This is a genomic window from Kineococcus anabasis (genome assembly GCF_054590795.1).
On the sequence record NZ_BAAIHU010000006.1, the window covers coordinates 367,056 to 424,726 of the forward strand.

Sequence of the window (57,671 nt, forward strand, 5' to 3'; positions counted from 1 at the left end):
CCCCCCGGCCCCACCGCGCGGGCGGGATGTGGACCGGCCCTCCCGCCGCGGGCCTGTGGACGCTGGGACACCCGCTCCCGGCGCCCGCGGGCGTCAGGCGGGGACGATGTTCACGAGCCTCGGCGCCCGCACGACCACCGTGCGCAGGTCCCGCCCGGCCAGGGCGGCCTGCACCTTCGCGCTGGCCAGCGCCAGCGCGCGCAGCTCGTCCTGGTCGATGCCCGGGGGCACCTCCAGGCGGTCGCGGACCTTGCCCTGCACCTGCACGACGCAGGTGACGGTCTGCTCGACCAGCAGCGCGGGGTCCACCGCGGGCCACCCCGCACGCGCCACCGACGGCTCGTGGCCGAGCTGCGCCCACATGTCCTCCGCCGTGTACGGCGCGAACAGGCTCAGCACCACCGCCACGGCCTCCACGGCCTCGCGCACCGCGGGGTCCGCGGGGCCGACCGAGGGGTCGTCCAACGCCTTGCGGGTGGCGTTCACCAGCTCCATCAGGCGGGCGACGAGCACGTTGAACCGGAAGGACTCCACGAGCTGCTGCCCGTCGTGCAGCGTGCGGTGGGTGAGGGCCCGCAGCGCCGCGCTGCCCACCGCGGGGTCCGCGCCGGGCTCGGAGGTCACGTCCCGCGCCAGGCGCCACGCGCGGGCCAGGAACTTCGCGGAACCGGCCGGGGAGACGTCGGCCCAGTCGATGTCGTCCTCCGGCGGGCCGGCGAACGCCATCGTCAGGCGGATCGCGTCGACGCCGTGCTCGTCGAGCTGCTCTGACAGCCGCACCAGGTTCCCCCGCGACTTGCTCATCGCCGAGCCGCCCATGAGGACCATGCCCTGGTTCAGCAGGCGCGAGAACGGCTCGGTGAACGACACCATGCCCAGGTCGAACAGCACCTTGGTGAAGAACCGGCTGTACAGCAGGTGCAGGATCGCGTGCGTCACGCCGCCCACGTACTGCCCCACGGGCATCCAGCGCTCCGCCTCGGCGGCGTCGAAGGGCACGTCGTCGCGCTGCGGGGAGCAGAACCTCAGGTAGTACCAGGAGGAGTCGACGAACGTGTCCATCGTGTCGGTGTCCCGGGTCGCGGGGCCCCCGCAGGACGGGCAGTCGACGTTCACCCAGTCCGTCGCCGCACCCAGCGGGGAGGAACCCTTGGGCTTGAGGTCCAGCCCCTCCGCCGGCGGCAGCTCCACGGGGAGCTGGTCGTCGGGGACGCGGACCTCCCCGCAGGCCCCGCAGTGCACGATGGGGATGGGCGTGCCCCAGTACCGCTGCCGGGAGATCAGCCAGTCCCGCAGGCGGTAGTTCGTCGCCGCGGAGCCGGAACCCCGCGAGCCCAGCTCCTCCACCATGCGCGCGATGGCGTCCGCCTTGGCCAGGCCGTTGAGCGGGCCGGAGTTCACCAGCACGCCGTCCCCGGAGGTCGCCACGCCCGACTCCGCTGGGTCCGGCAGCGGCGCCCCGTCGGCGTCGCGCACGTCGACGACCACCCGCACCGGCAGGTCGTGGGCGCGCGCGAAGTCCAGGTCGCGCTGGTCGTGGGCGGGCACGGCCATGATGGCGCCGTGGCCGTAGTCGGCCAGGACGTAGTCGGCCGCCCACACCGGCAGCGGCTCGCCGGTGGCCGGGTTCACGGCGTACCGGTGCAGGAACACGCCGGTCTTGGGCCGGTCGGTGGCCAGCCGGTCGATGTCGCTGGTAGCGCGGACCCGCTCCACGTACGCCGCGAACTCCTCCCGCACGGCGGCGGGCGCGTCGGCCGCCAGTTCCGCGGCCAGGTCGGAGTCGGCGGCCACGACGAAGAACGTCGCGCCGTACAGGGTGTCCGGGCGCGTCGTGTAGACGGTCACCGGCTCCTCGCGGCCCTCGACGCGGAACCGCACGTCGGCACCGGTGGAGCGGCCGATCCAGTTGCGCTGCATGGACAGGACCTTGTCCGGCCAGCTGCCCTCCAGCTGCGCCATGTCGTCCAGCAGCCGGTCGGCGTAGTCGGTGATCCGCAGGTACCACTGCGTCAGCTTCTTCTTCGTGACGGGCGTGTCGCACCGCTCGCACAGGCCGTCGACGACCTGCTCGTTCGCCAGCACCGTCTGGTCGTTGGGGCACCAGTTCACGAGGCTGGGGCGGCGGTAGGCCAGGCCCTTCTCGTGCATGCGCAGGAACAGCCACTGGTTCCAGCGGTAGTACTCCGGGTCGCACGTGACCAGGACGCGGTCCCAGTCGAAGGAGCAGGCGTAGCGGCGCATCGACGCGCGCTGCTGGGCGATGTTGTCGTGGGTCCAGCCGCGCGGGTCCAGGCCCCGCTGGATGGCGGCGTTCTCCGCGGGCAGGCCGAACGCGTCCCAGCCGATGGGGTGCAGCACGTCGAAACCGCGCTGCACCCAGTACCGCGCGACGACGTCGCCGAGGGCGTAGGCCTCCGCGTGACCCATGTGCAGGTCACCGGAGGGGTAGGGGAACATGTCGAGGACGTACTTCTTGGGCCGCTCGTCGCCGGGTGCGCCGCTGCGGAACGGCGCGAGGTCGTCCCAGACGGGCAGCCAGCGCTCCTGGACGGCGTGCGCGTCGTAGCGCCCGGTCTCCTCGCCACCCGGCGCGTGGCCGGGGCTGTCCTGCGTCTGCGTCATGTCGTCCTCCCGCGCTGCGCACCGGCCCGGGGCACCGGGGCGGTCCTGCGGCGGCGTTCCGCCCCCGGACATGAAGAAACCCCTCCACGTGGAGGGGTCGCCGCGCTGACTCGTCGGTCAGCGCGGCCCGGGAAGGGAACGGTTCCGCCGCACCCGGTCAGCTTAGCCGACGGAGCGCGGCGGGCCCCGGCCCGCGCGGTGCGGGCCGGGGCCCCGGGGGACGTGCGCTCAGAGCGGCCCGCGGTCCACGCGGCGCCTGCCCCAGGCGGTGCCGGTGGCGCTGGCCCGCAGGGCGCGGCGCTGCGCGAGGGCGCGCTCGGCCCGCCCGAGCAGCTCCGGCACCTCCCCGTCGTCCCAGGGGGCGAGGACGGCCGCGCCGACGTCGACGGCGTCGCTCCCCGGCGCGCTCGCGACCCCCCCGGGCGCCTCGCCGCGGCCCGCGGCCAGCCCGGCCCGCACCCGGCGCTCCAGCTCCTGCGCGTGCAGGCCCGTGCCGGGGCCCACGACGAGGAAGCGGCCCTCCCCGTCGCAGCCCACGACGTCGGCGGCGCGGGTCGCGGCGCGCAGGGCGGCGGCCACCCCGGCGAGCCGGTCCCCACCGCCCCCGGGGGCCACCTCCACGACGCAGCAGTGCAGGGCACCGCCGGAGCGGCGCGCGGACTCCAGCAGGTGCCGGCCCACGAGGAGGACGCCGTGCCGGTTCAGCAGGCCGCTGGCGTCGTCGACGACACCGCCGTCGCGGGACTCCTCCAGCGCCGCCGCGAGGTCGCTGACCATCTGGCGGGCGCTGTCGCGGGAGCGCAGCGCGCCGTGCAGGACCACGGCCAGCACGACGACGGCGACGGCGAGCAGCACGGGCACGACGGTGGAGGGCAGGGCGGCCGGGGCGGTGCCGGCCACCACGCCGAGCGTGGTGATCCCCGCCGCGGGGGCGAGGACGAGGGCGACCTGGCGGCGCGCCGGGCTCACCCGGGGGGCCGGCCCGGACTGCTCGCCCACCCTGGACGGGAATCGGGATGTCTGCACCGAGGTGGCATCGGGTGCGCGGGGGGTGCCCTTGATGCGGCGACCGAGTGACACGGCACGCGAAGAGGGCGGCCCGCCGGTGCGGACCGCCCTCTTGAGGGTGGAGCTGAGGGGATTCGAACCCCTGACCCCCTCCATGCCATGGAGGTGCGCTACCAGCTGCGCCACAGCCCCTTAACGGGTCATCTGTTCTGCCGTCACGCGCTCGTTGCCCGCGGCGACGTGGTCGAGCATAGACCACCGGCCACCCGGACGGCGAACCGCCCCGCCCCGCGGCGGTGTCCGCCCGGGCGCCCCGGAGCGGCGTTCAGCCCTCGGCGCCCTCGCCCGCGCCGGGCGGGCCGACGTTGAACTCGCTGAGCACCCACCCCGCCCGCCGGCGCACCAGCACCGTCCAGTGGGCGTTGGAGAAGCCCGAGAAGGCGTTCCAGTGCGCCAGCGGCACACCGAGCAGCCGCAGCAGCGCACCCTTGAGGCCGGCGCCGTGACCGGCCACCACGAGCAGGGCGCCGGCGGGCGCGGCGTCCGCGTGCCGCTGCACCGCGCCGGCCACGCGGTCGGCGGACTCGGCGCGCCGCTCCGCGCCGTCGAGGCGCACGTCCTCACCGCGGCGCCAGGCGGCGTGCTCCTGCGGCCAGCCGGCCTCGATGTCCTGGCCGGTCAGCCCCTGCCAGGGACCGAAGTGCCGCTCGCGCAGCGCGGGGTCGAGGCCGAGCGGCAGGGCGGTCAGGTCCGTCAGCGCCCGGGCGGTGTCCGCCGCGCGCCGCAGGTCGGAGGACACCACCGCGGTGGGCCGCAGCAGCGCCAGCGCCGCCGCCGAGGCGGTCACCTGCCGCTGGCCGACGGCGTCGAGGTCGACGTCGAGCTGGCCCTGGATGCGCCGTTCGGCGTTGAACGGGGTGCGGCCGTGACGCCACAGGACGAGCGTGTCCGCCCCGGGCACGCCTCAGGCGTCCGCGGTGTCGCCGGCCGCACCGTGCGCGGCCACCTCGGCGGGCACGGGGGTCGGCAGCCCGATGGGCGGGCAGTCCTTCCACAGCCGCTCCAGCGAGTAGTACTCCCGCTCCTCGGCGTGCTGCACGTGGACGACCAGGTCGAGGAAGTCCAGCAGGACCCAGCGGCCCTCCCGCTCCCCCTCGCGCCGGACCGGCTTGACGCCCAGCGGGAGCAGCCGCTCCTCCACCGCCTCGGCGATGGCGCGCACCTGCCGCTCGTTGGGCGCGGAGGCCAGCAGGAAGGCGTCGGTGATGTAGAGCTGGTCCGACACGTCGAGGGCGACGACGTCGGTGGCGAGCTTGTCGGTGGCGGCGGCAGCGGCCTGCTGGACCAGCTCGAGCGCGCGCTCGGATGCGGGCACGGAACTCCTCGGCGCCGGTCCCCTCGGGGACCGGACGGACACGCCCCTCGGGGCACGGTGGACACGGTCCGTGCCAGTCTCCCACGGCTGGGACCCCGCACCCGGCCGCTTCCTACCCGCGGGGCAGCGGAGCGCTGTACAGCCCGTGCTTGGTGATGTGCTGCACCACCCCGTCGGGCACGAGGTACCAGACGGGCAGCCCCTGGTGGACGCGGCGGCGGCAGTCCGTGGAGGAGATCGCCAGGGCCGGCACCTCCATCAGGCTGACGCCCTCGGCGGGCAGCCCGTGGTCCGACAGGTGGTGCCCCGGGCGCGTGACGCCCACGAAGTGGGCGAGGTCCCACAGCTCCTCGGCGTCCTTCCACGACAGGATCTGCGCGAGGGCGTCGGCGCCCGTGATGAAGAACAGCTCCGCGCCGGGGCGGCCCGCGGCGAGCTCGCGCAGGGTGTCGATCGTGTACGTCTCGCCCTCGCGGTCGATGTCGATGCGGCTGACCGTGAACTGCGGGTTCGACGCCGTGGCGATCACCGTCATGAGGTAGCGGTGCTCCGCGGGCGCGATGTCCTCGCGCGTCTTCTGCCACGGCCTGCCAGTGGGCACGAACACGACCTCGTCGAGGTCGTAGCGCGCGGCGACCTCGCTCGCGGCGACGAGGTGGCCGTGGTGGATGGGGTCGAAGGTGCCGCCCATCACCCCCAGGCGCAGGCGGCGGGGGGCGCCGACGACCCCGACGGCCTCGGCCGTGAGGGTCAGTGCCGCGACCCCATGTTGCGGAAGCCGAACGTGATGAGCAGCAGCGACATCAGGATGCAGAAGGTCACGATGCCGAACGCCAGCGGCGGCATGGGCAGCTCGCGGGCGGCCTCGGCGATCTGGGCGTTCTCCGTCGCGGTCAGCGCGTACTGCGCCAGCGCCTGGATGGACATGGCGGCGGTTCCCCTCACGTCTGTCGCGGCCCGCCCGGAGCCGGGCGTGGGTCCAGTCTGTCACGGCCCGGCGGCGGACTCCCCGCCGGGACCGCGCGCGTCACCAGGCGGCGATGTCGCCCACCGGCGACAGCGGTTGCGCCTGCCCGTCCGCCCGGCGGCGGGAGCGGCCCGGGTCGCCCACCACCTGGGTCAGGCGGTGCTCCAGCGTGCCGCGGTCCACGACCTCCATGCCGACGAGCCGCCAGTCGGGCAGCCCGGCGCTCGGCCGGTGCTCGCCCCACAGCCGCAGCGCCATGGCGGCGGCGTCCTCCAGGCTCTCCGCCTCGTCCCAGTAGCGCAGCTCGGCGCGCTCGGGGCTGTAGCGGACGGTCGACAGGAACGGGCGCTCGGCCAGCAGCCGCTCCAGCGACGCCCGCAGCCCCGCCACGTCCACCGGCTCACCGGCGAGCGTCAGCGTCACCGACCACAGCTGCACGTCGCTCATGCGGTCCCCGCCCTCCGTCGCGTGCTCACCGCGACACCGCGTCGCCGTCCGGCAGGAGCACGAGGTGGTCGCGGTGCACGACCTCGCGCTCGTAGCCGGAGCCCAGCCGCCGCGCGAGCTCGCGGGTGCTGCACCCCAGCATCCCCGGCAGCTCCTCCGACGAGTAGTTCACCAGCCCGCGGGCCAGGGCGTGGCCGTTTCCGCCGACCAGGTCCACCGGGTCACCCGCCCGGAAGTCCCCCTGCACGGTGGTGACCCCGGCGGGCAGCAGCGAGGAGCGGCCGGTGCGCACGGCGCGCACGGCCCCGTCGTCCAGGACGAGCCGGCCGGCCGGCGCCGCGGCGTGCGCCAGCCACAGCATGCGCGAGCTGGGGCGGCGCCCGCGGCCGCCGCCGTGCACGGCGAACCAGGTGCCGACGTCCGCGCCGGCCAGGGCCTCGGCGGCCAGCGGGGCGGACGTGACGAGGGCGGGGACCCCGGCGGAGACGGCCAGGGAGGCGGCCTCCACCTTCGTCGTCATGCCGCCCGTGCCGACGCCGCTACCGCTGCTGCCGATGCGCACCCCGCGGAGGTCCTCGGGGGTGCGGACCTCGGGGATGCGGCGGGCGCCGGGGCGCTGCGGGGGCGCGTCGTACAGCGCGTCCACGTCCGAGAGCAGCACCAGGGCGTCGGCCCGCACGAGGTGCGCCACGAGGGCGGCGAGGCGGTCGTTGTCGCCGAAGCGGATCTCGTGGGTGGCGACGGTGTCGTTCTCGTTGACGACCGGCAGCACCCCGAGGGCCAGCAGCCGCTCCAGCGTGCGCCGCGCGTTGGCGTAGTGGCTGCGGCGCGCCACGTCGTCGGCGGTGAGGAGCACCTGACCCACGGTCAGGCCCGCCAGCGCGAAGGCGGCGGTGTAGCGGGCCAGCAGCAGGCCCTGCCCGACGCTGGCGGCGGCCTGCTGGCTGGCGAGGTCGCGGGGGCGGCGGTCCATGCCCAGCGGGGCGAGACCGGCGGCGATGGCACCGGAGGAGACGAGCACGACCTCCCCGCCCGCGGCGCGGCGGGCGGCCAGGACCGCGACGAGCGCCTCCAGACGGGGCGCGTCGAGGCCACCGGTGGCCGTGGTGAGGGAGGAGGAACCCACCTTCACCACGACGCGCCGGGCGGTGGCGAGCTGCTCGCGCCCCGCCTCGGACCCGGCACGCTCGGTGCCGGCGCTCACTCCCGCCCGTCCGCGACCTCGACCCCGCCCGCCTCCTCGGGACCGCCCGCCTCCCCGGGACCGCCGCCGGGCGTCGCCCCCACGTCGGGGGCCGCCCAGTGCCCGGCGCGGCGCTCGGCGTCCAGCTCGGCGCGGGCCGCGGCCTTGGAGGCCCGCCGCTCCCGCTCCTGCTCCCGCTTGGCGGCGCGGGTGGGACGGACGGACTCCTCCAGGCGCAGGTCGCTGCCCCGCTGGCCGAGGACCCCTGCACCCGACACCAGGGTGGGCTCCCAGTCGAAGACGACGGCGTCGGGCCCGCCGCCGATGACGACCTCCGCGCCGGCGACGGCGCCCGCCTCGAACAGCGCCTCCTCCACGCCCGCCCGCGCGAGCCTGTCGGCGAGGTAGCCGACGGCCTCGTCGTTGGAGAAGTCGGTCTGGCGGACCCAGCGCTCGGGCTTGCCGCCGAGCACCACGAAGCGCTCGCCGTCCTCGGTCTCCTGGCGGGTGACGGTGAACCCCTCGTCGTCCACCGCCCTGGGTCGCAGCACGACCCGGGTGGGCTCGGGCGGCGGGGCGGCGGCGCGCGCCTTCGCCACCAGGTCGGCCATCGCGAACGTCAGCTCCCGCAGGCCGGCGTGGGAGACGGCGGAGACCACGTACACCGGCGCGCCGGTGGTCTCCAGCTCCGCGCGGACGATGTCGGCCATGTCGCGGGCGTCGGGGACGTCGGCCTTGTTGATGGCGATGATGCGGGGGCGGTCCCCGAGGGGGATGCCGCCCTCCCCCACGCTGTAGGCGGCCAGCTCCTCCTCGATGACGCGCAGGTCGCTGACGGGGTCGCGGTCGCTCTCCAGCGAGGCCCCGTCGAGGACGTGGACGAGGACGGAGCAGCGCTCGACGTGGCGGAGGAACTCCAGCCCGAGCCCGCGGCCCTGGCTGGCCCCGGGGATGAGCCCGGGGACGTCGGCGACGGTGAAGCGCACGTCGCCGGCCTCGACGACGCCGAGGTTCGGCACGAGGGTGGTGAACGGGTAGTCGGCGATCTTGGGCCGGGCCGCGGAGATCGCGGCGATGAGGCTGGACTTGCCGGCGCTGGGGTAGCCGACGAGGGCGACGTCGGCGACCGTCTTGAGCTCCAGGACGACGTCGCGGCTCTCGCCCGGCTCGCCCAGCAGCGCGAAGCCGGGGGCCTTGCGGCGCGGGGAGGCCAGCGCCGCGTTGCCGAGGCCGCCGCGGCCGCCCTCCGCGATGACGAACCGGGTGCCGACACCGATCATGTCGGCGAGCAGCTCGCCGCCCGCGGTGCGCACGACGGTGCCCTCCGGGACCGGCACGACGATGTCGTCGCCGTCGGCGCCGTTGCGGTGGCTGCCGTGGCCGGGCCGGCCGCTGCCAGCGCGCCGGTGCGGGCGGTGGTGGTGCTCCAGCAGCGTCGTGGTCTGCGGGTCGACCTCCAGCGTCACGCTGCCGCCCCGGCCGCCGTTGCCGCCGTCGGGCCCGCCGAGGGGCTTGAACTTCTCGCGGTGCACGGAGGCGCAGCCGTGCCCCCCGTCACCGCCGGCGACGTGCAGGACGACGCGGTCGACGAAGGACGTCATGGTGTTCTCCTGGTGCGCTGTGCGGGGGTTCCGCGGGATGGGGTCCGGCACGACGAAGGGGCGGACCGGTGGACCGGCCCGCCCCTCCCCGTCCTGCGACGGACGTCATGCGTGCAGAGGTGTCACTCGCCCGCGGCGACGATGTTGACGACCTTGCGACCGCGGCGGGTGCCGAACTGCACGGCTCCGGCCACGAGGGCGAACAGGGTGTCGTCGCCGCCGCGTCCCACACCGTCGCCGGGGTGGAAGTGCGTGCCGCGCTGCCGGACGAGGATCTCGCCGGCGTTGACCGCCTGACCGCCGAAGCGCTTCACGCCGAGGCGCTGAGCGTTGGAGTCACGACCGTTGCGCGAGGAGCTCGCGCCCTTCTTGTGTGCCATGGGACTGTCGTCACTCCCCGATGCCGGTGACCTTGACGCGGGTCAGCTTGGCCCGGTGGCCCTGCCGCTTGCGGTACCCGGTCTTGTTCTTGTACTTGAGAATGGTGATCTTGGGGCCCTTGGTCTCCTCGACCACCTCGGCGCGCACCTTCACGCCGGACAGCGCCGACGCGTCGGTGGTCACCGTGGTGCCGTCGACGAGGAGCAGGGGCTGCAGCTCGATGGTCGCGCCCTTCTCACCCGACACGCGGTCGATGATCAGCATGTCGCCGACCGAGACCTTCTCCTGCCGGCCACCGGCGCGGACGATCGCGTACACAACGGACCCGTTTCTCTCGACGAACTCTCTGGTGGTGCGGGGCCCAGCTGGCCCGGCCCGCCGCGATCACGGCTGGCACACAACGGCTGGACGGATGGGCACGAGCACACGCGCCAGGGGACAACACTACGGATGCGGCGGGAGCCGGGTCAAACCGGCCCCTCACCGGGAGTTCGCCCCGCCGCCACCGGGAGGACCGGTGGCGGCGGGGCGCCCCTCACAGCGCCGGCAGCGGGCCGGGGCGTGGTACGGGCCGCGGGGCTCCGGCGGCGTCGTCACCGGCCGTCTCCTCCGCCGCGGGCGCCTCCACGACGCCCACCGCCGCGCGCCCGCCACCCGCCGCGCCGGAGCGGCCGCGCCGCCCGCCGCCGGAGGACGCCGGGCCCGCGGCCGGCGCGGGGCCGGGCACCTGCGCGGCACGCTTCTCCACCGGCTCGTCGTGGATGACCACCCCGCGGCCGGCGCACGCCTCGCACGTCTCGCTGAACGCCTCCAGCAGGCCCTGCCCGGCCCGCTTGCGCGTCATCTGGACCAGGCCCAGGGACGTCACCTCCGCCACCTGGTGCTTCGTGCGGTCCCGCCCGAGGCACTCGGTGAGCCGGCGCAGGACCAGGTCGCGGTTGGACTCCAGGACCATGTCGATGAAGTCGATGACGATGATCCCGCCGACGTCGCGCAGCCGGAGCTGGCGGACGATCTCCTCCGCCGCCTCGAGGTTGTTCCGGGTGACCGTCTCCTCGAGGTTCCCGCCGGCGCCGATGAACTTGCCGGTGTTGACGTCGACGACCGTCATGGCCTCGGTGCGGTCGATGACGAGGGAGCCGCCGGAGGGCAGGTAGACCTTGCGGTCCAGCGCCTTGGCGAGCTGCTCGTCGATGCGGTGGGCCGCGAACACGTCCTCGGTGGAGTCCCAGGCCCGCACCCGCGGCAGCAGGTCCGGGGCGACGGAGGCCACGTAGTCGTGCACCGTGCGCCAGGCCTGGCCGCCGGAGACGATGAGCTCGCTGAAGTCCTCGTTGAAGACGTCCCGCACGACCCGCACGGTGAGGTCGGGCTCGCCGTGCAGCAGGGACGGGGCGCTGCCGGAGGCCTTGGCCTGGATCTCCTCCCAGCGGGCCTTCAGGCGCTCGACGTCCGCCGCCAGCTCCTCCTCGCTGATGCCCTCCGCGGCGGTGCGGACGATGACGCCGGCGCCCTCGGGCACCACCTTCTTCAGGACCTTCTTCAGCCGCGCCCGCTCGGTGTCGGGCAGCTTGCGGCTGATACCCGTCATCGAGCCCCGCGGCACGTAGACCAGGTAGCGGCCGGGCAGCGAGATCTGGCTGGTCAGGCGTGCACCCTTGTGCCCCACGGGGTCCTTGGTGACCTGGACGAGGACGCTGTCGCCGGACTTCAGCGCCACCTCGATCCGCTTGGGCTGGCCCTCCAGCCCCGCCGCGTCCCAGTTCACCTCGCCCGCGTACAGCACGGCGTTGCGGCCCTTGCCGACGTCGACGAAGGCGGCCTCCATGCTGGGCAGCACGTTCTGCACCCGGCCGAGGTAGACGTTGCCGACCATGCCGGCCTGCTGCTGGCGCGCGACGTAGTGCTCGACGAGCAGCCCGTCCTCCAGCACCCCGATCTGGGTGCGCCCCTCGCGCTCGCGGACGACCATGACCCGCTCGACGCTCTCGCGGCGCGCGAGGAACTCGGCCTCGGTGAGGATCGTGCGGCGGCGCCCGGCCTCGCGGCCCTCCCGGCGGCGCTGCTTCTTGGCCTCCAGCCGCGTGGAGCCCTTCAGCCCGGTGATCTCGTCCTCACCGGTGCGGGCGGCGCTGCGGCGGGGCTCGCGGACCCGCACGACGGTGTTCGGCGGGTCGTCGGGGGCCGGCTCGTCACCGGCGTCGCTGCCGCTGCGGCGACGACGGCGACGGCGGCGGCGGCTCGAGCCGGCCTCGGCGGTGTCCCCCTCGCCGTCCGCGTCGTCCTCGTCGTCCTCGTCCGCACCGGTCCCCGCGTCGGCCGTCGCGTCGGCCGTCGCGTCCGCGCCAGGGTCGGCACCGGGGTCCGCACCGGGGTCGGTGGCGTCGGCACCGGAGCGGGAGCGGCCGCGGCGGCGCCGGCGGCTGCCCCGGCCGGCGCCGTCCTCGGCGCCGGCGACCACCTCGTCGGGGGTCTCCTCGTCGCTCTCGTCGTCGCCCTCGGCACCGGCGGGCTCGTCGTCCTCGCCCACCGGCTCCTCGGAGCCGTCCTCGTCACGCTGGCGGCTGCGCCGGCCGCGGCCACCGCGGCGGCGCCGGCGGCGGGGCGAGTCCTCGGCGTCGTCGGCGTCGTCCACGTCGGCGCCGTCCTCGGCACCGGTCGCCTCGTCGTCCTCGTCGTCGTCGGGGCTCTCCTCGCGCACGAGCACCGGCGGCCCGGCGGGCGAGGACGCCCGGCGGCTGCGGCGGGGGGTGGCGTCCGGCTCCGGGGCCTGGAAGAACAGCGCGGTGGCGCGGGCGGCCGGCGGCAGGTCCGCGAGGGCGTCCTCCTCGTCGGCGTCCGCGCCGGCGGAGCGGGCCCCGGCGTCGCCGGTGGTGGCGAGCGCCGCGAGGGCCTCGGCCACCTCGGCCGCGATCTCCGGCTGCACGCTGGTGGGGAGCCCGGCGCCCGTGGCGACGTCGGCGCGCACGTCAGGCCGGGTGGAGTCGGCGGCCGACGCCGCCGCGTCCGTCGCCGCGGAGGCCGCGACCTCGGCGTCGAGGTCGCCGGCCTGGTCGGCCTCCACGACTGGGGCCTCGGTGGCGACGGCAGGGACCTGGGCCTCCGCCGTGGGGGTCTCCGCCGGGACGGGAGCGGCGACCTTGCGGGTTGCGCGGCGTGCGCGGGTCCGGGGCCGCGTGACGGTGGCCGCCTCGACCTGCGGGGCGTCCGCGGGGACGTCGGTCCCGACGACCGCACCGGGCGCCTGCTCGGGCGCCTGCTCGGGCGCCTGCTCGGGCGCCTGCTCCAGTGCCTGCTCCAGTGCCTGCTCCGGTGCCTGCTCCGGCGATGCCGCGGGAGCGGTCCCGGCCTGCTCCACCACGGGGGCGGAGGTCTTCTTCGTGGCCCGCCGCGGCCGGCGCTTCACGGCCGCCTCGGCGGTCACCGGGGTCTCGGCGGCCGGCTCGGGGACCGCCGGGACCTCGGCGGGAACCGGCAGCTCAGCGGCCGGCAACTCGGCGGGCGGGGCCTCGGCGGTCACCGGGCCGTCCTGCGGCGCGGCGGCCGTCACCCCGGCCTCCACGGTGGACGCCGGAGCCGGGGCCGGGGCGTCCACGGGCGGGCCGGCGGGGCGGCTGGCGGCGCGGCGCCGGCGGGGCCGGGTCGTCGTCTCGGGCGGGGTGCCGGCGTCGGCGGGCGGGGGGCTGTCGTAGCCCGTGCCCGGCTGGTCGCCCTGCGTCTCGTCCTGTGTGTCGTCCTGCATGGTCGCGGGCTCTCCTGTGCCCCGGCCGGTGACGACACCGGGAGCCGTCGCCGGACGTGGCGTGCTCGTTCCTGTCGTCGGGCGGGTCGTCCCGCACCCGACGGAAGTCGTGTGGCTACCCGGTGGGGGCTCGCGGCCGGTGCCGCGTCGCCCCAACCGGGCCGGGGACGGCGGTCCGTGGTCGACAACCCCACTCCCCGCGCCGCCTCTCCGCCCCCGCGCCGGCCGGTGCCGCGGATGGCGGCGGCGGCGCGGAACCGGGCGTCGTGCACGGCACGGCGTTCGCGTCCTCGGGCCGCCCGCCCGGTGAAGTGCACGGACAGCCGTTCGCAGTCTCTCACAGGGACCCCGACGTCACCTGCAGCGACGGCGGGGGCCGGCACGAGGTCCTCCCCGAGCCCGCCCCGGCAGTCGTGCGGACCGGTGGCCCGCGTGCGGGGCGGCCGGGCCCCGCCACGGTGCCCGCCGGATGTCTGGCCTCCGCGACGGCGGGAGCGCTAGGGTTCGGCCGAGACCATCCAGAGCGGCTGAGAGACCTGGCTCGACGACGCCGCAGCAACCCCCCGGCCTCCGGACGAGGGTGCTACCGCCAGGACCGATGGGAGACGGGCATGCTCGACCGCGACGACCTCCGCGGGTACGTGGACGCGCCGCGCATCCGGCGCCGGCACATCGACCTGGGCCGCGTCCACGCCTCCACCTGTCCCTCCGGCTGACCCCGCACCCGCCGCGGCACGACCGCTCCCGCCGGAGCATCGCCCCCGGGTGCACCACCGGTGCCGCCCCCGGGCGGTCGCCTCCCGCCGGAGACCCCTGTGCCGCCCTCCCCGCCGTCCGCGAACCCGCCCGTCGTCCCCGCGTCCCCACCGCCGCGCACCGTCTGCGTCGTCGGCGCAGGCCCCCGCGCCCCGGGACCGCCCGGACTGCCCGGCCCCGTCCCGCTCGTGGTGCACGTCGGCTCGCGACGCGGGGTGCCGTACCGCCCGGAGCTCGGGGACGACGTGGCCGGCATCCGTCCCGCACCCCCACGCCGCCCGACCGTCGCCACGGCACGGGCCCGGGCGAGGGCCGCGGGGCCGGGCAGCCCCCACACCGTCCCCGCCGGCGCGCTCGCCGGCGCGCGGGAACCGGGCGCTGTGCACACCGCGGAACCGGACGGTGCCTGATGGGGACCCGGGGCATCACCGTCACGATCAGCGTGGACGACGACCACCCGGCGACGGCGGCCGAGCTGTTCGCCCTGGCGGACCACCTCACGGAGGCCGCCGCGGAACTCCTGCCCGGCTCCGCGACCCGGCTCGTCGTCCGCACGACCCCCGCAGCGCCCGGGGCAGAACCACCCGCGGAACTCCCGCCCCGGCCCGCCCCGCGCCTGCCCCGCCGCCACCGGCGCCGCCTCGACGTGGCGTGAGCCTCGCGCGCCCTGCGTCCCGCGCCGCACCGTGCCGTTCCGTTCCGTTCCGTGTGCCGCCCGCGACCCGGAAACCGCGGGTCCACCGGGCGCGGGCGGTCCCGGCCCGGGACGACGGAACCCCTCCACCCGGTGGGTGGAGGGGTTCCGTGCGCCGGCGCCGGCCGCCGGTCGGCAGGAGGTCAGCGGCCGGGGACGCTGCCGCGCTCGGAACCGGTGACGATCGGCACGCGCACCGCGTTGCCCCACTCGGTCCAGGAGCCGTCGTAGTTGCGCACGTTCTGCAGGCCCAGCAGGTGCTTCAGCACGAACCAGGTGTGCGAGGAGCGCTCACCGATGCGGCAGTAGGCGATCGTCTCGGTCTCCGGGGTCAGCCCGGCCTCCTGGAAGTAGATCGCCTCCAGCTCCGCGCGCGGCTTGAACGTGCCGTCCTCGGCGGCCGCGCGGGCCCACGGCACGCTCGCGGCGCCGGGGATGTGCCCGCCGCGCAGGGTGCCCTCCTGCGGGTAGTCGGGCATGTGGGTGCGCTCGCCGGTGTACTCCTGCGGGGAGCGCACGTCGATGAGGGCGCCGCCGAGGTGGGCGAGCACGTCCTCCTTGAACGCGCGGATGGCCTCGTCGTTCCGCTCCACCACGGGGTACTCGGCGGCCTCGCGCTCGGGGACCTCGCGGGTGTACTCGCGGCCCTCGGCCTCCCACTTGGTGCGGCCGCCGTCGAGCAGGCGGACGTCCTCGTGGCCGAAGAGGGTGAAAACCCACAGCGCGTACGCGGCCCACCAGTTGTTCTTGTCGCCGTAGAAGACGACGGTGTCGGTGCGCTTGATGCCCTTGCGGGAGAGCAGCTCCGCGAACTTCTCGGAGTCGAGGTAGTCGCGGGTGACGGGATCGTTGAGCTCGGTGTGCCAGTCGACCTTCACGGCGCCGGGGATGTGCCCGGTGTCGTAGAGCAGGACGTCCTCGTCGCTCTCGACCACGACGAGGCCCTCGCTGCCCAGCCGCTCGGCCAGCCAGCCCGTGCTCACGAGGCGCCCGGGGTTCGCGTACTCGGCGAACCTCGGCTCGCTGGTGTCGGCCGGGTGGGCGGTGGCGCGGTCGTCGGTCTGCGTCATGCGGATCTCCTCGTGCGGGTGGGTTCTTCGGGTGGGCGGGTCGTGGGGCACCGCCGGCACCGGGCACGGCCGCCGGGGCGGCCCGGACCGGTGCGGGTGCGGGTGGTGGGGACGGCTCAGCGCGGACAGGCGGTGGTGACGCTGCGGCACAGGTCGACGTGCCGGCGCCTGCGCAGGGGCAGCACGCCGCGCCCCGTCAGCGGCCCGTCCATGGTTCCCTCCATCGTCCCCGGCAGGAGCACCCTCACCCGTTGCCGGGGGGTTGCTGCGGCGTCGTCGAGCCAGGACTCTCGGCCGCTCTTGATGGTTGTCGGGCCTGAGGTTAGGGCGTGGGGTACCGGTGCTGTCAACCGGGCCTCCCCCCGCCGGCCCCGCGCCGCGGCGGGGGCCCTCAGGCGCGGCGCCTGCCGACGAGCTGCCAGGAGCGGGCGGTGCGCAGGTACGGCTCCCGGTCGCACGCCTGCAGCTCCAGGCGCTCCAGGTCCCGGTAGAAGCCGTGCTCGGCCTTGCGGCTGTCGTCGTCGACGAGGTCGGTGAAGCAGCGGATGCCGAAGCGGAAGTCCACGCTGCAGCCGGCCGCGCCCAGCGCCTCCTCGGCCAGCTCGGGCGGGACCCGCTGCACCTCCCGGTCGAGCACCGGGTCGTGCGCGGCGGAGGCGTCGAGCAGGTGCAGCGCGCCGGGCAGGTCGTGCCGGCGCACCACGGCGGCCAGGACGTCACCGGCGGGGTTGGAGGCCAGCAGCGAGACGCAGCCGCCCCGGCGCACCGACCGCACGAGGGTGGCCACGTCGGCGTGCACCTGCTCCTGCCCGCCGGGGCGGTGCTGGAGCACGTCGTGGCACAGGACCAGGTCGAAGGAGCCCGAGCCGCCCTCGCGCCGGGACGTGAGCGCGGCCAGCGCCGTGAGGTCCTCCAGGTCGGCGTCCACGGTGCGCACCCGCCCGGCCACCCCCGCCGCGGCGGCCGCCGCCCGGGCGCGCTCCAGCAGCACCGGCGAGGTGTCCAGGACCGTCACGAGGTGGCCGCGCCGGGCCAGCGGCACCGAGTCGCTGCCGTCGCCGCCCCCGGCGTCGAGGACCCGCAGGGGACGGCCGGAGATCGTGCGGCAGACCTTCTCCAGGGTGTGGTCGACGATGCGGTAGCGCAGCCGGCCCCACGGGGCGCCCGACCACCCCTCCCAGCCGGCGATGTCCTCCACGAGCGAGGAGGCGAGGACGCCCTCGCCCGGCGCGCCGCCGCGCCCCTGCTCCGGCACCGCGCCCTCCCCGTACCCGCCGTCCGGGCCCCGCGGCCCCCGCCGCGGGACCCGCGGCCGCCTCCAGGGTAGGCGGACGACGCCGGCTCAGGCGGTGAGCGGAAGGGGCACCTCCTGCCCGGCGACGGCTCCCGCGGGCGCGTCGCCGGACGGGGCGGCGCGCTCGGGGTCCCGCTGCGGCAGCGTGAACCGCACGGTGGTACCACCGCCGGGCGTCCCCTCCACCCAGATGCGCCCGCCGTGACGCTCCACGATCCGCTGGCAGGTGGCCAGGCCGATGCCGTGACCGGTGCGGGCCGCGGGGTCGACCTGCGCGAACATCCCGAACACGTGGGCCCGCAGTTCCTCGGGGATGCCGACGCCGTTGTCGGTGACGGAGAACGTCCAGCCGTCGGCGGACGGTTCCGCGCTCAGCGCGACCAGGCAGGGGCGTCCGGGCGCGCGGTACTTCACGGCGTTGCCGATGAGGTTCTGCAGCAGCTGCCGCAGCAGCACCGGGTCGCACCACAGCGTGGGCAGCGGGCCGGCGGCGACCCGGGCGCGCGCGGCCACGACGGGCGCGCGCAGGTCCAGCAGCGCCTGGTCGAACACGTCCCGCACGTCGGTGGCCTCGCGGGCGCCGGAGCTCCCGCCGGCCTTGGCGTGCGCGAGCAGCGCGGAGATCAGGTCCTTCATCCGGCCGGTGCCCTTCAGGGCGGTCCCGACCCAGTCGCGGCCCTGCGCGCCCAGCTCCTCCCCGTAGGTCTCACCGATCATCTCCAGGTAGCCGGCGACGACGGTGAGCGGGGAGTTCAGGTCGTGGCTGGCGACGCCGGCGAAGTGCGCGAGGTCGGCGTTGGAGCGCTCCAGCTCCGCCACGGCGGACGTGAGCTGGGCGGAGCGCTCGGCGAGCTCGGCGGCGGTGGCCTCCAGCTCCCGCTGCCGGGCGCGCGCGGCGGTGACGTCGGTCATGGCGACGACCGCGCCGAGGAGGGTGCCGTCCGCGCGGTGCATGGCGCGGCCGGAACAGACGACGACGACGGCCTCGCGGCCGACGGGGGCGAGGACGATCTCGGCGCCGTGCACGGACCCCTCGCGCAGGGCCCGGGTCAGCGGGACGTCCTCCTCCCGCAGCGGGGTACGCCCGTCGGGGCCGCGCAGGCCGTAGACCCCGGCGTGCTCGCGCGGGTCCAGGGAGGCGTCGGCGTCGAGCCCGTGCCAGGCGCGTGCCGTCCGGTTGAACTGCACCAGGCGCCCGTCGGCGCCGGCGACGACGATGCCGACGTCCACGGCGTCGGTGAGGGTCTCGGCCAGCTCGGAGCGGGCCTCGGCCTCGGCCATCGCGATCTCGGCGAGCGTGCGCTGCTCGTCGGCCTCGTCGGCGCGCGCCCGCACCTGGGCGACGAGGACGTCGCGCTCGTCGCGTCCCAGGGCCAGGGCGAGCCCCACGGCGGCGACGAGGCCGACGTAGGCCTGCACGACGAGGGCCCGGGTCGCGTCGTCGCCGATCGTGGCGAACGGGCCGTTCCCGGCGAGGGTGAACAGGACGGCCGCGATCCCGGTGAGCAGGCTGTGCACCGCGACGATCGTGGTGTCGAAGCGCACCGCCACCCAGATGGTGAGCACCAGCAGGGGGAAGGCGACCGGCAGGCCGTCGAGGAGGCCGAACAGCAGGCCGTAGGCGATCGCCGAGGCGGCGCCCACGGCGGCCAGCTCCACGAGCCGCCAGCCGGTCGGCCAGAGCACGGGCACCCGTGCCGCGCGGGTCCCGCGGCGCCGTGCCCGGCGGGCGGTGAGTACCGCGCCGACGCGGAAGCCGACCGCGGCGACGAGGACGACGGAGGCGGTGTTGCGGGTCATCCACACCGCGGCGGTCAGCCACGACCAGTGCCCGGTGAGGAGCCACACCGACGTCGGCCCGAGGGCGCAGCCGGCGGCGGTGCCGACGGTCGCCGCCGCCAGCAGGCGGGCGAGCTGCCCGCTGCCCGTCAGCGCCTCCCGGCCCCCCGCTCCCCAGGCCTGCGGGCACCAGCGCGCGAACAGCGCGCCGAACACCGTGACCTGCACGACGTTCGCGACGACGAAGCACGCCGCGAGGAGCCAGGACGAACCCGTCGCGACGTTGAGCAGGAGGGTGGCGGCCGCGAGCGCCGCGAGGTCGAACACCCGGGTCCCGGCCGCGCGCTGCGCGGCGAACCAGAGGGCCGCGACCCCCGCGGCGGGCCAGACGAGGCTGAGGCTGGTGCCGTCCATGACGGTCAGGCGCCCGAGGTACACCGCGACGCAGAACAGGACGGCGAAGGCGGCGCTGCGCGCCAGCGCGGCCGTGCGTTCGGTGCGCACCTCTCCCCCTCCGTCGGCCCGTCCGCCGGTGCGGGACGTCACCCGTCCCATCGGCACGCCCCGCGGTCCACCTGAACGGCACCGCCACCGCGGGACCCGGACGGCGGATCCCGCCGCGCGGGGGCGCGGGCCGGGCAGACTGTGGCCGAGCGGGCGCGGCGCGAGCCGCCGGGCCCGGGACCCGGCCCGGCAGGGAGGCACCGACCGATGGCGGCAGCGACGACGATCCCCGGGTACGGCCTGGCGGCGCCGACCCTGGCCGACGTGCGGGCCGCGGTGGCGCGGGCCGGCGGGGACGTGGACGGCACGTGGGCCGCGCTGTGCGCCACCGCGGGGGTGGACCCGGCCGCCGCCGAGGCCGGCCCGGACGGCGTCGCCGCCCTGGTGGCGGCCGTGCGCGCCCGCGGTGGTGTCCTCGGCGTCCTCGGGCGCTCGCTGTGGGTGCGGCTGGAGACCTACCGGGCCCTGGCGCGGACGGCGGGCACCGACGGGGCGCAGGACGCGGACCGGGCGGGGGGTGCGGACCGGTGAGCACCGACCGCGCCGCCGACCCCGTCCGGGACCTCGACCGCATCGCGGAGATCTCCGAGCTGGACCTGTTCTCCGACACCGCGAAGGAAGAGCTGGACGACTTCGCCCGCCGCGCGGCCGAGCGCTTCGGCCTCCCCGTGGGGCTGGTGACCGTGGTGCTGTACGACGCGCAGTTCCTCGCGGGCAGCCACGGCGTCGACGGCTGGCTCGCCGAGGTCGGCGGCACCCCCGTGGAGTGGTCGTTCTGCGCGACGTCGGTGCGCACCCGCGAGCCGTACGTCGTGCCCGACACCACCGCCGACCCGGCGCAGTCGGGCAACCCGCTGGTCACCGTCGACGGGTTCCGCAGCTACGCCGGCGCTCCGCTGGTCACCTCGCGCGGGCACGTGCTGGGCAACTACTGCGTGCTGGGCACCGAGGCCCGGGAGTTCTCCGCGGCGGAACTGGCCGAGCTGCGGGCGATGGCCGACGAGGTCGTCGCCCGGATCGAGGCGACGCGCGGGGGCGCTCAGGCGGCGGGCTGAACCCGCCGCGGCAGCGGCAGCAGGTCCCCCCGCACGTCCGTCCGCTCCCCGGGCGCGGCGCGGCGGAGCACCTTGCGGAACGCCACCACCGGGTCGAGCCCCGGCCCGGGCAGGAGCTCCTCCCCGCGCACGTACCCGGCGGACGCGTACAGCGCCTGCGCGGCGTGCTGGCGCGCGCCTGTCGTGAGGTGCAGCTCCGCGTACCCGGCGGCCGCCGCGCGCCGCTCCAGCTCCGCGACCACGAGGCGGCCCAGACCGAGCCGGCGGGCGGAGGGAGCCGTCCAGATGCGCTTGAGCTCCGCGACGGCACGGCCCCTGCCGGGCGCCCCGGCCTGCGGCGCGCGCCGGTACGCACCGCCCGCGACGACCTCCCCGCCGGCCAGCAGGACCAGCAGGCAGCCGCGCGGGGCGTCGAGCTCCTCCGCCGGCACCGAGGCCAGCTCCGCGTCCACCGCCTCCGCGGGGTGGCCCAGGAGGTCGCGGTACTCGTGGGCGAGGCCCTCCAGCAGGGGCCGGGCGAGCTCGTCGCCGAGGCGCACCCGCACCGCCCGCAGCCCGGGCAGGAGGGCGGCGGGCGCTGCGTGCGGGACGGCCGCGGGCGCGGCGGGGCGTGCGACGACGGTCGGGGCCATGCTCGTTCCTCCATCGGTCCCGGCGGTAGCACCCGCGCCCGCGCGTGCGGGGGGTTGCTGCGGCGTCGTCGAGCCAGGTCTCTCGGCCGCTCTGGATGGGTGGGGCACCACCGGGCCCGTGCGGGGCGGCGGTGGCCGGGTCACGCTACGACGCGGCCCCCGCCGGTGTCGAACGCGACCCCGTCCGCATCCCGCACCGGCGGAGCCGTGCCGGACGCGGACGGGGGCGCGCGGACGTCACCAGTCGGCGCCCGCCCCGACGGTCTCGGCGGGGGCGCCCGCGCCGAACTCCTCCGCCAGCGCGGTGAGGACGCGGCACGCCTCGTCCAGCGCGTCGAGCAGGTCGCGGGGCAGGACCGCGGGGTCCGGCAGGTCCCCCGCCCGGCCCCGCGCCTCCAGCTGCGCGCACAGGGCGGACAGGTGCCCGGCGCCCAGGTTCCCCGCCGAGCCCTTCAGGGCGTGGGCGAGCTTGGTGGCCCGCTCCGCGTCCCCCGCCGCCAGGGCCTGCCCGAGGTCCGCGACCGTCTCCGGGGCGCGGCCGACGAAGGAGGACAGCAGCTGCGCGAACAGCGCGCGGTCCTCCGGGGTGGCGACCCCGCCGAGCTCCTCGACGCGGGCGCGGACCTCGGCCTCCAGCAGCGCCTCCGACTCCGGGCGCGCGCCCGTCCCCGGCTGCGGCCCGGCCGGCGCGGGCGCCGGCGCGGGGCCGGACGCCGGCGCGGGGCCGGACGCCGGCGCGGGGCCGGACGCCGGCGCCGGGGTGCGCCCCGGGCGCAGGGTGTCCAGCACGCTCTCCAGGTCGCGCGAGCGCACCGGCTTGCTCAGGTAGTGGTCCATGCCCGCCCGGGTGCAGGCGTTGCGGTCCTCCATCAGGACGCTGGCCGTGAGCGCGACGATGCGGGGCTGGCGCTGCTGCGGGATCTGCGCCCGGATGGCGCGGGTCGCCTCCAGGCCGTCCATCTCCGGCATGTGCAGGTCCATCAGGACCACGTCGTAGTCCTTGCGCCCCATGGCCTCCACCGCCTCGCGGCCGTTGTCGACCGTGTCGACGGCGTGGCCGAGCTTGGCGAGCATGAGCTGCGCGACCTTCTGGTTGACGAGGTTGTCCTCCGCCAGCAGGACCCGCAGCGGCTCCTCCTCCGCGTCCCCCGCGGCCGGCACCGGCGCGGCACCTGCGGGCCGCGGGGCCAGCAGCTCCAGGAGCCGCTCGCGCAGGACACCGCCGCGGGCGGGCTTGGTCAGCACGGCGTCGAACAGCCGCGCACGCTCGCCCTCCGGGCGCCAGTGGACGCTCGTGAGCAGGACCAGCGGCAGCTCGCGGCCGGCGGGCAGCTCCCGCAGCGCGCAGGCGAGCTGCTCGCCGTTGGTGCCCGGCATCTGCATGTCCAGCAGCGCCACGTCGTACGAGGCACCGCCGGCGAGGAGGGCCAGGGCCTCCGCCGCGGAGCTGACGTCCGTGCACTCCACGCCCCAGCTCTGCAGCTGCAGCGTGAGCACCCGCCGGTTCGTGGCGTTGTCGTCGACGACGAGGGCGGTGCGGCCGGTGAGGGCGGCGCCCGCACCGGGACCCTGCGGCGCCGGGGCGCCGTGGGACTCGGGCAGCACGACGGTGAGGGTGAAGGTGGAGCCCACGCCGGGCAGGCTGTCGACGGTCAGGTCGCCGCCCATCGCGTGCGCGAGCCGGCGGCTGATCGCCAGGCCGAGGCCCGTGCCGCCGTAGATGCGCGTCGTGGAGGAGTCCACCTGGCTGAAGGACCGGAACAGCCTGTCCATGCGGTCGGCGGGGATCCCGATACCGGTGTCGCGCACCGCGACACGCAGGCGAACGGGCCCGCCGCCCGGGGCGGCGAGGCGCTCGCCGGTCACCGTCACGGCAACCTCGCCGTGCTCGGTGAACTTCACCGCGTTGCTCACCAGGTTCACCAGGACCTGCCGCAGCCTGCCGGCGTCGCCCTGGAGCATCTCGGGGGTGGAGTCGTCGACGTGCCCGATGAGCTCCAGGCCCTTGACGGCCGCGGAGTGCCCGAGCAGCGCCAGGGTGCTCTCGACGCAGGTGCGCACGGAGAACGGCTCGCGGTCGAGCTCCAGCTCACCCGCCTCGATCTTGGAGAAGTCGAGGATGTCGTTGATGATGCCGAGCAGGGCGTCGCCGGAGTCGCGGACCGTCTCGGCCAGCTCGCGCTGGTCGGGGCGCAGCTCCGTCTCCAGCAGCAGGTCGGTCATCCCGATGACGGCGTTCATGGGCGTGCGGATCTCGTGGCTCATCGTCGCGAGGAACGCCGACTTCGCCGACGCGGCGGCGAGCGCCTCGTCGCGCGCGGCGGTGAGCACCGCGACGGAGTCGTTCACGGCGGCGGCCATCTGGGCGATCTCGCGGGGCCCGGATACCTCCGCCGGCTGGGTGAGCCTGCCCGTGGCGAGGCGCTGCGCGGCGGCGGTGACGCGGGCGACGGGCCGCACGACCGAGCGGGTGACCCACCAGGCGCCGAGGGCGGCCAGCAGCACGCTGGCGGCCATCCCGCCGAGGATGAGCCGGCGGGAGGTGTCCGCACCGGCGGCGCTCTCGGCCTGCCGCGTGGCCAGCTCGGCGCGCTCCTGCTCCTCCAGGCGCGTGAGGATGGCCTCGACGCGGCGCATGGCGGTGCGCCCGCGGTCGGTGGCCACGACCTCGCGAGCGGCCTCGAACCCCTCGGTGCGCCGCAGCTCGATGGTCTCGGCGAGCTCGTCGGTGAGCTCGCGCACGTGGGTGCGCAGCTCGGAGTGCACGGCGGCGGAGTCCGCGTGGTCCTCGGTCATCCACCCCAGGACGGTGAGGTTGCCCTCGATCTCGTCGATGGTGCGCCGGTACGGCTCGAGGTAGTACTCGGTACCGGTGACGAGGTAGCCGCGCTGCCCGCGCTGGGCGTCCTTGAGCAGTCGCTCCAGCTCCTCGATGCGGTCGAGGACCTGGTAGGACCGCACCACGTGGTCGCGCTCGGCGAGCATGGCGCCGATGCGGCCGTGGGCGACGGTGCCGACGAAGAGGATGCCGACGATGGCCAGCAGGAAGCCGGACGTCAGCAGTCGGGGCACCGTCCAGCGCAGGCGGCGCGGGGACATCACCAGCTGCCTGCGACGGCTGCCCTGGTCTCCAGTGCCCGCTGGATCGCCGCGCACAGCGCGCTGAGCACGACGGGCTTGGTGAGGTAGGTGGCGCCGAGGGCCTGCCCGGCGGCGATGTCCTCCGGCTGCACGCGGCCGGAGAGGAAGATGACCGGCATGCCGGCGTAGGCGGAGTCCGCGCGGATCTGCGCGAGCATCTCCAGGCCGCTCAGGCCCGGCATCGAGACGTCGGAGACGAGCACCTCGGGCGCGCCGCGCTCGGCGAGCACGCTCAGCGCCTCCTCGCCCGACCCGGCACCCACGACGCGGTGCCCGGCCGCGCGCAGCCGGACCTCGAGAAGCGTCCGGATGTCCTGGTCGTCCTCCACCACGAGCACCCTGGCCATGGTTCCGTCCTCTCGCACGCTTGCCCCGAAGGGCCCGCCCGTCCCCGCTGTGCGGGGCGGGCCCGGGCCCACTGCCACGTCCATCGGCAGCGGGGCGGGCGGACTTGAGCAGAGGTGCGCGGGAGGCACCCGGTCGGCGGTCGACGCCGCGGACGGGGGGTGTTCCCGTCCGCGGCGTCTCACCCCGCGGGGCGCGTCAGGACAGGCCGGGGAACCACAGGGCGATCTCGCGGGCGGCCGACTCCTGCGAGTCGGAGCCGTGCACCAGGTTCTGCTGCACCTTCAAGCCCCAGTCCCGGCCGAGGTCGCCGCGGATCGTGCCGGGGGCGGCGGTGGTGGGGTCGGTGGTGCCGGCGAGGGCGCGGAAGCCCTCGACGGCGCGGTGCCCCTCCACCACGGCGGCCACGACGGGCCCGGAGGACATGAACTCCACGAGGGGCTCGTAGAAGGGCTTGCCCTCGTGCTCGGCGTAGTGGCCCGCGAGCAGCTCGCGGTCGGCGGTGCGCAGCTCCAGCGCGACGAGGGTGTAGCCCTTCGCCTCGATGCGGCGCAGCACCTCCCCCACGAGGTTGCGGCGGACGCCGTCGGGCTTGACGAGGACGAGGGTGCGCTGCGGAGCGGTCGGGTCGGCCACGGCGTCACCCTAGTGCCCGCCCCGACGGCGACGCCGACGCGGGCGTCAGGCCCCCAGCCGCCGCGCGACCTCCGCCCGCTCCCGCTCGATGCGCGCGCCCGAGCGCAGCGCCACCAGCCACATCAGGGCGAACACCGCCCCCACCCCGAACATCATCGGGACCCAGAACCCGCAGGCGACCACCAGGACCTGCAGGACCGTCCCGAGGACGTAGCCCGCCGGCGAGCGCAGCATCCCGCTCGCCAGCAGGCACAGCAGCGCCAGGACACCCCCGCCGACCAGCGAGGCCTGCATCCCCACCGGGGAGAGCCGCATCGCCACCAGCGCGGCGAACGCCACGACCAGCGCCTCGGCCACCAGGACGCTCGCGGCCATCATCCGCTTCGGGTTGCGCACCGTTCCTCCTCCCCGTCCTCAGCGGACCCGCAGCAGGGTGCGGGCGTCGCCGGCCAGGACCACCGAGCCCGTCACCACGACCCCGCCGCCCACGTCGCCGTCGGCCTCCGCCCGCCCCAGCGCCACCTCCAGCGCCTGGTCGACCCGTTCCGCCACGTGCACCCGGTCCTCCCCGAAGACGTCCTCCGCCAGGGCGGCGAGGTCCGCGGTCTCCATGGAGCGGGGCGAGGAGGAGCGGGTGACGACGATCTCCGCGAACACCGGCTCCAGCGCGACGAGCACCCCCTCGGCGTCCTTGTCGGCGGCGACGGAGACGACCCCGACGAGCCGGTTGAAGGTGAACGCCTCCGCGAGGGCCTCCGCCAGCACCTTCGCCCCGCCGGGGTTGTGCGCGGCGTCCAGCACCACCGCCGGGGCGCGGCGCACGACCTCCATCCGGCCCGGGGAGGTGACGTCGTCGAACGCGGCCTCCACGAGCCCGGGGACGAGGGTGGAGCCCGGTTCGGCGAGCAGCGCCTCAGCGGCGCTCAGCGCCACCGCCGCGTTGTGCGCCTGGTGCACCCCGTGCAGCGGCAGCATGATCTCCGTGTAGGTCCCGCCGCGGGTGCGCAGGTCCACGAGCTGCCCGCCGAGGGCCATCCGCCGCTCCACCACCCCGAAGTCCACGCCCTCGCGCACCACGGAGCAGCGCTCCTCGACGACCCGGCGCATCAGGACCTCGGCGGCCTCCGGCTCCTGCGCGGCCAGCACCACGGTGGCGCCGTGCTTGATGATCCCGGCCTTGTTGGCGGCGATCTCCTCGATCGTGGAGCCGAGCCAGGCCTCGTGGTCGATCGAGACGGGTGTCACGACGCACACGTCGGGCTGCACGACGTTCGTGGTGTCCCACGTGCCGCCGAGGCCGACCTCGATGACCGCGACGTCGACGGGGGCGTCGGCGAAGGCCCAGAAGGCCATGACGGTCAGCACCTCGAAGAAGCTCAGCCGCGGCTGCCCGGCCGCGGTGGACCTCTCGTCGACGATCCGCACGACGGGTTCCACGTCGTCCCACAGCGCGACGAACCGCTCGTGGCTGACGGGCTCGCCGTCGATCGCGATGCGCTCGGTGATGTCGGACAGGTGCGGGCTGGTGAAGCGGCCGGTGCGCAGGTCGTGCTCGCGCACCAGCCGCTCCACGATCCGCGAGGTGGACGTCTTGCCGTTGGTGCCGGTGACGTGGACCACGCGGTAGGCGAGCTGGGGGTCGCCGAGGAGGTGGCAGGCCTCGCGCACCCGCTCCAGGGTGGGGTGGATGCGGTGCTCGGGGTTGCGGGAGAGGATCTCCCGCACCACCTCGTCGTAGCGGCTCACCGGGGTCCCTCCGCGCGCTCCACCGCGATGCGGACCTCGTGCCCGTCGACCTCGCCGGTCAGCGTGGCGCGCTCGGCGGGCAGCGCCGCGGCCGAGCCCGCCGAGCCGAACTGCTGCGCCAGGGTCTCGCCCACCACGAGGTTCTGGTGCTTCACCAGCGCCTCCCACACGGGGCCGTCGGCGGCCACGGTGAGGCGGATGCGGTCGGACACGTGCAGCCCGGCGTCGCGCCGCGCCTGCTGCACGAGCCGGATGACGTCCTTGACCAGGCCCTCCGCGGCCAGCTCCGGCGTCACCGTGGTGTCCAGGACGACCCACCCGCCGCCGTCCAGGAGCGCGACGCCCCGCCCGGCGCCCTGCGCGCCCTCCACGACCGTGTCGACGGTGTACTCCCCCGGCTGCAGGGCGATGCCGCCGGCGAGGACGCCGTCGGGGGTCTCCTGCCAGTCCCCGGCCCTCGCGGCGCGGATCGCGGTCTGCACGTCCTTGCCGATGCGCGGGCCCGCGGCGCGCGCGTTGACGGAGAGCCGCCGTGTCACACCGGCCCCGGCGCCGCCCTCCGGCGAGCCGAGGGCCACCTCGCGCACGTTGACCTCCTGCGCGATGAGCTGCGCGAAGGGCCGCAGCAGTTCCGGGTCGTCGTGGACCTCCACGCGCGTCAGCGGCAGCCGCACCCGCAGGTTCTGCGCCTTGCGCAGCGACAGCACGGAGGAGCAGACGTCGCGCGCGCGGTCCATCGCGGCGACGAGGTCGTCGTCGGCCGGCAGGTCGCCGGCGTCCGGCCAGTGCGTCAGGTGCACCGAGCGGCCACCGGTGAGCCCCCGCCAGATCTCCTCCGCCACGAGCGGCAGCAGCGGCGCCAGCATCCGCGTCAGCGTCTCCAGCACCGTGTGCAGGGTGTCCAGCGCGTCGTGCGCCGCCTCGGACTCCCCGTCCCAGAACCGCTCCCGCGAGCGGCGCACGTACCAGTTGGTGAGGACGTCGAGGAAGTCGCGGGCGCTGGCGCAGGCGCCGGAGACGTCGTAGCCGTCGAGCTGCGCGGTGACGGTGCTCACCGTGTCGTGCAGCTTCGCCAGGACGTAGCGGTCCAGGACGTCCGGGGAGGACGTGCGCCACCGCGGCCGGTGGCTGGAGGTGCCCGCGTACAGGGAGAAGAACGACCACGTGTTCCACAGCGGCATGAGCACCTGCCGCACCGAGTCGCGGATGCCCTGCTCGGTGACGACGAGGTTCCCGCCGCGCAGCACGGTGGAGGACATCAAGAACCAGCGCATCGCGTCGGAGCCGTCGCGGTCCAGCACCTCGGACACGTCCGGGTAGTTCCGCAGCGACTTGCTCATCTTGCGCCCGTCGGCGCCCAGCAGGATGCCGTGCGAGACGCAGGTGCGGAATGCGGGGCGGTCGAACAGCGCCGTGGCCAGCACGTGCAGCGTGTAGAACCACCCGCGCGTCTGGGCGGCGTACTCGACGATGAAGTCGCCCGGGTAGTGGCTCTCGAACCAGTCGGTGTTCTCGAAGGGGTAGTGCACCTGCGCGAAGGGCATCGCGCCGGACTCGAACCAGCAGTCCAGCACCTCCGGGACGCGGCGCATCGTCGACCTGCCGGTCGGGTCGTCGGGGTTCGGGCGGGTCAGCTCGTCGACGTGCGGGCGGTGCAGGTCCGCCGGGCGCACGCCGAAGTCGCGCTCCAGCTCGTCGAGGGAGCCGTAGACGTCCACGCGCGGGTGGGCCGGGTCGTCGGAGACCCACACGGGGATCGGGCTGCCCCAGTACCGGCTGCGGCTGATCGACCAGTCGCGGGCGCCCTCCAGCCACTTGCCGAAGGAGCCGTCCTTCACGTGCCCGGGCACCCAGTCGATCTCCTGGTTGAGCTCGACCATCCGGTCGCGGATCTTCGTGACCTCCACGAACCAGCTCGAGACGGCCCGGTAGATGAGGGCGTTGCCGCAGCGCCAGCAGTGCGGGTACGGGTGGTCGTACGTCTCCTGCCGCAGCAGGACCGTGCCGGGCGTCACGGACCCGCCGTGCCGCTTGAGGTCGGTGATGATCTGCCTGTTGGCGTCGAACACCTGCACACCGGCGTAGTCGGGCACCTGGGAGGTGAACTCCCCCCGGGAGTCCACCGGCACGACGGCGGCGATGCCCGCGGCGTCGGTGACGGCCTTGTCCTCCTCGCCGAACGCGGGCGCGATGTGGACCGCGCCGGTGCCGTCCTCGGTGGTGACGTAGTCCGCCGGCAGCACCCGGTGGGCTCCCGCGTGCCCGGCGAAGTACGTGAACGGCGGGGTGTACGCCGAGCCGAGCAGCTCCTCGCCGGTGAGGCGCCCCACCACGCGCGGGGCCTCGGCGCCCTCCTCGGTCAGCTCGCGGGCGTACGCGCCGACGCGGTCGGCGGCCAGCACGAGGCGCCCGCCGTCCTTCTCCACCACGGCGTACTCGATGGCCGGGCCGACCGCGACGGCGAGGTTGCTGGGCAGCGTCCACGGCGTCGTCGTCCACACCAGCACCCGCGCCCCGGCGGCGGGACCGGACGTCAGCTCGAAGCCGACGGTGACCGCGGGGTCCTGGCGCTGGCGGTACACGTCGTCCATGCGGGTCTCGGTGTTCGACAGCGGCGTCTCGCAGCGCCAGCAGTACGCCAGGACGCGGAAACCCTCGTAGATCAGGCCCTTGTCGTACAGGGTCTTGAACGCCCACATCACCGACTCCATGTAGTCGGTGTCGAGGGTCTTGTAGTCGTTCTCGAAGTCCACCCAGCGGGCCTGGCGGGTGACGTACGCCTCCCACTCGGAGGTGTAGCGCAGCACGGAGGCCCGGCAGGCGTCGTTGAACCTCGCGACGCCCATCTGCTCGATCTCGGACTTGTGCGTGATGCCGAGCTGGCGCTCCGCCTCGACCTCGGCGGGCAGGCCGTGGCAGTCCCAGCCGAAGCGGCGGTCCACGCGCTGCCCGCGCATGGTGCGGTAGCGCGGGACGACGTCCTTGACGTAGCCGGTGAGCAGGTGGCCGTAGTGCGGCAGGCCGTTGGCGAAGGGCGGGCCGTCGTAGAAGACGAACTCGCCGGTGCCGCGCGGGTGCTGGGCCAGGCTCGCCTCGAACGTGCCGTCGGCCGCCCAGGAGTCCAGGACGCGCCGCTCGATGTCGGGGAACCTCGGGCTCGTCGGCACGGTCCCGCCGGCGGGCGGGGTGGGGGTCTGCGGGTCCGTGGGTCCCGAGGCGGACATGGTCTCCTCCAGCCGAGTGCGTTCCACCCGCGAGGACGACGGGCCCCGCTCTCGGCGCCCACCGCGGTACCACCCCGCTTGCCGTCGCGCGGGCGCCCCGGGGGGCGCTCACGACGACGACCGCTCGTCGTCCGGCTGTCACGGGCCGGACCCGTCCGGGTCTAGTGGGGCGGCCCGCGCGGGACGCCCGTTCTTCCGGAGGCTCACCGGTGATGGCCGGGTCGATGCCTGTTCGCCGAGTCTAACGGCCGGGCGCGCCGCGGCCATCCCGGTTCCGCACGCACAGCACTGGTCGCGGGCGGTTCTGCACTGGGCGCGGGCGGTTCAGTGCTGCCCGGGAGGGCCGTTGGGGTCGCGGCGCCGGCGCAGCACGAGCGCGACGGCACCGGCGCCGGCGAGGAGGGCCGCGGCGCCGACGAGCAGGCCCTGCGGTCCGGAGGCCCGCGGCGCGTCGATGCCGGGCAGCGGCGCGGGTGCCGAGGAGGTCGCGGAGGAGGTGGCGGACGGGCTCTGCGACGGGGTCTGCGACGGGCTCGGGGAGGCGGCGGGCCCGGCGGTGACGGCGAAGGAGAACGTCCCCTCGACGGGGTGCCCGTCGCCGGAGGCCACCCGCCAGTCGACGGTGTAGGTCCCCGCCGCCAGCGCCGGGGGGAGGGCGGCGCTGACGCGGGCGCCGTCCACGGCGGGTGCGGCGTCGGCGACCGCGGCACCCGAGCCGTCGCGCACCAGCACCCGCGGGGAGACGGCGAGCACCTCGCTGGAGAACGTGAGCACGACCGCGGCCGGTGCGGCGGCGAGCTGCGCCCCGTCGGCGGGGTCGCTGGAGAGGAGGCGGTCGTGGGCGGCGGCCGGCGCGGCGGGCAGCGCGAGGGCGAGCAGGGCGGCGGCGGTGGTCAGGAGGGGGCGCACCCCGGCGGGTCGGTTCGGCACGGGGTGAGCCTAGGCACGCGGCCCGCGCGGGCCCGGCACCGGCTCGACCCGAGAAAACCCGGACTGCGGGTACCGGATACCTCCGTTCCGGCGTAGTGTGACGGTGCCGCTCCCGACCGGGACGGCCGGGCGCAGCCGCTCCCGACGCACCGCTGCACGGGCGCAGCGCACCCGCCAGGAGGACCCGTGGCACCGACCACCGGCCGCACGCACCGCGAGGTCGTGTTCGTCGACGGGGTCCGCACCCCGTTCGGCAAGGCACGACCCGACGGTTACTACGCCGAGACCCGCGCCGACGACCTCGTGGTGAACTGCCTGCGGGAGCTGCTGCGGCGCAACCCGGGCCTGGCCCCCGAGCGCGTCGACGACGTCGCGATCGCCGCCGCCACCCAGAGCGGCGACCAGGGCCTGCTGCTCGGGCGCAGTGCCGCGCTGCTGGCCGGCCTGCCCGCCACCGTCCCCGGCTACTCGGTCGACCGCTGGTGCGCCGGCGCCATGACCGCCGTGACCACCGCCGCCGGCAGCATCGCCCTCGGCGCCGCCGACGTCGTCCTCGCCGGCGGCGTGGAGCACATGGGCCACCACCCCATCGGCACCGGCACCGACCCCAACCCCCGGTTCCTCACCGAGCGGATCGTCGAGCCCGACGCGCTCAACATGGGCATCACCGCCGAGAACCTGCACGACCGCTACCCCGCCCTCACCCGCGAGCGCGCCGACGCCTGGGCGCTGAACAGCCAGCTCCGCTTCGCCAAGGCCCAGGCCGACGGCGCCGTCGGCCGCGACCTCGTGCCGGTCGCCACCCGCAGCACCACTCGCGGCTACGGCCTGGCCACCGTCGACGAGCTGGCCCGCCCGCAGACCACGCTGGAGGGGCTGGCGAACCTCAGGACGCCCTTCCGCCCGCACGGGCGCGTCACCGCCGGCAACGCCTCGCCCCTCACCGACGGCGCCACCGCCTGCATCGTCGCCGAGGAGACCACCGCGCGGGAGCTGGGCCTGCCCGTGGCCATGCGCCTGGTCAGCCACGCCTTCGCCGGGGTCCGGCCGGAGGTCATGGGGTTCGGCCCCGTCCCCTCCACGGAGAAGGCGCTGCGCCTGGCGGGGCTGACGATGGACGACATCGGCCTCGTCGAGATCAACGAGGCGTTCGCCGTGCAGGTGCTCTCGTTCCTCGACCACTACGGCATCGCCGACGACGACCCGCGCGTGAACCCCTGGGGCGGGGCCATCGCCATCGGGCACCCGCTGGCCTCCTCCGGCGTGCGCCTCATGACCCAGCTCGCCCGCCAGTTCGAGCAGCACCCCGAGGTGCGCTACGGCATCACGACGATGTGCGTCGGCCTCGGCATGGGCGGCACCGTCGTCTGGGAGAACCCCCACCACACGAGCGAGGGGAGCCGCGCGTGAGCACCACCGCGAGCACGACCGACACGACCGGCACGAACCTGACCCCCTCCCCCGGCCCGTCCACCACCACGGGCACCTCCCCCGCCGCCGGGCCCCGGCCCTCCCCGGCCACCCGCGCCCTGCTGCGCGTCGTCGACCTGCCCGGCGGTCCCGGCCGCCTGGCCCTCGTCACCCTCGACAACGGCGACCCCCGCCGCCCCACCCCCCTGTCCCCCGACGCCCTGGACAGCCTCGGCGCCGCGCTCGACGAGGCCGCCCGCAGCGACGTCGTCGCGGTCGCCGTGACCGGCAAGCCCGGGTTCTTCTGCGCCGGAGCCGACCTCAAGCGCATCGGGGAGCTGCGGACCCGCGAGGACGCGCTGCGCACCGCCCGGCAGGGCCACGAGGTGTTCGCCCGCCTGGCCGACCTCGGCGTGCCCACCTTCGCCTACGTCAACGGCCTGGCCCTCGGCGGCGGCCTGGAACTCGCCCTGGCCTGCACGTACCGCACCGTGTCCACGGCCGCGGCGGGCATCGGCCTGCCCGAGTGCTCCCTCGGCCTGGTCCCCGGCTGGGGCGGGGCGTTCCTGCTGCCCCACCTCATCGGCCCCGACGCCGCCGTCGACGTGATCGTCGGCAACCCCCTGGCGAACAACCGCACCCTGAAGGGTCCCGAGGCGCTGCGCCTGGGGATCGCCGACGCCGCCTTCGAGCCGGCCGACTTCCTGGAGCGGTCCCTGCGCTGGACCTCCCAGGTGCTGCGCGGGCAGGTGCGCGTCGAGCGCCCCGCGGTGGACCGCGACGAGGCCGCCTGGGCCGCCGCCGTCGCGAGGGGCCGCGCCGTGGCCGACGCCCGCACCCGCGGCGCCGCGCCCGCCCCGTACCGGGCGCTGGACCTCGTCGCCGCCGCCCGCACCGCGAGCCGCGAGGAGGCGTTCGCCGCGGAGGACGAGGCGCTCGCCGACCTCGTCTCGAGCGAGGAGACCCGCGCGAGCATCTACGCCTTCCACCAGGTGCAGCGCGCCGGAAGGTCCACCGCCGGGGCGCCGGATCCGGGGCTCGCGCGCCGGGTCGGCAAGGTCGGGGTCGTGGGCGCCGGCCTGATGGCCGGCCAGCTCGCCCTGCTGTTCCTGCACCGGCTCAAGGTCCCCGTCGTGCTCACCGACGTCGACGACGAGCGCGTCGCCAGGGGCCTGGGGTTCGTGCGCGCCGGCATCGACGAGCTGCACGCCAAGGGCCGGATCACCGCCGACGGGCGCAACCGCCTGCACGCGCTGGTCTCCGGCTCCACGGACCGGGCCGTCTTCGCCGACGCGGACCTCGTGATCGAGGCGGTGTTCGAGGACCTCGACGTCAAGCGCTCGATGCTGCGGGAGCTGGAGCCCCTGCTGCGCGAGGACGCGCTGATCGCCACGAACACCAGCTCCCTGTCGGTGAGCGCCATGGCGGAGGTGCTCGCCCGGCCCGAGCGGCTCGTCGGGTTCCACTTCTTCAACCCCGTCGCGGTGCTGCCGCTGGTGGAGGTGGCCCGCACCCCGCACACGGACGACGCGACCCTCGCCACGGCGCTCGCGGTGGGCCGGCAGCTGAAGAAGACGTGCGTGCTCGTGCGCGACGCCCCCGCGTTCGTCGTCAACCGCGTCAGCACCCGGATGTTCGCCGAGGTGATGGCCGCGATCGACGCGGGGATGCCGCTGGAGGACGCCGAGCACGCCCTGGACCCGCTGGGGCTGCCGATGTCGCCGCTGCGCCTGGCGCAGCTGGTCGGCCCCGCGGTGATGCTGCACGTGTGCGAGAGCCTGCACGCGGCGTTCCCGCAGCGCTACGCCGTCTCGGCGAACCTGCGGCGCTGGGTGGAGGCGGGCAGCCCCGACCTCGTCAGCCGCAAGGGCCCGCTCACCCTGACCGGGGAGGCGGAGGGCCTCTTCGCCCAGGGCGCCGAGCGGGTTCCCCGCGAGGAGCTGCTGCGGCGGGTGCAGGACGTCCTGGCCGAGGAGGTCGGGCTGGTCCTCGACGAGGGGGTGGCCGCCTCGCCGCAGGACGTGGACGTCTGCATGGTCCTGGGCACCGGCCACCCGCTGTTCCTGGGCGGGATCACCCCGTACCTGGACCGCACGGGCGCCTCCGAGCGCGTGCGCGGGCGCCGGTTCCTGCCGCCCGGCGTGGCGAGCCTGCCGGCGTGAGCCCTCCGCGCCGCGGGCCGCCGTCGTGCGGCCCGCGGCGCGCCGCGCTCCCCCGCGGTTTGCGGCGCTCGTCACGCCCCGTTCACCCGGCCGACGTCTCCGGACGGCGGCGCGGGTGATGATGGGACCGCCCACAGGCCCGACCCCAGGAGAACCGATGACGCGACCGCGCGTCCACCGCCCCCTCACCGCCCTCGGTGCCGCGCTGGCGATGACCGCCCTCGGCGCCACCACCGCGCTCGCCCCGGCGAGCGCCTCCCCCGGGGCCGAGGCCGCGGGGAAGAAGCAGAAGACCGTCGACGTCCAGCTCCTGGCGATCAACGACTTCCACGGCGCGCTGGAGCTGCCCACGGGGTCCAACGGCCGCATCCAGACCGGCGTGGCCGCCGACGGGAAGACCCCCGTCACCGTCGACGCCGGCGGCGTGGAGCACCTGGCCACCACCATCCGGCAGCTGGAGGCGAGCCAGCGCGAGGGCAGCACCGTCGTCCTCGGCAACGGCGACCTCGTCGGCGCCTCGCCGCTGCTGTCGGCGGCCTTCCGCGACGAGCCCACCATCGAGGCGATGAACCTCCTCGGCATGGACGTCGCCACCGTCGGCAACCACGAGTTCGACGAGGGCTCCGCGGAGCTGCTGCGCCTGCAGAACGGCGGCTGCCACCCCGTCGACGGCTGCGCCGACGGCACCCCCTACGACGGCGCGGACTTCCCGTACCTCTCGGCCAACGTCACCGTGCAGGCCACGGGCGAGCCGCTGCTGGCGCCGTACACGGTCCGCACCGTGCAGGGCGTCAAGGTCGGCTTCGTCGGGGTCGTCCTGGAGGGCACGAAGGACATCGTCAGCCAGCAGGGCGTCGCGGGCCTGGAGTTCTCCGACGAGGCGGAGACCACCAACAGGTACGTGCGCGAGCTGCGCCGCAAGGGCGTGCAGACCATCGTCGTCCTGCTGCACGAGGGCGGCGCGCAGAGCGGGACGACCTCCTGGGACATCAACGGCTGCAGCGGCCTCAGCGGGCCGGTGACCGACATCGTCGGCCGCATGGACGCCGAGGTCGACGTGGTCGTCACCGGCCACACCCACCAGGGCTACAACTGCGAGATCGACGAGAAGATCGTCACGAGCGCCGCCTCCAACGGCCGCGTCGTCACGGACATCGACCTGACCGTCGACAAGCGCACCGGCGACGTCGTGGACGGCCGGGCGGAGAACGTCATCGTCCGCCGCACCGTGCCGGCGGACCCGGAGCAGACCGCCCTCATCGCCCGCTACCGCGCGGCCCTGGGCCCCATCGCCTCGCAGGTCGTGGGCCGCACCGCCGGGCCGCTGCTGAAGACCCAGGAGCAGCTGTTCCCCACGGGCAGGAACTCCCAGAACCAGGAGACCTTCGCGCTCGGGGAGTCCCCGCTCGGCAACCTCATCGCCGACGCCCAGCTCGCCGCCACGGACGACGAGCAGCGCGCGGTCGCCGCGTTCATGAACCCCGGCGGCGTCCGCGCCGACCTCAACGCCGGCGCCACCGGCGAGGACGCCGTCACCTACGAGGAGGCGTTCACGGTCCAGCCGTTCGCCAACAACCTCGTCACGCTCGACCTCACCGGCGCGCAGGTCAACTGCCTGCTGGAGCAGCAGTTCCAGGTGGGCCGCACGCTCTACCCCTCGGCCACGGTCTCCTACACCGTCGACCCGGCGGGCACGAGCGCGGCGGTGGGCGCCGACCCGTGCACCGGCACGCGGGTCGTGGACTCCAGCGTGCGGATCGGCGACGCCCCGGTGGCGGCCGGCTCCACGTACCGCGTCACGGTGAACAACTTCCTCGCCGGCGGCGGGGACGGGTTCTCCGTCCTCACCGGCGGCACGAACGCGGTGACCGGGCCGATCGACCTCGACGCGTTCACCGCCTACCTGGGCGCGAACTCGCCGGTGCGCGCCCCGGCGCTGGACCGCATCCGGCTCACCACCGAGGTGCCCGCCTGACCCCGCACGCCTGAGCTCGCAGGACGGGCCACGACCCCACCGGGTCGTGGCCCGTTCCGCGTCCCGGGTCGCGCGGGCAGGTGTGAACGTCCACGACGCCGGGCGTGGACGTCCACGCCATGCTTCGGTTCGTGCTTTCCGCGACGCGGCGTGCGGTGCGCCGCGGGCGTCCTGCCGAACCCCTCCGGCGCCCCCGACCCGAGGAGCCCGATGAAGCGTCTCCACGCCCTCGCCCCCGTCCTGACCGCGGTGCTCGCCGCCGCGGGCGCAACGGTGGTCGCGGCCTCGCCCGCGCACGCCGACACCGAGATCTGCGACCAGTACGGCAGCACCACCGTGGCCGGTGGCGCGTACATCGCGCAGAACAACCGCTGGGGCACCGACGCGACGCAGTGCATCAGCGTCTCGTCCACCGGTTTCCGGATCACCCGCCAGGACGGGGTCAACCCCACGAACGGCGCCCCCACGTCCTACCCCTCGGTGTACTGGGGCTGCCACTACGGGGCGTGCACGCCCGGCTTCAACCCGGTGGCGGCGAGCTCCGCGCAGTTCGACAACATCAGCACCAGCGTCTCCATGTCGTACCCGGCGGGCGGCAACTGGAACGCCTCGTACGACATCTGGTTCGACCCCACCCCGCGCCGCACCGGGCAGAACACCGGCGCGGAGGTCATGGTGTGGGTGAACCGCGCGGGGAGCCCGCAGCCGATCGGCTCGCGGGTGGGCTCGGCCACGATCGCGGGCAGCACCTGGGACGTGTGGTTCGGCAACATCGGCTGGAACGTCATCTCCTACGTGCGCACCTCGGGCACCGCGTCCCTGAGCTTCCCGGTGCGGGCGTTCTTCGACGACGCCGTCACCCGCGGCTACGCGCAGCGTTCCTGGTACCTCACGAGCGTGCAGGCCGGGTTCGAGCCGTGGTCCGGCGGGACCGGGCTGGCGGTGAACAACTTCTCGGTGAGCACCGGCGGCGGCACCCCGACGCCCACCCCCACCCCGACGCCCACGCCGACCCCGACCCCGCCCCCGACCCCGACGCCGACCCCGGCGCCCACGGGCAGCGGTTGCGCGGCGACGTACCGGGTGACGCAGTCGTGGAACGGCGGCTTCACCGCCGACGTGGCCGTCCGCAACACCGGCACGAGCACGACCCCGCGCTGGCGGGTCACCTGGACGTGGCCCGGCGGGCAGACCGTGACCAACACGTGGAACGCCACGGCCTCGCGCAGCGGCAGCACCCAGACGGCGACGAGCCTGTCCTCCGACGCGGCCGTCGCGCCGGGGACGTCCACCTCGTTCGGTTTCCAGGCGAGCGGCAGCGCCGCGACCCCCGCCGTGAGCTGCAGCACGAGCTGACGGCCCGGCCCGGCACGTCCCGGTGGCGTCCTCCCGCGGCGGGAGGGCGCCACCGGCGCGTCAGGCGAAGGCGCCGATCCCCGTGATCTGCCGGCCCACGATGAGCGTCTGGATGCTCTCGGTGCCCTCGTAGGTGTGCAGGGCCTCGATGTCGGCCAGGTGCCGCACCACGCGGTGCTCCAGCAGGATGCCGTTGCCGCCCATCAGGTCCCGTGCCATCGCCAGCACCTGGCGGGCCTTGCGGGTGGCGTTCATCTTCGCCAGCGAGGCCATCGTGTCGGTCAGGCGGCCCTGCTCGGCCAGGCGGGAGGTGCGCAGGCAGAACAGCTGCATGGCGGTGACCTCCGCGAGCATGTGCACGAGCTTCTCCTGCACGAGCTGGAAGGAGGCGATGGGCCTGCCGAACTGCCTGCGCTCCAGGGCGTAGGCGAGCGCGCACTCGTACGCGGCGGTGGCGTGCCCGAGCGCGGACCAGGCGATGCCGGCGCGGGTGGCGGACAGGACCCGGCCGGTGTCCTTGAAGGAGCGGGCGCCGGGCAGCCTGTTGCCCGCCGGGACGCGGCAGCCGCGCAGGACGATGTCGGCGTTCCACACCGCCCGCAGGGAGCCCTTGCCCTCGATGACGGTGGCCTCGTAGCCGGGGGTGCCGCGCTCGACGAGGAACCCCTGGACCTGCCCGTCCTCCCCGCGCGCCCACACCACGCACACGTCGCAGATGGTGCCGTTGCCGATCCAGCGCTTGGCGCCGTCGAGGACGTAGGAGTCGCCGTCGCGGCGCGCGGTGGTCTCCAGGGCGACGGAGTCGGAGCCGTGGTCCGGCTCGGTCAGGGCGAAGGCGCCGACCGCCTCCAGCCGCGCCATCGCGGGCAGCCAGCGCTCCTTCTGCTCCTCGGAGCCGCAGAAGGCGATGGAGCGCATGGCCAGCCCGGCCTGGACGCCGTGGAAGGTGGCGAAGCTGCCGTCGCCGCGGTTGAGCTCCATCGTGATGAGGCCGGCGGCGGTGACGCTCATCTCGGGGATGCCGGGCCCGGTGAGCGCGTCGCCCACCACGCCGAGCGCGGCGTAGCGGGGCACGAGGTCGGCGGGGAACTCCGCGCGCTCCCAGTACCCGCCGGCGACCGGGATGACCTCGGTGTCGACGAAGCGGCGCACCGTGAGCCACAGCTCCCGCTCGCGGTCGGTGAGGTCCTCGGCCAGCCCGTAGTAGTCGACTCCCACACCGCTGTCGGCGTCCCGCACGTGTGCCCCCTCCGGCGCCTCCTCCCGCGAGGGGCGCAGCGTCGTCCTCGACGGTCCCGGGAAGTCTCACACATTCCCGGCACTCTGAGTACCACTAACCGTGGACCGGTGCCCCGCGGTCGGCGCCTGTTCGGGTGAGGGGTGCCGCCGGCACCTCCCCCGCCCACCCCGTCGTGCGCATGCTGGGGACGTGCCCCTCCCCACCCACCCCGGCGACCGCACCCGTCCGCGCCCCGCCGCGCCCCCCGCCCCCCGCGCCACCGCGCGGCCGGCACCGCTCGGCGCCCTCGGCGCGGTGGTGGGCGCGTCCGCCGTGCTGGCCACCGGTGCCCTCTGGTGGGCCGTCGCCCCGCCGCAGGCCCCCGCGTGGGCGCAGCGGCCGGTGGTGCTGCCGGAGTCGGTAGCCGGCTACCTGCCCCTGCCGGCCGACCTCGACTTCGGCCGGGACACCCGGTGGCGCGACGGCCGGGCGGAGGAGCTCGCCGGGGCCGCGTTCGCGGGCCGCGCCTACTCCCCCACCGGAGAGGCCGGCACCCCCGTGCTCAACGTGTCCGCGGGGCGGACCGGCGCCGCCGGCTTCGCGGACCGGGTCCTCGCCGCGGGCGGCGAGCAGCGCCACGGCGAGGTCACCTGCACCCGGACGATCGCCCTGGACGGCGGTGCACCCGGCGCGTCGGAGACGGTGGTGGTCTGCTGGCGCAGCAGCGCCCGCCTCACCGTCACCGTCACGGGCCTGGGCCGCACGCCGGGACTCGACGCCGTCGCCGCCGCCGCCGTCTCGCAGGTCTGGACCGCCGTCTCCTGAGCCGCGGACGTCCCGGCCGGTCCCCCACCGGCCGCGCGTTCCGCTCCGGCCACCGCTCCCCCCGGTGGCCCCGCCGCCCCGTCCGCCCACCCCCGGGCGGGCGGGGCGCACCTGCCGCACGGGGACGGCGCGCGGGACGTGGCACGAGGCGGGAGCGCGACGGGCCACCTGGGATGATGGCGCCATGCACGACTCCCCGCCGCAGTCCCCCGCCCCGACCCGCGCTCCCGCCCCCGACGTCGCCGCCGGCGTGACGGTGCCGGACAGGCCGACGGTCGACGGCCTGGAGGAGCGCTGGGCGCCGCGCTGGGAGGAGCAGGGCACCTACCGCTTCGACCGCGGCGCCGAGCGCGCCGACGTCTACTCCATCGACACCCCGCCCCCCACGGTCTCCGGCTCCCTGCACGTCGGGCACGTCTTCAGCTACACCCACACCGACGTCGTGGCCCGCTACCGGCGCATGCGCGGCAGCGAGGTCTTCTACCCGATGGGCTGGGACGACAACGGCCTGCCCACCGAGCGGCGCGTGCAGAACTACTTCGGCGTGCGCTGCGACCCCTCGCTGCCGTACGAGCCGGGGTTCCAGCCCCCCGCCACCGTGCCGAAGAGCGACCGGGACTTCGTGCAGGTCTCCCGGCGCAACTTCGTGGAGCTGTGCGAGCGCCTCACCGCGGAGGACGAGCAGGTCTTCGAGGACGTCTGGCGCCGCCTCGGGCTGTCCGTGGACTGGTCGCACACGTACTCCACCATCGGCTCCGACGCGCGGGCCACCGCCCAGCGGGCGTTCCTGCGCAACCTCGCCCGCGGTGAGGCGTACGCCGCGGAGGCCCCCACCCTGTGGGACACCACCTTCCGCACCGCCGTCGCCCAGGCGGAGCTGGAGGACCGCGAGCGCCCCGGCGCCTACCACCGCATCGGCTTCGCCCGGGTGGACGCCGGCGACGCCGGGCCGGTGTTCGTCGAGACCACCCGCCCCGAGCTCGTGCCCGCGGTCGTCGCGCTCGTGGCGCACCCCGACGACGAGCGGTACCAGCCCCTGTTCGGCACCACCGTGCGCTCGCCGCTGTTCGGTGTGGAGGTGCCCGTCGTCGCGCACCGCCTCGCGGACCCGGAGAAGGGCTCCGGCATCGCGATGATCTGCACCTTCGGCGACGTCACCGACGTCACGTGGTGGCGCGAGCTGCGGCTGCCGACCCGGGCGGTCCTCGGCTGGGACGGGCGCCTGCAGCGGGAGGTGCCCTCCTGGATCGCGGGCGGCCCCGGCGAGGCGCTGTGGGAGCAGCTCGCGGGCACCACCGTGCACACCGCGCGCGAGCGCATCGTCGCCGCCCTGCGGGAGTCCGGGGACCTGGTGGGCGAGCCGAGGGCCATCACGCACCCCGTGAAGTTCTACGAGAAGGGCGACAAGCCCCTCGAGATCGTCACCACCCGCCAGTGGTACCTGCGCAACGGCGGCCGCGACACCGACGTGCGCGACGCGCTGCTCGCCCGGGGCCGGGAGCTGCGGTGGACCCCGGAGCACATGCGGCACCGCTACGAGCACTGGGTCACGGGCCTCAACGGCGACTGGCTGATCTCCCGCCAGCGCTTCTTCGGCGTGCCGTTCCCCGTCTGGTACCCCCTCGACGCCGACGGCAACCCGGTCCACGACTCCCCGATCGTGCCGGAGGAGTCCGCCCTGCCGGTCGACCCCGCCTCCGAGCCCGCCCCCGGCCACACCGAGGACCAGCGCGGCGTGCCCGGCGGCTTCACCGGCGACCCGGACGTCATGGACACCTGGGCCACGTCCTCGCTCACCCCGCAGATCGCCGGCGGCTGGGAGCGCGACGAGGACCTCTTCGCCCGGGTCTTCCCCATGGACCTGCGCCCGCAGGGGCAGGACATCATCCGCACCTGGCTGTTCTCCACGGTGGTGCGCTCGCACCTGGAGCACGGGCGGGTGCCGTGGGCGCACACCGCCATCTCCGGGTGGATCCTCGACCCGGACCGCAAGAAGATGAGCAAGTCCAAGGGCAACGTCGTGACGCCCCTGAGCCTGCTGGAGGAGTTCGGCTCCGACGCGGTCCGGTACTGGGCGGCGACCGCGCGGCTGGGCACCGACGCCACCTTCGACACCGGTCAGATGAAGATCGGCCGGCGCCTGGCGATGAAGCTGCTCAACGCCTCCAAGTTCGTCCTGGGCCTCGGCGTCGGCCGCGGCGACCTCGACCCCGCGCAGGTCACCGAGGACCTCGACGTCAGCCTGCTGGCCAACCTCGCCGCGGTCGTGCGGACCGCCACCGACGCGTTCGAGCGCTACGACCACGCCACCGCCCTGGACCGCACGGAGCAGTTCTTCTGGACGTTCTGCGACGACTGGGTCGAACTGGTCAAGGACCGCGCCTACGGTGCCCGCGGCGAGGCCGCGGCCGCCTCCGCCCGCACCACCGCCGCCCTCGCGCTGCGCACCCAGCTGCGCCTGCTCGCCCCGTTCCTGCCCTTCGCCGCGGAGGAGGTCTGGTCCTGGTGGCAGGAGGGCTCCGTGCACCGGGCGAGCTGGCCCGCGGAGGGCGAGCTCGGCGCCGCCGCCACCGCCACCGACGCCCTGCCGGTGCTCGCCGGTGCCGGGGCGGCGCTGTCCACCCTGCGCAAGGTGAAGAGCGAGGCGAAGGTCTCCCAGCGCACCGAGCTGGCCAGCGCCACCGTGAGCGGCCCGGCCGACCTCGTCGCCGCCGCACGCCGGGCCGAGGGCGACGTCGCCGCAGCCGGCCGGGTCCGGGCGCTGGAGTGGGCCGGGGACGAAGGCTCCACCGAGACCGGGCTGCGCGCGCAGGCCGAGTTCGCCGCTGCCGAGGAGGCCCCGGGCGCGACGGCCTGATCTCCCCGGCGACGGCGGAGGGCCGCCCGGAGCTCCAGCTCCGGGCGGCCCTCCGCCGTTCTGCGTTTCGCGCTGCTCAGCGCTCGATCTCGCCGCGGATGAACGCCTCCAGCTTCGCGCGGCCCTCGTCGTCGGCGCGCTGCTCCGGCGGGGACTTCATGAAGTACGCCGACGCGGACAGCAGCGGGCCGCCGATGCCGCGGTCCAGGCCGATCTTCGCCGCGCGGACCGCGTCGATGATGACCCCGGCGGAGTTCGGGGAGTCCCACACCTCGAGCTTGTACTCCAGGTTCAGCGGCACCCCGCCGAAGGCCTCGCCCTCCAGGCGGACGTAGGCCCACTTGCGGTCGTCGAGCCACTGGACGTAGTCGCTCGGGCCGATGTGCACGTTGCGGGTGCCGAAGTCGGCGTGCACGTTGCTCGTGACGGCCTGCGTCTTGGAGATCTTCTTGGACTCCAGCCGGTCGCGCTCCAGCATGTTCTTGAAGTCCATGTTGCCGCCGACGTTGAGCTGGTAGGTGCGCTTCAGCTCGATGCCGCGGTCCTCCAGCAGCTTGGCCAGCACCCGGTGGGTGATGGTCGCGCCGACCTGGGACTTGATGTCGTCACCGACGATGGGCAGGCCCGCCGCGGTGAACCTGTCGGCCCACTCCTGGGTGCCGGCGATGAAGACGGGCAGGGCGTTGACGAACGCCGCACCGGCGTCGATCGCGGCCTGCGCGTAGAAGCGCGCGGCGTCCTCGGAGCCCACGGGGAGGTAGCAGACGACGACGTCGACCTCGGCCTCGCGCAGGGCGGCGACCACGTCGACCGGCTCGGCGGCGGACTCGGTGATGGTCTCGCGGTAGTAGCGGCCCAGGCCGTCCAGGGTCGGGCCGCGCAGGACGCTGACGCCCGTCGCCGGCACGTCGCAGATCTTGATGGTGTTGTTCTCGCTGGCGCCGATCGCGTCCGCGAGGTCGGTGCCGACCTTCTTGTCGTCCACGTCGAAGGCGGCGACGAACTCCACGTCGCGGACGTGGTAGTCACCGAACTGCACGTGCATGAGCCCCGGGACGGTGCTCGCCGGGTCGGCGTCGCGGTAGTAGTGGACTCCCTGGACGAGCGAGGCGGCGCAGTTGCCCACCCCGACGATCGCCACACGGACAGTGGGCATGAGGTTCTCCTGTCGATCTCGGTGGTGCGGAGTGTTCGGTGGTGCAGGTCGTGCTGTCCTGCGGGTCGTGCAGGTCGTGCGCCCGCCCCGGGGGGAGGTCGCGGGGAGGGGGCCTCACGCCTCGGGCCGGCGCCCCTCCGCATTGATCAGCCCCTCGATCCAGTCCACCTCGCGGCGGGCCCTCTCGAGGTCGTGGCGCTGGTACTCGTAGGCGTAGGAGTCCAGCTGCTCCCGGGCCCGCTCGATGGAGCGGCTGAGCTCCTCCACCCGCTCCTCCAGGCGTGCCCGCCGGCCTTCCAGGATGCGCAGCCGGGTGCGCGGGTCGGTGCGCGTGAACAGCGCGAACCGCACACCGAACGCGTCGTCGTCGCACGCCGCCGGCCCCACCTGGCGCATCAGGTCGCGCAGGCGGTCCCGGCCGGTGTCGGTGATCTCGTAGACGACGCGCTCGCGCCGGCGCGCCGGGGCGGCCGGCGCCTCGGCCCGGTCGGCGACCTCCCGGACCCAGCCGCCGGCCTGCAGCGTGCGCAGGCAGGGGTAGAGGGTGCCGTAGGAGAGGGCGCGGAAGATGCCGAGCTGGACGTCGAGCCTGCGGCGCACCTCGTAGCCGTGCAGCGGCCCCTCGTGGAGGAGACCCAGGACCGCCAGTTGCAGCGAGTCCGCGCGACGGCGCACCACGGTGTCCTCCTCTCCCGTACCGGTGGCGCCGGAGCGCCGGGACACCGACCGCCGCGGGGAGCGCTCCCGCCTCCCGGCGCGGGACCGGGTCCACGGCACCACCGGATGCATCGGGTCGATGTATCGGGTGACAGTATCCCGTCCGCACCCGCGGAGCCAGCACCTCCCCCGGCGCGCCGCCGCCCCGCGGGTCCGGCGCACACCCGGCGCACACCCGGCACGGCCGGCCGCGCACCCGCCCACCGGTGCGCGGACGCGGAAGCGCCACCGGGCGGGCGCACGGCGGGTACGGTCAGATCATGGGGACAGCAGCGGAACGGCTCGAGCGCGAGCTCGCGGTGCTCCTGCGGCGCTCGCGGGCCATCTCGCGCGACATGGCCCGGCAGGTCCACCCCGACCTCGAGCCCGAGGCCTACAGCCTGCTCGTCCGCCTCGACGACGTCGGCAGCGCCCGCCCCTCGGACCTCGCGGGGTACTTCGGGATCGGCAAGCCCACCCTGAGCCGGCAGGTCCAGCTCCTGGAGCAGCTCGGCCTGCTCACGCGCCGGGACGACCCCTCGGACCGCCGCGCCGTGGTGCTGACCCTGTCGGAGAACGGCCGCACGCTGGTCCACCGAGCGCGCGAGGCGCGGCGCAGCCAGCTGCGCACCCTCATCGCGGACTGGGACGAGGCGGACGTGGAGCAGTTCGCCACGTTGCTGCACCGCCTGACCAGCGCCGTCTGAGCACCGGCGCGGCGCCCCCCGGTCCTGCACGCCGGCACCTGCGGCGCAGCGCCCGGGCCTCCGCAGCGCAGCGCCCGGCGCCCGCGGACGCGACGGTGCCGCCGGCCCCTCGGGGGGACCGGCGGCACCGTCGGCGGCAGGCGAACCTCAGGCCGACTTGTCCCGCCGTTCCCGGGCCTTGCGCGGCGGGGCGTCGCGCGGCACCAGGGTGGGGTTGACGTTCTTCAGGACCACCTCGCGGGTGACCACGACCCGGGCGATGTCGTCGCGCGAGGGCACGTCGAACATCACCGGCAGGAGGACCTCCTCCAGGATCGCGCGCAGGCCGCGCGCGCCGGTCCCGCGCAGGATGCCCTGCTCGGCCACCGCCTCCAGCGCGTCCTCGGTGAACTCCAGCTCCACACCGTCGAGCTCGAACATGCGCTGGTACTGCTTCACCAGGGCGTTGCGCGGCTCGGTCAGGATGCGGACCAGGGCGTCCTTGTCCAGCGGGTCCACCGTCGTGATGACGGGCAGGCGGCCGATGAACTCGGGGATGAGACCGAACTTCATGAGGTCCTCGGGCATGACGTCCGAGAAGCTCGGCGCCGACTCCGACCCGCCCGTGCGCAGCTGCGCCCCGAAGCCCAGGCCCCGCTTGCCCGCGCGGGACTCGATCATCTTGTCCAGGCCGGCGAAGGCCCCGCCCACGATGAACAGCACGTTCGTCGTGTCGATCTGGATGAACTCCTGGTGAGGGTGCTTGCGCCCGCCCTGCGGCGGCACGCTCGCGGTCGTGCCCTCCAGGATCTTGAGCAGTGCCTGCTGGACGCCCTCCCCCGACACGTCGCGGGTGATCGAGGGGTTCTCCGACTTGCGGGCGATCTTGTCGACCTCGTCGATGTAGATGATCCCCGTCTCGGCCTTCTTGACGTCGTAGTCGGCCGCCTGGATCAGCTTCAGCAGGATGTTCTCGACGTCCTCGCCCACGTAGCCCGCCTCGGTGAGGGCTGTGGCGTCGGCGATGGCGAAGGGCACGTTGAGCATGCGGGCGAGCGTCTGCGCCAGGTACGTCTTGCCGCAGCCCGTGGGGCCGATGAGCAGGATGTTGGACTTGGCGATCTCCACCGGCTCGTCCCGGCCCTTGGTGGGCTCACCGACCTGGATGCGCTTGTAGTGGTTGTAGACCGCCACGGCGAGCGAGCGCTTCGCCGAGCTCTGCCCGATGACGTACTGGTCGAGGAACTCGAAGATCTCCCGGGGCTTGGGCAGCTCCACGAGCCCGAGGTCGTTGGCCTCGGCCAGCTCCTCCTCGATGATCTCGTTGCAGAGGTCGATGCACTCGTCGCAGATGTACACGCCGGGACCGGCGATGAGCTTCTTGACCTGCTTCTGGCTCTTGCCGCAGAACGAGCACTTCAGCAGATCGCCACCGTCTCCGATGCGTGCCACCGACGGGGTCCTTTCCTCGGTCTTCCTCGAGTGCTCTCCCGCCGCGGCGGGCGAACCCTCCTGCGCGCGGTGTCACGGGGCCACCACAGCGCTCCCACGGTACCCGGACGGGGAGGGACGACACCCACGAAGGTGCCCGGTCGGCGCACCTTCCTGCCGTCCTCCCCGTCCGGCCACGCATTCAGCTACAATGCGTAGTCACGACTTGGCGGGCTGTGACGCCTTCCGGCTCGTGAGGACCTCGTCGATCAGCCCGTAGTCCACCGCCTCGGCCGCGGTGAGGAACTTGTCGCGCTCGATGTCCCCGCGCACCTGCTCCACCGTGCGGTGCGAGTGCGCCGCCAGCGTCTCCTCCAGCCACGCGCGCATCCGCAGGATCTCGTTGGCCTGGATCTCCAGGTCGCTGGCCTGCCCGTAGTCCCCGCCCGCCATCGCCGGCTGGTGGATCAGGATCCGGGAGTTCGGCAGGGCGAAGCGCTTGCCCGGGGCACCCGCGGCCAGCAGGACCGCCGCCGCCGAGGCCGCCTGGCCCATGCAGTACGTCTGGATGTCCGGGCGGATGTACTGCATCGTGTCGTAGATCGCCGTCAGCGCCGTGAACGAGCCGCCGGGCGAGTTGATGTACATGATGATGTCCCGCTCGGTGTCCTGGGACTCCAGCACGATGAGCTGGGCGATGATGTCGTCCGCCGAGGCGTCGTCCACCTGCACGCCGAGGAAGATGATGCGGTCCTCGAAGAGCTTGGTGTACGGGTCGCTGCGCTTCATCCCGTAGGAGGTGCGCTCCTCGAACTGCGGGAGCACGTAGCGGGCGGACGGCGGGTACTGCCGGGAGTGCGACGTCATGGCGCGGATCTCCTGCGGGTGGGGGACGGACGACGGGAGTCGGAAGGGGTCAGGCACCCGTGCCACCGCCTCCGGACACCTCGCTGGAGCGGCCCACCACGTGGTCGATCAGACCGTACTGGCGGGCCTCCTCCGGGCTGAACCAGCGGTCCCGGTCGGAGTCGCGCGTGATGTTCTCCACCGGCTGCCCCGTGTGCTGCGCGATGAGCTCCGCGAGCTGGTTCTTCGTGTAGATGATCTGCTCGGCGAGGATCTTGATGTCGCTCGCCGTGCCACCCAGGCCACCCAGCGGCTGGTGCATCATGATCCGCGAGTGCGGCAGCGCCGAGCGCTTCCCCTTGGCGCCCGCGCACAGCAGGAACTGCCCCATCGAGGCCGCCAGGCCCGTGGCGATCGTCGCCACGTCCGGCTTGATGAACTGCATGGTGTCGTAGATCGCCATGCCCGCCGTGACGGAGCCGCCCGGCGAGTTGATGTAGAGGTAGATGTCCTTCTCGGGATCCTCCGCCGCCAGCAGCAGCAGCTGCGCGCAGATGGCGTTGGCCATCTCGTCGCGGACCTCCGAGGCCAGGAACACGATGCGCTGCTGGAGCAGGCGCTGGTACACGTTGTCGTCGAGCCCCGTGGGGGCCGCCGGCGTCCGTGCGTAGGCAGGTGCCGCCAGTCCTGGCGTGATGATCCCGTCGCTCACGATCTCTCCCGGCCCTTCCTGCAGATCGAGTCCGCCCCGAGTCCTCGGGGCCGGCGGAGGGCTCCGCCGATCTGCATCGACCCTAACGGTCCGCGTGCGGCGGGCACCCCGGCAGGCCGGTCCTTTTCGCTGTGGGCGCACCCTGCGGCGGGGTGCCGGGTGCGCCCACGGCGACGCGTCCCTCAGGCCTTGGCCTGCTCGTCCCCCTCGCCGGCGTCCTGCCCGGCGTCGGCGGGCAGCGGGTCGACGGTCTGGCCCTCGGCCCCGTCCGCCGGCTGCGCCTCGTCGGCCTGCACGTCGTCGGTGACGTCACCGCTGACGTCGCCCGGGGTGGGCTCGCCCGCGTCCGCGGCGCCGTCCTCGTCCTCCTCGTCGCCGCCGACGAGCTCCTCGAGGTTGATCGTGTTGCCGGAGGCGTCCTTGACGGTGGCCTTCTCCATGGCGACCGCGAGGGCCTTGCGGCGGGCGACCTCACCGACCATGGCCGGCACCTGGCCCGCGCCGTCCATGGCCCGGGCGAACTCGTTGGGGTCCATGTTGTACTGCTGCGCCTGCCCCAGCAGGTACTCGACCAGCTCCTCCTGCGCCACGCGCACCTCCTCGCGCTCGGCGAGGGCGTCGAGCAGCAGCTGGGAGCGCAGCGCCTGCCGGGTCTGCTCGGTCACCTCGGTGCGGTGCTCCGCGTCCTCCAGCCGCTGCTCCTGCTCCAGGTGGCGGTGCACCTCGGCCTCGACCAGGGAGTCCGGCACGGGCACGTCCACCGTCTCCAGCAGCCGCTCCAGGACGCGGTCGCGCGCCTGCAGGCCCTGCTGGAACTTCTTCTGCTGCTCCACCTGCTGGGCGAGGGAGGCGCGCAGCTCCTCCAGGGTGTCGAACTCGCTGGCGAGCTGGGCGAAGTCGTCGTCCGCCTCCGGCAGGACCCGCTCCTTGACGGAGTTCAGGGTCACCGTGATCTCGGCGTCCTGCCCGGCCCGGTCCCCACCGGCCAGCGGCGCGGTGAAGGTGCGGGTCTCCTCCGCGGAGGCGCCGGTCAGGGCCTCGTCCAGGCCGGGGAGCATGTTGCCCGCCCCCACCTGGTAGGAGATGCCCTTGGCCGTCTCGATCTCCTCGCCGTCGATCTCGGCGCGCAGGTCGATGGAGACGAAGTCGCCCTCGCCCGCGGCGCGGTCCACGCCCGTCAGGGTGCCGAAGCGCTCGCGCAGGGAGGTCAGGCGCTCGTCGACCTCCGCGTCGGACAGCTCCAGGTCGTCGACGGTCACCTCGAGGTCCTCCAGCACCGGCAGCTCCAGCTGCGGGCGCACGTCCACCTCGACGGAGAACTTCAGGTCCCCGCCCTTGACCGGGTCCGGCACCTCGGCGACGTCCACGGTCGGCTGGCCCAGCGGGCGCAGCTCCGACTCCTCCACCGCGCGCTGGTAGAACTTCGGGAGGGCGTCGTTGACGGCCTCCTGCAGCACCGCGGCACGGCCGTAGCGCTGGTCGATCACGCGGGGCGGGACCTTGCCCTTGCGGAAGCCGGGCACCTGGATCTGGCCCGCGATGGTCCGGTAGGCGGCGTCGAGACTCGGCTTCAGCTCGTCGTAGCCCACCTGGACGGTCAGCTTGACCCGGGTGGGGTTGAGGGTCTCGAGGTCGCTCTTCACGGCGTGGGTCTCCTGGGTAACTCCACCCGGGGGCGGAGATCGGCTTGGGACGGCTGGGGAGCCGGGAGGCCCCGGCGCACCGCAGCATGCTAGCCGCCGGCGTCCACGGCCCGGAGAGGTCGCCGCACGCGGGCGGGCGGGCACCGGCGCCGCAGCGCCCGGCCGTCGGGGTACCCGGATTCGAACCGGGGGCCTTCCGCTCCCAAAGCGGACGCGCTACCAAGCTGCGCCACACCCCGTGGTGCCCGCGGTCGCGGGAACCACCGCAAGGCTATCGCCGCCGACCGGCTAGGCTGGCCCCGACCACGCGGCGGGGGCGCTTCCACCGGCCCCGCACCGCGCGGGTCGGGTCGCGGGGCTGCCGGCACGGCAGGAGCGCGGCACGCGGGTGTAGCTCAATGGTAGAGCTCCAGTCTTCCAAACTGGTGGTGCGGGTTCGATTCCCGTCACCCGCTCCGGGTCCGGTCCACGACCCGCCCACGACTGGCCGCGGCGCCTCCTCGGCGGCCGCACCGGGCGGGCGTCTGAGAGTCTTCCCGCCGTGAACCCCCCGTCGCCGCTGCTCGTCGTCGTCGCGCCCGACAAGTTCAAGGGCTCCCTGACCGCCGCCGAGGTGGCCGCCCACGTCGCCACCGGCCTGGTGGCCGGCTGGCTGCGCGCCGCGCCCCCCGGCACCCCGGCCCCGCGCGTGGAGCGCGTCCCCGTCGCCGACGGCGGCGAGGGCACCGTCGCCGCCGCGCTCGCCGCGGGCTGGCGCCCCCTCACCGCGAGCGTCCCCGGCCCCACCGGCGAGCCCGTCACCGCCACCTGCGCCCGCTCCGGCGACACCGCGATCGTCGAGCTGGCCGAGGCCTCCGGGCTGGACCGCCTGCCCGGCGGGCTGCGGGCCCCCCTGACCGCCACCACCCGCGGCACCGGCCGGCTCGTGGCCGCCGCGCTCGACGACGGCGCCCGGGAGGTCGTGCTCGCCGTGGGCGGCAGCGCCTCCACCGACGGCGGCGCGGGCCTGCTCGCGGCGCTCGGCGCGCGCCTCCTCGACGCCTCCGGCCGCGAGCTGCCCGACGGCGGCGCGGCGCTGGCGGACCTGGAGCGCGTCGACCTCACCGGGCTCGACCCGCGCCTGGCCGGTGTGCGCACCGTGCTCGCCGCGGACGTCGACAACCCGCTGCTCGGGCCCCGCGGCGCCGCGGCCGTCTTCGGCCCGCAGAAGGGCGCCACCGCGCAGGACGTGGCCGTCCTCGACGCCGCCCTGGCCCGCTTCGCCGACGCGCTGGCCGCGGCGTGCGGCACCGACGCGCGGGAGCTGCCCGGCGCCGGTGCCGCCGGGGGCACCGGCCTGGTCGCCCTCGGGGTGCTGCGGGGCACCCGCCGCCCCGGCGTCGACGTCGTCCTGGAGCTCACCCGGTTCGCCGAGCGCGCCGCGGGCGCCTGCCTCGTCGTCACCGGGGAGGGCAGCTTCGACGAGCAGTCCCTCGGCGGCAAGACCCCCGTGGGCGTCGCCGCCGCCGCCGCGCGCCTCGGCGCGCCCGTCGTCGTGCTCAGCGGCCGGCGCACCCTGCCCGAGGAGCGCTGGCGCGCCGCGGGCTTCAGCGACGCGCTGGCCCTGACCGACGTGGAGAGCGACACCGCCCGCTGCATCGCGCAGGCCGGGCCGCTGCTGGAGCGGATCGCCGCCACCCTCGGCGAGCGCACCGCCCGGCGCCTGGCCGGCGGCTGAGGAGCCCGGGGCGCCGGCTCAGGCGGGCTGGCAGGTGGGGCACCAGTTGAGGTGCCGCGCCACCACCTGGGCGTAGGCCACGGGGGTGCCGCACAGCCGGCACGGCTCACCGGTGCGGCGGAAGACGTAGAAGCGGTCGCCGCGGCCGGGCACCGCGCGGGCCGCCGCCCGGTGCTCCGGGCGCGTCGTCTCGATCCGCCCCTGCGCCAGGCCCTCGTGCATCATCGCGACCAGGTCCGCCCAGATCGCGTCCCACTCGCCGCGGGTCACCCCGCGCCCGGGGCGGTAGGGGTGCACACCCGTGCGGAAGAGCACCTCCGCGCGGTAGATCGCGCCCACCCCGGAGACCACGTCCTGCTGCATGAGCAGCGCGCCGATCCCCGTGCGCGAGCGGGAGACCCGCCGCCACGCGAGCTCCGGGTCGGCGTCCGGGCGCAGCGGGTCCGGGCCCAGCCGCGCCCGCAGCCGCGCCACCCCGCCGGGGTCCAGGACCTCGCACGCGGTGGGGCCGCGCAGCTCCGCCCAGCCGCCCGGGCCGCACAGGCGCACCCGCACCGCCCCGCGGACCTGCGGGGGGTCCCCGTCCCCGCTCGTCCAGGTGCCGTACAGCCCCAGGTGCACGTGCAGGGACCGGTCCGGGCCGACGTGCAGGAACAGGTGCTTGCCGTGCGCCTCGGCCCGCTCCGGCACGCCCCCGTCGAGCAGGGCCGCGCCCTCGGCGAAGCGGCCCTGGGGGCTGTCCACGCGCACCGGGCGCTCGGCGAACCGGGCGCCCAGCGCGCGTGCGGAGCGGTGGACGGCGTCGCCCTCAGGCACGCGCCTGCCCGGGCAGCGGCGGGAGCTCGCCCGACGCCTCGAAGTCGCTGATCATCCGGATCCGCCGCACGTGGCGCGGGTCGTCGGAGAACGGCGTGGAGACGAAGGCCTCCGCGATCTGCGCGGCCGTGGCGGCGTCGTGCATCCGCGCACCGATGCCCACGACCTGCGCGTCGTTGTGCTCGCGGGAGAGCCGGGCCGTCTCCACCGACCACGCCAGGGCCGCACGGATGCCCGGTACCGCGTTCGCCGCGATCTGCTCGCCGTTGCCGGACCCGCCGATCACGACGCCGAGGCTGCCCGGCTCCTCCGCCACGGCCTTCGCCGCCGCGAGGCAGAACGGCGGGTAGTCGTCGGCGGCGTCGTACTCGTGGGCGCCGTGGTCCACGACGTCGTGGCCCAGGGAACGCAGGTGCTGCACGAGGTGCTCCTTGAGCTCGAAGCCCGCGTGGTCGGTACCGATGTGAACGCGCATGGGACCAGCCTCCCAGGGACTCAGCCGAACACCGGCCCCTGGGTGCGGGTGCGCTTGAGCTCGAAGAAGCCCGGCGTCCCCGCGACCAGCAGGCAGCCGTCCCACAGGCGCCCCGCCGCCTCGCCCTTCGGCGCCGGGGTCACCACCGGCCCGAAGAACGCCACGTCGTCGAACGCCACCACGGGGGTGCCGACGTCCTCGCCGACCTTGCCGATGCCCTCGGCGTGGGAGGCGCGCAGCTGCTCGTCGTAGGTGTCCTCGTGGGCGTAGCGGGCCAGCTCCGCCGGCAGGCCCACCTCCTCCAGCGCCTGCGCGACGACGCGGTCGAAGTCGTCGTCGCCGCCGGGGTGGATGCGGGTGCCCAGCGCGGTGTACAGCGGCAGGACCACGTCCTCGCCGTGCTCCAGGCGCGCGGCGGTCACCACGCGCACGGGCCCCCACCCCTTCGCCATCAGCTCCTGGTACGGCTCGGGCAGCTCCCGGCCGGAGTTGAGCACCGACAGGCTCATCACGTGCCAGCGCACCTCGACGTCGCGGACCCGCTCCACCTCCAGCATCCAGCGGGAGGTCATCCACGCCCACGGGCACAGCGGGTCGAACCAGAAGTCGGCCACCGGGCGGGCGGCGGTCCCGGGGGTCTGCTCGGAGGTCTGCGCGGAGGGCTCGGTCGTCATGGGCACATCCTGCGCCGCGCCGCCCGCGCGGTCCGCCCCGGGTCCCGCGCGGCCCTCGTGGGAGCATGAGCGCACCCTCAGGAAGGAAGCGCACCGTGCCCGGTGAGAACCTCACGCGACCGGAGGCCGCCCAGCGCGCGGCCCTGGTCGGCGTGGACAGCTACCGCGTCGAGCTCGACCTCACGACCGGCCCGGAGACGTTCCGCTCGCGCACGACGATCCGCTTCACCTGCGGCTCCCCGGGCGCCGGCACGTTCGTCGACCTCGTGGCCGCCGCCGTCCACGAGGTCCGCCTCAACGGCCGCGACCTCGACCCCGCCGAGGTGTTCGCCGACTCCCGGGTCCGGCTGGACGACCTCGCCGCCGACAACGAGCTCGTGGTGGTCGCCGACTGCCGGTACATGAACACCGGTGAGGGCCTGCACCGCTTCGTCGACCCCGTCGACGAGGAGGTCTACCTGTACTCGCAGTTCGAGGTGGCCGACTCCCGGCGCGTGTTCGCCGTCTTCGAGCAGCCCGACCTCAAGGCCTGCTTCACCTTCACCGTCACCGCGCCGGCGCACTGGACGGTCGTCTCCGCCTCCGCCACCCCGCAGCCGGAGGACCTCGGGGACGGCCGCGCCCGCTGGGCCTTCGAGCCCACCCCGCGGCTCTCCTCGTACGTGGTCTCCGTCATCGCCGGGCCCTACCACGCGGTCCGCTCGGAGCTGACGAGCTCGGACGGGCGCACCATCCCGCTGTCGGTGATGTGCCGGCGCTCCCTGGCCGGGCACCTCGACGCCGACGAGATCCTCGACGTCACCCGCAGCGGGTTCGCCTTCTACGAGCGCGTGTTCGACATGCCGTACCCGTTCGGCACCTACGACCAGATCTTCGTCCCGGAGTTCAACGCCGGCGCGATGGAGAACGCCGGCGCGGTGACGTTCGTGGAGTCCTACGTCTTCCGCTCCAAGGTGAGCGAGGCGCTCGTCGAGCGGCGCACCATCACGATCCTGCACGAGCTGGCGCACATGTGGTTCGGCGACCTCGTCACCATGCGCTGGTGGAACGACCTGTGGCTCAACGAGTCCTTCGCCGAGTTCGCCAGCACCCTCGCCGCCGCCGAGGCCACGCGCTGGACGGGTGCCTGGACGACGTTCAACAGCCTGGAGAAGTCCTGGGCGTACCGGCAGGACCAGCTGCCCACCACGCACCCCATCGTCGCGGAGATCAACGACCTGGAGGACGTGGAGGTCAACTTCGACGGCATCACCTACGCCAAGGGCGCCTCCGTCCTCAAGCAGCTCGTGGCGTACGTGGGGCGCGAGGAGTTCCTGGCCGGGGTACGCGCCTACTTCCGCCGCCACGCCTGGGGCAACACGGAGCTGACGGACCTGCTCACGGAGCTGGAGGCCACCTCCGGGCGGGACCTGAAGGGGTGGGCCGCCGAGTGGCTGGAGACCTCCGGGGTGGCCACCCTGTGCCCCGAGGTGCGCACCGGCCCGGACGGCACGCTGGAGTCCGTCGCGATCGTGCAGCAGGCACCGGCCGAGCACCCGCACCTGCGCACCCACCGGATGGCCGTGGGCTGCTACGACCTCGTCGACGGGCGCCTGGAGCGCACCGCCCGCGTCGAGCTGGACGTCAGCGGGGAGCGCACCGAGGTCCCCGACCTCGCCGGCCGGCCCCGCCCGGACCTGCTGCTGGTCAACGACGACGACCTGGCCTACGCCAAGATCCGCCTCGACGAGCACTCGCTGGCCACGGCCGTGAAGCACCTGGACGACTTCACCGACCCGCTGCCGTGCTCCCTGGTGGCGGCGGCGGCGTGGGACATGACCCGCGACGGGGAGCTGCCCGCCCGGGCCTACCTGGAGCTGCTCACGTCCCTGCTGGCCGGGGACCGCGCGCGCCGGGACTCCACCGTCCTGATGGTCCTGCTGCGCCAGCTCGCCACCACCGTGCACCTGTTCACCGCCCCCGAGCACCGCGCGGAGGTCACCGGGCGGACCGCCGCGGCGCTGCTGGAGCTGCTGCGCGCCGCCGAGCCCGGCAGCGACGTGCAGCTGCAGCTCGCCCGTGCCTTCGCCGGCCTGGCGCGCGCGGAGGAGCACCTGGCGCTGCTGCGCCGCCTGCTGGACGGCTCCGCCGAGCTGCCCGGCCTGGTGGTGGACACCGACATGCGCTGGGACCTGCTCACCGCGCTGGCGGCGGGCGGTGCCGCGGGCGAGAGCGAGATCGAGGCGGAGCTGCAGCGGGACCGCACCGCGACGGGCCAGCGCGCCGCGGCCTGCGCGCGCGCCGCCCGGCCCACCCGCGCCGCCAAGGACGAGGCGTTCCGGGACGTCGTGGAGCGCGGGGAGCTGCCCAACGCCCTGCAGGCCGCGGTCATCGCCGGCTTCGGCCGCACCCGCGACCCGGAGCTGCTGCGGCCGTACGTCGAGCCGTACTTCGCGTCGCTGCGGCAGGTGTGGGCCGGGCGCACCAACGAGATGGCCCAGCAGATCGTGACGGGCGTGTACCCGTCGCGGCTGGCGGACGCGGCGCTGCTGGAGCGGACCGACGCCTGGCTGGCCGCGGAGAGCGACGCGCCGCCGGCCCTGCGGCGGCTGGTGCTGGAGAACCGCGACGGGGTGGCCCGCGCGCTGCGGGCGCAGGAGCGGGACCGGCAGGGCTGAGCGCCGCCGCCGCGGGGCTCCGGGCGGTTCAGGAGCCCCGCAGCGCGGCCGCGGCCAGCGCCACGTCCTCCTCGTCGTTCCACCAGTGGAACGCCAGGCGCACCCTGCCCGCGCGCAGCGACGTGCGCAGCCCCGCGGCGGCCAGCGCCTCCGGCGCGCCGGGGCCGGCGGGCACGGCGACGATCGCCGAGGACGCCGGGGGCAGGCCGAGGGCGGCGAGGAAGGCGTCCGCGAGGCGCACGTCGTGGGCGTGGACCGCCTCCACCCCGAGGGCCAGCGCGATCTCCAGCGCCGGGACCGCCCCGGCCCACGCAGCCCAGGCGGGCGAGACGTCCAGCCGGGCCGCGTCCGTCCGCAGCCGCGGCGGCCAGCCGTAGAAGCCGTCCGTGCCCGCCGCCGCGGCCCGGGCGCCGGGGGTGGCGGGGCGCACCTCGGCCAGGGCCCGCTCCCCCAGCGTGGTCAGGCACGCGCCGCGTGGAGCGGGCACCCACTTGTACAGCGACGTCACGGTCACGTCGGCGTCGTCCGCGCGCAGCGGCAGCCACCCCACGGCCTGCGTGGTGTCCAGCAGCACGCGGGTGCCGGTGGCGGCCGCCGCCTCCCGCAGGGCGGGCAGGTCCGCGAGCGCACCGTCTGCGGACTGCACGGCGCTGGCGGCGACCCACGCGTAGCCGCCCCTGGCCACCTCGGCGGGCAGGTCGGCCAGCGGCACGGCCCCCACCCGCACCCCGCGGTGGGCGTGCGCGGCGAACGGCCACGTCAGCGACGTGTAGTCCCCCGCCACGGTGAGCACGCGCGCCCCGTCGGGCACCGAGGCGGCCACGGCACCGACGGCCACCGCCGCGGTCGGGCCGGCCGCCACCCGCGCCGGGTCGCACCCCAGCAGCCGCGCGAACAGCTCCCGGGCCCGCTGGACCAGGGCCGCGGCCTCCTCCGGGCCGAGCCGGCCCCCGGCCCACGCCTCCACGGCCGCCCCCAGCCCCTCCAGCACCGCGGCCGGCGGCAGGCCGCTGCTCGCCGTGGCGAGGTGGCCGCGGCGGGAGGCGACGGTCCGGGCCGCCGCCGCGATGCGCAGCGGGGTGCCCGCTGGGGTTCCCGCGGGCGGGAGCGCCGGGTCAGGCGCCACGGCGCCCCATGGTCTCCGAGACGGCACGCGCCAGGGAGTCCGCCCGCTCGTCCGTCACGAGGTCCTCGACCAGGACGACCCGGCCCTCCCCGTCCGT

Annotated in this window: 47 protein-coding genes, 3 tRNA genes and 3 riboswitches (1 of these 53 only partly in view); of the genes, 13 read left to right on the plus strand and 37 right to left on the minus strand. The window is 75.4% G+C overall.

Annotated elements, in window-relative coordinates; genetic code table 11:
• Positions 1-93: 93 nt before the first annotated feature.
• From leuS to ACYQBY_RS10555, 13 genes are all read right to left on the minus strand, one after another.
• On the minus strand, positions 94-2,625 hold the full coding sequence (leuS, locus tag ACYQBY_RS10495) for a leucine--tRNA ligase (protein ID WP_459643790.1): 2,532 nt from the start codon (positions 2,623-2,625) through the stop codon (positions 94-96).
• 228 nt (positions 2,626-2,853) lie between these two features.
• Positions 2,854-3,624 carry a hypothetical protein gene (locus ACYQBY_RS10500; RefSeq protein ID WP_459643791.1) on the minus strand — a complete coding sequence of 257 codons (771 nt, stop codon included), beginning with the start codon at positions 3,622-3,624 and terminating at the stop codon, positions 2,854-2,856.
• Between the two features lie 128 nt (positions 3,625-3,752).
• Positions 3,753-3,825: transfer RNA gene (locus ACYQBY_RS10505), tRNA-Ala, on the minus strand.
• 133 nt (positions 3,826-3,958) lie between these two features.
• On the minus strand, positions 3,959-4,594 hold the full coding sequence (locus ACYQBY_RS10510) for a histidine phosphatase family protein (protein ID WP_459643792.1): 636 nt from the start codon (positions 4,592-4,594) through the stop codon (positions 3,959-3,961).
• A 3-nt stretch (positions 4,595-4,597) separates the two neighbouring features.
• On the minus strand, positions 4,598-5,008 hold the full coding sequence (gene rsfS, locus ACYQBY_RS10515; protein WP_459643793.1) for a ribosome silencing factor: 411 nt from the start codon (positions 5,006-5,008) through the stop codon (positions 4,598-4,600).
• Positions 5,009-5,120: 112 nt separating this feature from the next.
• Positions 5,121-5,699, minus strand: a complete 579-nt coding sequence (nadD, locus tag ACYQBY_RS10520) for a nicotinate-nucleotide adenylyltransferase (RefSeq protein ID WP_459643794.1) — start codon at positions 5,697-5,699, stop codon at positions 5,121-5,123.
• Between the two features lie 59 nt (positions 5,700-5,758).
• On the minus strand, positions 5,759-5,935 hold the full coding sequence (locus tag ACYQBY_RS10525; protein WP_459643795.1) for a hypothetical protein: 177 nt from the start codon (positions 5,933-5,935) through the stop codon (positions 5,759-5,761).
• A 100-nt stretch (positions 5,936-6,035) separates the two neighbouring features.
• Positions 6,036-6,422, minus strand: coding sequence for a hypothetical protein (locus ACYQBY_RS10530; protein WP_459643796.1), 387 nt, complete (start codon positions 6,420-6,422; stop codon positions 6,036-6,038).
• Between the two features lie 25 nt (positions 6,423-6,447).
• Positions 6,448-7,626 (minus strand): glutamate 5-kinase, encoded by a 1,179-nt coding sequence (gene proB / locus ACYQBY_RS10535; protein ID WP_459643797.1) that lies wholly within the window; start codon positions 7,624-7,626, stop codon positions 6,448-6,450.
• On the minus strand, positions 7,623-9,206 hold the full coding sequence (gene obgE, locus ACYQBY_RS10540) for a GTPase ObgE (RefSeq protein ID WP_459643798.1): 1,584 nt from the start codon (positions 9,204-9,206) through the stop codon (positions 7,623-7,625). The genes proB and obgE overlap by 4 nt, the downstream gene beginning before the upstream one ends.
• Before the next feature lie 122 nt (positions 9,207-9,328).
• Positions 9,329-9,586 (minus strand): 50S ribosomal protein L27, encoded by a 258-nt coding sequence (gene rpmA / locus ACYQBY_RS10545; RefSeq protein ID WP_459643799.1) that lies wholly within the window; start codon positions 9,584-9,586, stop codon positions 9,329-9,331.
• A 10-nt stretch (positions 9,587-9,596) separates the two neighbouring features.
• Positions 9,597-9,905 (minus strand): 50S ribosomal protein L21, encoded by a 309-nt coding sequence (gene rplU / locus ACYQBY_RS10550; RefSeq protein ID WP_459643800.1) that lies wholly within the window; start codon positions 9,903-9,905, stop codon positions 9,597-9,599.
• Between the two features lie 217 nt (positions 9,906-10,122).
• Entirely contained in the window at positions 10,123-13,329 is a 3,207-nt protein-coding gene (locus ACYQBY_RS10555; RefSeq protein WP_459643801.1) for an Rne/Rng family ribonuclease, read from the minus strand.
• A 511-nt stretch (positions 13,330-13,840) separates the two neighbouring features.
• Positions 13,841-13,934, plus strand: a riboswitch (SAM riboswitch).
• 560 nt (positions 13,935-14,494) lie between these two features.
• Here ACYQBY_RS10555 and ACYQBY_RS10560 point away from each other — a divergent pair.
• Positions 14,495-14,740: a hypothetical protein gene (locus ACYQBY_RS10560; protein ID WP_459643802.1), complete on the plus strand. Its 246-nt coding sequence runs from the start codon at positions 14,495-14,497 to the stop codon at positions 14,738-14,740.
• A 182-nt stretch (positions 14,741-14,922) separates the two neighbouring features.
• Here ACYQBY_RS10560 and ACYQBY_RS10565 read toward each other — a convergent pair whose 3' ends face one another.
• The 3 genes from ACYQBY_RS10565 to ACYQBY_RS10575 form a co-directional block, all read right to left on the minus strand.
• Positions 14,923-15,849, minus strand: coding sequence for a sulfurtransferase (locus tag ACYQBY_RS10565; protein WP_459643803.1), 927 nt, complete (start codon positions 15,847-15,849; stop codon positions 14,923-14,925).
• 217 nt (positions 15,850-16,066) lie between these two features.
• Positions 16,067-16,159: riboswitch (SAM riboswitch) on the minus strand.
• An 81-nt stretch (positions 16,160-16,240) separates the two neighbouring features.
• Positions 16,241-17,104: a class I SAM-dependent methyltransferase gene (locus ACYQBY_RS10570; protein ID WP_459643804.1), complete on the minus strand. Its 864-nt coding sequence runs from the start codon at positions 17,102-17,104 to the stop codon at positions 16,241-16,243.
• Positions 17,105-17,191: 87 nt separating this feature from the next.
• On the minus strand, positions 17,192-19,426 hold the full coding sequence (locus ACYQBY_RS10575; protein WP_459643805.1) for a sensor histidine kinase: 2,235 nt from the start codon (positions 19,424-19,426) through the stop codon (positions 17,192-17,194).
• 207 nt (positions 19,427-19,633) lie between these two features.
• Here ACYQBY_RS10575 and ACYQBY_RS10580 point away from each other — a divergent pair, with 207 nt between their 5' ends.
• Positions 19,634-19,957: a hypothetical protein gene (locus tag ACYQBY_RS10580; protein WP_459643806.1), complete on the plus strand. Its 324-nt coding sequence runs from the start codon at positions 19,634-19,636 to the stop codon at positions 19,955-19,957.
• The gene (locus tag ACYQBY_RS10585; protein WP_459643807.1) at positions 19,954-20,481 is read left to right on the plus strand and encodes a GAF domain-containing protein; all 528 of its coding nucleotides are present in this window, start codon (positions 19,954-19,956) and stop codon (positions 20,479-20,481) included. Before ACYQBY_RS10580 ends, ACYQBY_RS10585 begins: the two co-directional genes overlap by 4 nt.
• Here the strand turns inward: ACYQBY_RS10585 and ACYQBY_RS10590 are convergent.
• The 8 genes from ACYQBY_RS10590 to ACYQBY_RS10625 all read right to left on the minus strand — a co-directional run bounded on the left by ACYQBY_RS10590 (position 20,466) and on the right by ACYQBY_RS10625 (position 31,135).
• The gene (locus ACYQBY_RS10590; protein ID WP_459643808.1) at positions 20,466-21,113 is read right to left on the minus strand and encodes a GNAT family N-acetyltransferase; all 648 of its coding nucleotides are present in this window, start codon (positions 21,111-21,113) and stop codon (positions 20,466-20,468) included. The genes ACYQBY_RS10585 and ACYQBY_RS10590 overlap by 16 nt on opposite strands.
• Before the next feature lie 7 nt (positions 21,114-21,120).
• Positions 21,121-21,215: riboswitch (SAM riboswitch) on the minus strand.
• Positions 21,216-21,350: 135 nt separating this feature from the next.
• On the minus strand, positions 21,351-24,212 hold the full coding sequence (locus ACYQBY_RS10595) for a hybrid sensor histidine kinase/response regulator (protein WP_459643809.1): 2,862 nt from the start codon (positions 24,210-24,212) through the stop codon (positions 21,351-21,353).
• Complete coding sequence (locus ACYQBY_RS10600) at positions 24,212-24,601, minus strand: response regulator (RefSeq protein ID WP_459643810.1); 390 nt, start codon at positions 24,599-24,601, stop codon at positions 24,212-24,214. Before ACYQBY_RS10600 ends, ACYQBY_RS10595 begins: the two co-directional genes overlap by 1 nt.
• 196 nt (positions 24,602-24,797) lie before the next feature.
• Entirely contained in the window at positions 24,798-25,235 is a 438-nt protein-coding gene (ndk, locus tag ACYQBY_RS10605; protein WP_459643811.1) for a nucleoside-diphosphate kinase, read from the minus strand.
• A gap of 45 nt (positions 25,236-25,280) precedes the next feature.
• The gene (locus ACYQBY_RS10610; RefSeq protein ID WP_459643812.1) at positions 25,281-25,631 is read right to left on the minus strand and encodes a DUF4233 domain-containing protein; all 351 of its coding nucleotides are present in this window, start codon (positions 25,629-25,631) and stop codon (positions 25,281-25,283) included.
• An 18-nt stretch (positions 25,632-25,649) separates the two neighbouring features.
• Positions 25,650-26,981, minus strand: a complete 1,332-nt coding sequence (locus ACYQBY_RS10615) for a bifunctional folylpolyglutamate synthase/dihydrofolate synthase (protein ID WP_459643813.1) — start codon at positions 26,979-26,981, stop codon at positions 25,650-25,652.
• A complete protein-coding gene (gene ileS / locus ACYQBY_RS10620; protein WP_459643814.1) occupies positions 26,978-30,205 on the minus strand; it encodes an isoleucine--tRNA ligase in 3,228 nt (1,075 codons plus the stop codon). Before ileS ends, ACYQBY_RS10615 begins: the two co-directional genes overlap by 4 nt.
• A 324-nt stretch (positions 30,206-30,529) precedes the next feature.
• A complete protein-coding gene (locus tag ACYQBY_RS10625; protein ID WP_459643815.1) occupies positions 30,530-31,135 on the minus strand; it encodes a copper resistance CopC family protein in 606 nt (201 codons plus the stop codon).
• A gap of 186 nt (positions 31,136-31,321) precedes the next feature.
• On the opposite strand from ACYQBY_RS10625, the gene ACYQBY_RS10630 reads away from it, so the two are divergent.
• From ACYQBY_RS10630 to ACYQBY_RS10645, 4 genes are all read left to right on the plus strand, one after another.
• Positions 31,322-32,545, plus strand: coding sequence for a thiolase family protein (locus ACYQBY_RS10630; protein ID WP_459643816.1), 1,224 nt, complete (start codon positions 31,322-31,324; stop codon positions 32,543-32,545).
• Between the two features lie 122 nt (positions 32,546-32,667).
• Complete coding sequence (locus tag ACYQBY_RS10635; protein ID WP_459643872.1) at positions 32,668-34,707, plus strand: 3-hydroxyacyl-CoA dehydrogenase NAD-binding domain-containing protein; 2,040 nt, start codon at positions 32,668-32,670, stop codon at positions 34,705-34,707.
• A 157-nt stretch (positions 34,708-34,864) separates the two neighbouring features.
• Positions 34,865-36,682 (plus strand): bifunctional metallophosphatase/5'-nucleotidase, encoded by a 1,818-nt coding sequence (locus ACYQBY_RS10640; protein WP_459643817.1) that lies wholly within the window; start codon positions 34,865-34,867, stop codon positions 36,680-36,682.
• Positions 36,683-36,892: 210 nt separating this feature from the next.
• Entirely contained in the window at positions 36,893-38,038 is a 1,146-nt protein-coding gene (locus ACYQBY_RS10645) for a GH12 family glycosyl hydrolase domain-containing protein (RefSeq protein ID WP_459643818.1), read from the plus strand.
• 60 nt (positions 38,039-38,098) lie between these two features.
• Here ACYQBY_RS10645 and ACYQBY_RS10650 read toward each other — a convergent pair whose 3' ends face one another.
• Positions 38,099-39,277: an acyl-CoA dehydrogenase family protein gene (locus ACYQBY_RS10650; RefSeq protein WP_459643819.1), complete on the minus strand. Its 1,179-nt coding sequence runs from the start codon at positions 39,275-39,277 to the stop codon at positions 38,099-38,101.
• A gap of 190 nt (positions 39,278-39,467) precedes the next feature.
• On the opposite strand from ACYQBY_RS10650, the gene ACYQBY_RS10655 reads away from it, so the two are divergent.
• Both ACYQBY_RS10655 and valS read left to right on the plus strand, forming a co-directional pair.
• Entirely contained in the window at positions 39,468-40,082 is a 615-nt protein-coding gene (locus ACYQBY_RS10655) for a hypothetical protein (protein ID WP_459643820.1), read from the plus strand.
• A 184-nt stretch (positions 40,083-40,266) separates the two neighbouring features.
• Positions 40,267-42,939 carry a valine--tRNA ligase gene (gene valS, locus ACYQBY_RS10660; RefSeq protein ID WP_459643821.1) on the plus strand — a complete coding sequence of 891 codons (2,673 nt, stop codon included), beginning with the start codon at positions 40,267-40,269 and terminating at the stop codon, positions 42,937-42,939.
• Positions 42,940-43,015: 76 nt separating this feature from the next.
• Here the strand turns inward: valS and ACYQBY_RS10665 are convergent, their stop codons facing one another.
• Together ACYQBY_RS10665 and ACYQBY_RS10670 are read right to left on the minus strand one after the other, a co-directional pair.
• Complete coding sequence (locus ACYQBY_RS10665; RefSeq protein ID WP_459643822.1) at positions 43,016-44,095, minus strand: inositol-3-phosphate synthase; 1,080 nt, start codon at positions 44,093-44,095, stop codon at positions 43,016-43,018.
• 114 nt (positions 44,096-44,209) lie between these two features.
• Positions 44,210-44,773, minus strand: coding sequence for a PadR family transcriptional regulator (locus tag ACYQBY_RS10670; protein WP_459643823.1), 564 nt, complete (start codon positions 44,771-44,773; stop codon positions 44,210-44,212).
• Positions 44,774-45,072: 299 nt separating this feature from the next.
• Here ACYQBY_RS10670 and ACYQBY_RS10675 point away from each other — a divergent pair, with 299 nt between their 5' ends.
• Positions 45,073-45,498: a MarR family winged helix-turn-helix transcriptional regulator gene (locus ACYQBY_RS10675; protein ID WP_459643824.1), complete on the plus strand. Its 426-nt coding sequence runs from the start codon at positions 45,073-45,075 to the stop codon at positions 45,496-45,498.
• Between the two features lie 147 nt (positions 45,499-45,645).
• On the opposite strand, the gene clpX is transcribed toward ACYQBY_RS10675, so the two are convergent.
• The 5 genes from clpX to ACYQBY_RS10700 form a co-directional block, all read right to left on the minus strand.
• Entirely contained in the window at positions 45,646-46,929 is a 1,284-nt protein-coding gene (clpX, locus tag ACYQBY_RS10680) for an ATP-dependent Clp protease ATP-binding subunit ClpX (RefSeq protein WP_459643825.1), read from the minus strand.
• 198 nt (positions 46,930-47,127) lie between these two features.
• Positions 47,128-47,775, minus strand: coding sequence for an ATP-dependent Clp protease proteolytic subunit (locus tag ACYQBY_RS10685; protein ID WP_459643826.1), 648 nt, complete (start codon positions 47,773-47,775; stop codon positions 47,128-47,130).
• Between the two features lie 49 nt (positions 47,776-47,824).
• Positions 47,825-48,439, minus strand: coding sequence for an ATP-dependent Clp protease proteolytic subunit (locus tag ACYQBY_RS10690; protein ID WP_459643873.1), 615 nt, complete (start codon positions 48,437-48,439; stop codon positions 47,825-47,827).
• Positions 48,440-48,648: 209 nt separating this feature from the next.
• Positions 48,649-50,109, minus strand: coding sequence for a trigger factor (tig, locus tag ACYQBY_RS10695; protein WP_459643827.1), 1,461 nt, complete (start codon positions 50,107-50,109; stop codon positions 48,649-48,651).
• 165 nt (positions 50,110-50,274) lie between these two features.
• A tRNA-Pro gene (locus tag ACYQBY_RS10700) sits at positions 50,275-50,348 on the minus strand.
• A 145-nt stretch (positions 50,349-50,493) separates the two neighbouring features.
• Between ACYQBY_RS10700 and ACYQBY_RS10705 the strand changes: the two genes are divergently transcribed.
• Positions 50,494-50,564 (plus strand) — tRNA-Gly (locus ACYQBY_RS10705).
• Between the two features lie 86 nt (positions 50,565-50,650).
• Positions 50,651-51,826 (plus strand): glycerate kinase, encoded by a 1,176-nt coding sequence (locus ACYQBY_RS10710; RefSeq protein ID WP_459643828.1) that lies wholly within the window; start codon positions 50,651-50,653, stop codon positions 51,824-51,826.
• Positions 51,827-51,844: 18 nt separating this feature from the next.
• Here the strand turns inward: ACYQBY_RS10710 and ACYQBY_RS10715 are convergent, their stop codons facing one another.
• Genes ACYQBY_RS10715 through ACYQBY_RS10725 form a run of 3 tightly spaced genes read right to left on the minus strand, consistent with a single transcriptional unit; the run spans position 51,845 to position 53,791 of the window.
• Positions 51,845-52,642, minus strand: a complete 798-nt coding sequence (locus tag ACYQBY_RS10715; protein WP_459643829.1) for an Fpg/Nei family DNA glycosylase — start codon at positions 52,640-52,642, stop codon at positions 51,845-51,847.
• Positions 52,635-53,117 (minus strand): ribose-5-phosphate isomerase, encoded by a 483-nt coding sequence (locus ACYQBY_RS10720; protein ID WP_459643830.1) that lies wholly within the window; start codon positions 53,115-53,117, stop codon positions 52,635-52,637. Before ACYQBY_RS10720 ends, ACYQBY_RS10715 begins: the two co-directional genes overlap by 8 nt.
• 20 nt (positions 53,118-53,137) lie before the next feature.
• Positions 53,138-53,791 carry a mycothiol-dependent nitroreductase Rv2466c family protein gene (locus ACYQBY_RS10725; RefSeq protein WP_459643831.1) on the minus strand — a complete coding sequence of 218 codons (654 nt, stop codon included), beginning with the start codon at positions 53,789-53,791 and terminating at the stop codon, positions 53,138-53,140.
• A gap of 95 nt (positions 53,792-53,886) precedes the next feature.
• Here ACYQBY_RS10725 and pepN point away from each other — a divergent pair, with 95 nt between their 5' ends.
• Entirely contained in the window at positions 53,887-56,448 is a 2,562-nt protein-coding gene (gene pepN, locus ACYQBY_RS10730; RefSeq protein ID WP_459643832.1) for an aminopeptidase N, read from the plus strand.
• Positions 56,449-56,476: 28 nt separating this feature from the next.
• Here the strand turns inward: pepN and ACYQBY_RS10735 are convergent, their stop codons facing one another.
• Entirely contained in the window at positions 56,477-57,574 is a 1,098-nt protein-coding gene (locus tag ACYQBY_RS10735) for an aminotransferase class V-fold PLP-dependent enzyme (RefSeq protein WP_459643833.1), read from the minus strand.
• Positions 57,564-57,671: the 3' portion of a 4-alpha-glucanotransferase gene (gene malQ / locus ACYQBY_RS10740; RefSeq protein WP_459643834.1), read on the minus strand. It continues 2,052 nt past the right edge of the window; the window shows 108 of its 2,160 coding nt (coding positions 2,053-2,160); the start codon falls outside the window, past its right edge; it ends in the stop codon at positions 57,564-57,566. The genes ACYQBY_RS10735 and malQ overlap by 11 nt, the downstream gene beginning before the upstream one ends.

What these genes read in the sequence shown, in the direction of transcription:
- rpmA (WP_459643799.1), bottom strand. Translation starts at nt 9,586, where the DNA reads ATGGCACACAAGAAGGGCGCGAGCTCCTCGCGCAACGGTCGTGACTCC.
- ACYQBY_RS10600 (WP_459643810.1), bottom strand. Translation starts at nt 24,601, where the DNA reads ATGGCCAGGGTGCTCGTGGTGGAGGACGACCAGGACATCCGGACGCTT.
- leuS (WP_459643790.1), bottom strand. Translation starts at nt 2,625, where the DNA reads ATGACGCAGACGCAGGACAGCCCCGGCCACGCGCCGGGTGGCGAGGAG.
- ACYQBY_RS10675 (WP_459643824.1), top strand. Translation starts at nt 45,073, where the DNA reads ATGGGGACAGCAGCGGAACGGCTCGAGCGCGAGCTCGCGGTGCTCCTG.
- ileS (WP_459643814.1), bottom strand. Translation starts at nt 30,205, where the DNA reads ATGTCCGCCTCGGGACCCACGGACCCGCAGACCCCCACCCCGCCCGCC.
- ACYQBY_RS10560 (WP_459643802.1), top strand. Translation starts at nt 14,495, where the DNA reads ATGGGGACCCGGGGCATCACCGTCACGATCAGCGTGGACGACGACCAC.
- ACYQBY_RS10685 (WP_459643826.1), bottom strand. Translation starts at nt 47,775, where the DNA reads ATGACGTCGCACTCCCGGCAGTACCCGCCGTCCGCCCGCTACGTGCTC.
- ACYQBY_RS10595 (WP_459643809.1), bottom strand. Translation starts at nt 24,212, where the DNA reads ATGTCCCCGCGCCGCCTGCGCTGGACGGTGCCCCGACTGCTGACGTCC.
- ACYQBY_RS10725 (WP_459643831.1), bottom strand. Translation starts at nt 53,791, where the DNA reads ATGACGACCGAGCCCTCCGCGCAGACCTCCGAGCAGACCCCCGGGACC.
- valS (WP_459643821.1), top strand. Translation starts at nt 40,267, where the DNA reads ATGCACGACTCCCCGCCGCAGTCCCCCGCCCCGACCCGCGCTCCCGCC.
- ACYQBY_RS10645 (WP_459643818.1), top strand. Translation starts at nt 36,893, where the DNA reads ATGAAGCGTCTCCACGCCCTCGCCCCCGTCCTGACCGCGGTGCTCGCC.
- ACYQBY_RS10530 (WP_459643796.1), bottom strand. Translation starts at nt 6,422, where the DNA reads ATGAGCGACGTGCAGCTGTGGTCGGTGACGCTGACGCTCGCCGGTGAG.
- ACYQBY_RS10640 (WP_459643817.1), top strand. Translation starts at nt 34,865, where the DNA reads ATGACGCGACCGCGCGTCCACCGCCCCCTCACCGCCCTCGGTGCCGCG.
- ACYQBY_RS10665 (WP_459643822.1), bottom strand. Translation starts at nt 44,095, where the DNA reads ATGCCCACTGTCCGTGTGGCGATCGTCGGGGTGGGCAACTGCGCCGCC.
- nadD (WP_459643794.1), bottom strand. Translation starts at nt 5,699, where the DNA reads ATGGGCGGCACCTTCGACCCCATCCACCACGGCCACCTCGTCGCCGCG.
- ACYQBY_RS10580 (WP_459643806.1), top strand. Translation starts at nt 19,634, where the DNA reads ATGGCGGCAGCGACGACGATCCCCGGGTACGGCCTGGCGGCGCCGACC.
- obgE (WP_459643798.1), bottom strand. Translation starts at nt 9,206, where the DNA reads ATGACGTCCTTCGTCGACCGCGTCGTCCTGCACGTCGCCGGCGGTGAC.
- ACYQBY_RS10555 (WP_459643801.1), bottom strand. Translation starts at nt 13,329, where the DNA reads ATGCAGGACGACACACAGGACGAGACGCAGGGCGACCAGCCGGGCACG.
- ACYQBY_RS10565 (WP_459643803.1), bottom strand. Translation starts at nt 15,849, where the DNA reads ATGACGCAGACCGACGACCGCGCCACCGCCCACCCGGCCGACACCAGC.
- ACYQBY_RS10720 (WP_459643830.1), bottom strand. Translation starts at nt 53,117, where the DNA reads ATGCGCGTTCACATCGGTACCGACCACGCGGGCTTCGAGCTCAAGGAG.
- ACYQBY_RS10525 (WP_459643795.1), bottom strand. Translation starts at nt 5,935, where the DNA reads ATGTCCATCCAGGCGCTGGCGCAGTACGCGCTGACCGCGACGGAGAAC.
- ACYQBY_RS10590 (WP_459643808.1), bottom strand. Translation starts at nt 21,113, where the DNA reads ATGGCCCCGACCGTCGTCGCACGCCCCGCCGCGCCCGCGGCCGTCCCG.